This is a genomic window from Photobacterium gaetbulicola, assembly GCF_003025515.1.
In the GTDB taxonomy this organism is placed as follows: domain Bacteria; phylum Pseudomonadota; class Gammaproteobacteria; order Enterobacterales; family Vibrionaceae; genus Photobacterium; species Photobacterium gaetbulicola.
On sequence record NZ_PYME01000011.1, the window covers coordinates 115,344 to 168,958 of the forward strand.

Consider the following 53,615-nt stretch of genomic DNA (forward strand, 5'->3'; position numbering starts at 1 on the left):
ACATCATCATGGCCAGCCATTACGTTTAATGAATGGCGGGACACTGAGCGCGCGGCCACATGGAGTACGAAGCCTGCGGCTTTTTTGCCCACGGTGACATAGTGAGACTCCAAGCCATACAGGATCCCCTGGCTTGAAGAAGCGTTTGAGATATATTTTCCGCCGGTTAGGGCTGCGCCCAGTGCACCACTTTGGGCTGAGTGTTCTCCTTCGGGTTCGAAGAAGAAGGGGTGCTGTCCCCATACATTGCAACCACCTTGCGCCCTGAAAGCTTCGTATAATTCTGATATTTCAGTCGACGGGGTGATAGGGTATCCAATAACACCACCACAAACGTAATCCATCACATGGGCAACGGCACCGTTACCGTGTATGACAGTGGCCTGGCCGGGAAAGGCTGGGGTGTTAGAGGACGTATTGCTCCTTTGCGTCAGTGTAGACATACAACATAGCTCCTTGGAATATGGATTTATTATTAGGTCGACTTCCTTTATGGCGTCGATTCTTTACTCCTCACCAAAATACGGCATGGCTGAGATGCCGTTTTGCACCTTATCATTCAGAGCAATAGGGTTATTGACCACCGAATCTTGTGATCGCGTCCGAGATGACCAACTGATGCTTATATATAACCAAGTAACCTCAGGTTTTTGCATCAAAGTGAATATTTCAGCAACTTGAAGCCACTTGGGTATATAAACCAAATGCTACACTAGTTGCATTTGCAGCTTTGCCCATATGGTCACAAATCAAGCACAAATATCCCTGTTTTTAATGTGTTTATAGCCCCTTTTCCGCCTCGGGAAAGTCCAGCGCAAAATACGTTAGCGGTTGGTGGCAAAAGCTTGGTAATCTAGTCGTTTTCGTTTTTGACGAGTGGCGGTCTTTTTCTTTGTTTTCCAAGCATAAATATACCTTTGCCGGGTGCATCGCGATCTTGCTGTGGAGCACCATTGTTGCCTTTATCCGAAACGTGGCCGAGCTGCTGGGGCCGGTAGGCGGTGCGGCGATGATTTATACCCTCAGTTCGGTTTTGTTGCTGGTGGTGGTTGGCGCCCCAAGGCTCAGCCGTTTTTCCTCACGCTATTTGTTCATTGGCGGTGGGCTGTTCGTCAGCTACGAGATGTGCTTGGCACTGGCCCTAGGGATGGCCAACGACAGGGTACAGACGATTGAAATGAGCGTGATTAACTACCTCTGGCCAGCTTTGACTGTCATGCTGGCGGTGGTGGCGAGCCGGCAAAAAGTGAGCAAACTATTGTATCCGGCGATGGCGATGGCATTTATCGGCGTGGCATGGACGGTCAGCGGTGAGCAGGGCTTGTCGCTGACCCGGTTGACTGCCAATGTTGCGACCAATCCGGTGAGCTATGGCTTGGCATTCAGCGGTGCGATTATCTGGGCTGTCTACTGCAATATCACCAAGCGTTTGGCCAATGGCCAGAATGCGATTGCCTGGTTTTTTATGGCGACGGCGGTGGCGCTGTGGGTGAAATACGCCCTGACCGACCAGCCAGCTATGGTATGGAGTGGTGAGGCACTACTGAACTTGGTGTTGGCTGCCATTGCGATGGCTGGCGGCTACGGGTTGTGGAACATTGCCATCATCGGCGGCAATATGGTGCTGTTGGCCACTCTGTCTTATTTCACTCCTATCTTATCTGCTTTTTTCTCTGCCCTGATCTTCGGTATTACCTTGGGCGCGACGTTCTGGCAGGGAGTGGTGATGGTCAGTGCTGCCTCGCTTTGCTGCTGGTATTTGACGCGCAAGAAATAAGTCCGCAGCTAATAATGTATTCACGAGATGGATAGGCTCCAGCGGGCTTTGTAAGCAGTAGCTTACAAAGCCATTCGTTTTTGTAACCTTCAGTCCGATGATTTCCAATACTATGTCTTTTATTTCATACGTGATGTGAAACAGGGAACCCCCTAAAGACATTAATAAATACAAGGACAGGTTATGATTGATAAAATCAAGCATGGTGTCTCAAAGCTATCCTCCATCGGTAAAGCTTTGATGCTGCCTATCTCTATTCTTCCCGCCGCGGGGTTGTTATTGGCGTTTGGAGCAAAGCTCGACTTGCCACTGATGATGCGGGCCGGTGGTGTTATCTTCGATAATTTGGCGTTGCTGTTTGCCGTGGGCGCCGCTGTCGGGCTGAGCAAGGATTCGGGCATTGCCGCCCTGGCTGCTGTGGTTGCGATGGCGGTAATGAATGTCACCATGGGCGTCGCGCTGGGGATTACTCCGGAAATGGCAATGAGCGGGGGCCGTTATGCCATGGTCATGGGGATACCGACGCTGCAAACCGGCGTGTTTGGCGGCTTGATTGCCGGTATCCTGGCGGCCAACATGTACGCGAGATTCTCGAATATTACCCTGCCTGACTTCTTGGGCTTTTTCTCCGGCAAGCGCTTTGTCCCGATTGTGACGGCATTCAGTGCATTCGCGATTGGTCTGGTTCTGCCTTATGTCTGGTCCTACATCCAATCCGGTATCGATGCCCTGTCGGTAATGGCGAACGGCGGTAATATGTATGTTTCGACATTTATCTACGGCTTCATGGAGCGTGCGCTGATCCCCGTGGGCCTGCACCATATTTTCTACAGCCCTTACTGGTTCTCGTTCGGTGAGTACACCACAGCGGCTGGCACCGTGGTCAATGGTGACTACACGATTTGGTTCAAGATGCTGGAAGACGGGGTGACTACCTTCTCGACCGATCAGTATCAGGACGCAGGTAAGTTCCTATCCGGTAACTTTGCTATTTACATGTTTGCCTTCCCGGCGGCCTGCTTGGCGATGTACCATGAAGCGCACGACAAGAACCGTAAAATCGCCGCGGGTATTTTAGGCTCGGCTGCCCTGACATCCTTTGTCACGGGGATCACTGAACCGGTAGAGTTTGCGTTTATTTTTGTGGCTCCCGTACTGTACATTTTCTCGGCGATAATGGCGGGCATTTCCTACTCGGTGACCTACGCGCTGGATATCCATATTGGTAAAACCTTCTCGGCCGGTATTATCGACTTTGTGTCCTTCGGCGTCTTGCCTGCAATGGATGGTTTTAAGACCAATTGGCTGAACATCTTCTTGTGGGGACCAATCATGGCACTGATTTATTACAGTGTATTCAGGATTGCTATTCGCAAATTTGACTTCAAGACTGTCGGCCGCGAAGCCGAGCAACGGGCAGAGATCACCCTGGACAACCAGGCGTTGGCCAGAGAGATCATCAGCAAAATTGGTGGTCGAGACAACATTACGTCGATTGGTGCCTGTATTACCCGTCTTCGCCTTGAGCTAAAGGATCTTACTCTGGTTGATGAAAAAGGCATCCAAGAGCTAGGGGCTATGGGCGTGATTAAAGTCGGGGGCAGCGGATTGCAAATTATCCTGGGTTCCAAAGCACAGTTTGTTGCGGAAATCATGAGTGAGGAGCCGCAAGAGCCAACCCCCAGCCTTGCGTGAGTACCTATAACCTAAGTACGACTCGATAAAATGTTCTGTGCTTTGCGCCGGCCTCGATAGGCCGGCGTTTTTTGTTTGGGAATATAAGCCAGGCCGATTCCAGTGATTTTCTGTGCTTATTCTCATAATGTAAAAATGAATGCTTAATATATCATGGTAATTACCAGATAGTGATAATGACGGTTGAAGCGTGGCAAGCCTTGCGCGTAAATAGACGGGTCGGCGCGATGGGAGCTACTTAACGTGTCGCCTAACCAGATGAAACCGACAGGAAATGCTTTGAAAACAGATAAATATAAATTGAATGCCAATGAAAAGTTGCTCCAGGTGCTGATGCATATCGCGTCGGCCAATGAACCGGTGACCGCACAGGCATTAAGTGAACAGACAGGTATGCCGCAAAGTAGTGTTTATCGCTATTTGGTTATTCTCAAGAACTGGAACCTGATTGAGGAAAGCCCGAGACAAAGCTGTTACAGCATAGGTCCGGCGGCGCTTCAGCTGCTGCGCAATTTCCAGCAGTTTTCACCGCTTTCGAGCGGGGTACACCAGGTCCTGAAGCGGGTCCAGCAACAAACGGGCGAGATGGCCGCTTATCTTGTGCCGGTCGGCTTCAGGGCACTGTGCACCGCCCGGGTCGATAGCCCCCATGCGCTGCGTTGCGCGTATGAGGAAGGCCAGAGCCAACCGTTGATCCGCGGTGCCTCGGCCAAGGTGATCTTGGCCCATCTGCCCGAACAGCGGGTGATGGCTACACTGCATCATTTTGGCATCACTGAGCCGGATGCTATCAGCCACTGGCTGCAAGATTTGGCGCAGATAAAAAAAGACGGTTATGCCATCAGTACCTCGGAATATGACGTAGGGGTTTCCGGGGTAAGTGCCCCGGTATTTACCGGCAACAAAATTGTCGGGGCGGTGAGTGTAATGGCACCGCAAGAGCGGGTTCAAAAGAGTAAAAACGCGATTATTTTCTCAGTCCTTCAGGCGGCGCGGGTATTGCCACCGGACTTGTAATTTTCCATAAGGAGCAATCATGCTGGATGTAAAACGTTGGTTTCCATTTTCTTTTCTAGGGCACCCCGTCAGTACTCATCCCAGAGCCATGATTGAGCCTTATGCCGAACAACGCAAGGCGGGGGCGGTGATCCTCGGGCTTGCCAGTGATCTGAGCTTGAGTGACTACGATATCTACAGCGGGGCCAAAGAAGGCCCGGACATGATTCGTCAGATGCTGGTCAGGATGCCTTACTCTGGTGCCTTGCCGATTTATGATGCGGGCGTCATTGAGGCGCAGAGCTATTTCGGTGTCAAGGAGGATGAGTTTGATACCATGCGTGCCGCCCAGTACGCCAAGCTGTGTGCCATGCTCAAGCTTGGCCATTTGCCTGTTATGCTTGGTGGCGGACACGAGGTGGCTATTGCGAGCTACCAGGCACTTTCTGATACGGTCAACCAGGCCGGTAATGACAGCTCGAGTGAGGAGAGCCAAATCCTTCCTTTCGTAGAAGGTAACCGGATCGGAATTATCAATATCGATGCCAACTTTCAGCTACGGCGCTCTCTGGCCGTCAAGGCGGGCTCGGCATTTCATAGCGTAGCAGCATTTTGCCATACCAATAACCGGACTTTCCGTTATCTGGGGCTGGGAATGTGTGACCATATCAATTCGCAAGCCACTATGGCCTACGCCAGTGAGCTGGGGGCACAATGGCTACTTGATAGTGAAATGAAAATGAAAAACCGCAAGCGGATCCAGGCGGTGGTTGCCAGGTACCTTGAGCAGGTTGACCATATCCACCTGAGTATCGATTTGTCGGTATTCTCGTCGGCAATCGCTGGCGGGGTGAGCTTGTCCCGGGTATTTGGGGTTAACCTGGCGGTGGTTGAAATGGTGATCAGCCAAGCGATGGCCAGCAACAAAGTTAGGATTGTCGATATCGCCGGCCTCAACCCGGAATATGATTACCAAAATCAGACAGCCCGCTTGGCAGTCTCCCTGTTGCATCATGTGCTTAAGTATCGATAGGCTCTGCTCCTTCCCTCTTCGCAGCAAGGCCTCCCCTGTGGAGGTCTTGTTATTTATGCTGGAAAAGTATTGGTACTACAGTGTCAAGATGTTATAACATAACATTTTCTAATAAAGACAACGTATTACACAAGGCTTTTGATGTTTTACCGCAATAGGGCGAACAACCGAATTATTCCCGTAATGAAGCGAGCGGCGCTCGGCCTCGCTTTACTGATATCTCCGCTGTTTGCCACGGCGCATCCCCACTCTTGGATTGAAATGAAAACCTATGTCGATGGCAAGGGTGGTATGATCACCGGCTTGCGCATGGTCTGGTCGTTTGATCCTATGACCTCGGCATACATGCTCGATGGCGAAGATACCTCGCCGGAAAAGGAAGAGCAGACGTTTACCAAGGTGGCGGCATCGGTACTTGATAACATGCTGTCCGAACACTACTTCACCTATTTCTATGACGGTCAAGAGCCTATCAAATACCAGCTTGCCCGCTATGGCAAGATCACCCGTGACCGGGCGCGGTTAGTACTCACTTTCGAACTGCCCCTTTCCAAACCCAAGCCCGTAACCGAGGACTCATTGAAACTGTTGGTTTTTGAGCCGAGTTACTACGTGGATATGTCATGGCGTTCAAAACGTGATGTTATTCTCGCCGGCGATCTGGCTGACTATTGCAAGCTTGAAATGATTCAACCCAACCCGACTCCCGAGCAGATGAGCTATGCCATGTCATTGCCAGCCGATGCCGATCCAGACAATGCATTGGGCCAGCTCTTCACCCAATCTGTTCGCTTTCATTGCAAACCGACCGAATTGAATGGGGATAGTGAGTAATGGCACAGCGTAAGCATTGCGGAACATCCGCTAGTTCGAAACCAGCCGTTGAAAGCCTTTGGGGTCCAAAGTGGCTAATGTTGATGCTACTTTGTATCGCCTTTTTGTTTGGTGCGTATCAGCTTTGGTTAGCCTGGCCGAATATGGTATTGAAAAGTATCGAATGGCAGCGGGCAGTGAATAATCAGCTGGCTGACTTGCTTTATGATGCCAAGGAGACCCCATGGGCATCAGGCAGCTATTTGGCCGGATTTAGTTTTCTCTATGGGGTACTGCATGCGCTTGGCCCGGGACATGGTAAGGTGATAGTAACCACTTACTTGGCTACTCAGCCGACCAAGGTGAAAACCAGCCTGGTGCTGACACTGGTATCGGCGCTCTGTCAGGCGGTGGTTGCGGTCGCTTTAGTCAGCGTGCTGGTGTGGGGCTTCAGCGCGTCAATGCGAGAGGTCAACTCGCAGGCTGTGAAGTTTATGACCATCAGCAGCGTGCTTGTCAGTGTGCTGGGGGTAATGATCTGCTGGCGGGCAGTGAAGCGTTTTCGCCGCAGTGTTGCTAAGCCCCAGAAGGCGAGTTGCGCTCACCACCATGACCACCATGACCACCATGACCACCATGACCACCATGACCACCATCATGTTGGTGACTGTGGTTGCGGGCATCGTCATATTGCCTCGCCGGAGGAGGTAGACAATGCAAAGACGCTACGTGAGTACATTGGGGTGATCATGAGTATTGGCCTACGGCCGTGCTCTGGGGCAATTATGGTGTTGCTGTTTGCCAACATGGTCGGCCTGTATTGGCTGGGTGTCGTCAGCGCCTTGGTGATGTCTCTGGGAACGGCCTTGACCACATCGGTACTGGCTTTGCTGACGTTGTCCGGCAAGCGTATTGTCCATCATTACCTGAAAGCCGGAAATTCCAAGCCTCAAGCTGGCTTGTTGTGGGCCGGTTACGGCTTGCAGCTGGCGGGCGGTATCATGTTGGTGCTACTGGGCCTACTACTTGCGAGTAGTCAGAGTACGGGGTTATCACCGGTTTTACTGGGCTGATGGGGCTGGGACAATAACGGCTGGGGGTGTTGAGTGGCCTCACTTTCGTGAGGCCTGTCGCCTAGCCAGGTGACGTTTTTATTATTCTTTTCTAAAGTTTATTTGTTGTCGGCTCAGCCTTTGGCTGGGCCGATATGTTTTTTTGCGTGCGGCAGCATGCGGATAATGGTGTTGTCTTTGATGACATAGTGGTGAAACAGGGCGGCAGCACTGTGAGCCGTGATTAATGCCAGCAAACCGCCTCCTAGCTGGGCATGGCGCTCGCGTAGGGTTGCGGTGAGTGCGCGGTTGGTGTCGATAAGGGGGGGAAGTTCCATTCCCATGATGCTCAGCGTCTTGCCCGCACTATTGAGCAAAGCCAGACCAGCAATGGGAACCAGCAGCATCAGCGCATAGATACAGATGTGAACGAGCCCACTTATTTTGTTTTGGAGCGGTGTCGGCTCAGGGCTAATTGCGGGCTTGTGGCTTAGTGCTCTCATCAATAGGCGGAAAAGGGTGATCACCAGCAGCGTGATGCCGAGATAAAAATGCAACTGGCTGAAAATATCACGGGTTGCCGAGCCTCGTTCAAAGTTAATGGCAACTTCTATTGAGACATAAATGGCGACGAGTACGCAGAATGTCAGCCAGTGGAGAAATATACTGGCAGGATTAAAGTGTGTTTTATCCATAGTGTTCGTTCCTGTAGGCGCTTTATTTTCTATCTGTTTTAATCACTGGATGTTGAGTCCGGCTCATGCTATGGATTTGCCACAATTCCACAAGTTATGCTGCTGATAATTAATGTGAATTATTATTGAGTTGATATTTCTTGAGGCGTTTTAGATTTTTGGCTCAAAGATGAAAAAACACAATGGAGCTAGCGGGTTAATAATATAAGGAGCGTACAGATTGATTGGCTGGCCGATGGAGGCAATGTGAATAATTTCTGGTGGGGTAAACGTATTTCGATATTGGGCGCCATTTTTTTACTGGCTGGTAACAGTCTGGCCAGTGAGCCGGCTTTTGATTGCTCGAAAGCCGAGGGAGAGGTGGAAACTTTGATATGCCAGGTTGCAGAGTTGGCGGTTCTCGATCAGAAAATGCAGCAAGTTTTCGATAAAGCAATGGTTCAACTGCCCGCCGAGGAGGTGAAACGGCAAAAGGAGATGCAGCGAGGGTGGATTAAAGGGCGCAACGAGTGTTGGAAAGCCAATGATGTTCGTGATTGTACCGAGTTTGCCTACACCAGCCGAATTGTCGAGTTGCAAGTAATCAGTGGGCAGCTGGAGGTGCCGCCAATCGTGTCTCTTGACTGTGGTGATAACAGCCAGCCGTTTACTGCGGTTTTTTACAACCAGACCGAACCGGCAAGTTTGGTGTTGACGCGAGGCGATGACCAGGTGATCGCGCTGGCTCAGCCAATGGCAAGCGGCATCAAATATTTGGGGCAGAATGTGGAATACAGTGAGCATCAGGGAGAGATAGCCATCAGCTGGTTTGATAACACTTTTGAGTGCCAAGTAAGGCAATAAAAAGCAATGTGGGGGGGATGGAGTTATGCGCTCAGCTCAGCAAGTAATCATCAGGGTCGCCATTGCCGGTCTTTTGTTTGGGTTTATTCAATTTGTCCAAGCTGCAACGATGATAGCGATACTGCCTGACGGTCGTGAAGTGATTTTATTTGATGACAATACATGGCGTTATGTGGCAGCGGAAACCGCAGAGCGTGAATCAGTCAAACCGTCGGCTGAACCGAATAAAGTAAAAGCAAGCGGTGCAGGTGCGACCGCCACCACCACTACCACCGCAAAGGGGGCTGCTGTGGCGACGGGAGCCGCGATTACTGTAGCTTCCGAAGTAAGCCCGGAAAACAAGTCAGGTATAAATAAATCGGCAGGGAGCGAAGTCGCGGGCGACTTGGTTGCGCCAGATACCGGACGATTGGTCGGTGAGTACCAGCGCAGTGGCGTGGTGATGGTGGCTCAATCCGCCAGCTATCAGGATGGGCGGCTAACCATCCCGGTATTGTTGAGGAATGAGGGCACGGACTCGGTTATCTTGGTCGAGGTGGCAACCATACTGCGTAACGACAAAGGTGAGGTGATCAAGCGTGATAATCATGTCGTCTGGACATCTATCAAGCGAATGCCAGAGACCTATTTCCGGCCCGGTACCGAGCGGGAAGGCAAGATCCTAACTTTTTCTGTGCCTGAGCTAGAACACTATTTCCTAGAAACCGATATCACTATGGTCGAGCGCTGGTGACGATTCTATTGAACGATTGATATTGTGATACTTCACCAATGCCAGTTCGATATGGCTATTCTCGGTCTCGAGCAGCGTATCTAAACAGCCGGGGTAGCCATTACTCTGGCTCTTCATGTAGGCCGCGAGCAGTTTGACATCAACCGGCCGTGGCCGGTAACTCAAGTTGGGAAAGGTCTGATAGACCGTGGTGATTGCCGCTTTTAATCTGTCTGTATTAGGTGCCGCTGAGCTTTTCATGTCGAAATTATCAGGTTAATTATGGGTTGTAGTGGTATGCCCAAGTCACTCAAATTACTTGGCTACACAAGCATGGGGATTGTAGGTGGGCTTTATGACAGGATGTTTTCAATACACAAAATAAGTGCAGTTTGTTTTGTATTAGGTTGGATGAGTTGAAGGCTTTGAAGAAAGGCTCCCATCAATGTGGTTAGATATCGCATTGTTCGGGAGCCTATTGTTAGTGAAATAACAGCAAGAGTGGGAAATTCGCTATTTCGATGCTGCAAGTTGCTCGGCACGGCGGGCTTTTGCCGCGACAAGCCGTGCTGCACGCTTATCGGGTTTGATCAGGATACTCTTGGCGGTAATCTGCTCGGTTTCAGTACTCTTCTTGCTCTTCGGTAAGAGTTGGTTAAGCACGATAGTCGCCAAGGTTCCAGTTGTTATCCCGGAATGGAAAACGGTCTTCAGGGAGTCCGGGAAGTGCTGGAGTAAGTTGGGCTCTAGGGTAACGGCCATCCCCGATGCCAGACCAACACAGACCACCAAGGCGTTTCGGCGAGAGTCGGCAGCTTTGAGCAGCATCCTGATCCCGGCGTAGGCGATCATACCGAACATGACAAAGCCGACCCCTCCCAGCACGGGTTTGGGCACGGTGACCGCCAAGGCCGCCACTTTGGGAAATAGGCCGCCTGCGACTAGCAATATACCGGTCAGGGCAACCACAAAGCGGCTGGCAACCCCGCTGATCCCCACGATCCCGACATTCTGGCTAAAGCTCGCCACCGGCATGGCCGAGAACATCGCACCGAAGGTGCTGCCAAGGCCATCACCCAGCAAGCCCCGTTTGAGATCTTTACCGGAAACCTCGACATGGCAGTTACTGCCCAGCGCCATGAAATCCCCCGTCGCCTCGGCAACTACTACCAGATAAACCAGGGTCATGCTGATAATGGCCGGGAGCGAGAAGGCCATGCCGTACTTGAAAGGCTCTGGTGCGGCAACCCAGTTGGCCTCGTAGAGCTGGGTAAGATCAACCATACCGAGTGGAATTGCCATGATGTATCCGGCAGCAAGCCCGATCACGATCGCCGAGGCTGCAATTGCGCCTTTGCAGAAGACCGAGACCCCAATCACCACGGCGAGGGAAGCAGCGGCCAGGAACACCTTGGGCAATGAGGCGAAGCTGGGATCGCCGGCTGGGGCATCACCGATCCAGTTCATTGCGACAGGTAGGATTGTCAGGCCGATCAGGGTGACCACCACGCCGCTGACAAGGTTGGGGAAGAGCTTACGGATTTGATCCATGTAGAAGCTGGCGAGGATGACAAAGAACGAGCCGACAAAGGCCGCGCCGAGAATGGTTGCCATGCCGCCTGTTTGGCCAATGGCGATCAAGGCACCGAGAAAGGCAAAACTGGAACCCATCACCACGGGCAGTCTGATCCCAACCGGGCCAAACCCGAGGCACTGGACGATGGTGGCAAGACCGGAAACAAACAAGGAGGCACTGATCAGCGTGACGACATCCGGCTCGGGTAGGCCAATGGCACCGCCGACAATCAAGGGTACAGCGACAATGCCCCCGATGGAGGCCAGCATGTGCTGGAGGGCAAGGAAAAAGGTGACCCCCTTGGGGGGCTTATCGTTGACTTGATAGAGTAACTGCATTGTTAAATCCTTATTTACAAGTACACGCAATCTTGGATAAAAAAGCTCCCCTGCGGATTAGGCAGGGGAGAAAGACTTACGGGGTGATGTCTTCAATGACAGCATTGATGGCATTCAGGATGGGTTGGTAGCCTGTACAGCGGCATAGGTTGCCCTCTAGGGCATCCAAGACCTGCTGTTGGCTTGGACGTTGATACTTCTTCAGCAAGGCCCAGGAACTCATCAGGACGCCGGGAGTACAAAAGCCACATTGCACTCCACCACGCTTGATAAAGGATTGCTGCAATTGTTGGGCTAGCGGATCGTCCTTTAGCCCTTCGATGGTCACGATTTGGCTTTCTTGGCATTGGGCGGCCAAGATCATGCACGAGCACACAGCCTCGCTATTCATCACAACCGTGCAGGCGCCACATTCGCCAACGGCACATCCTTCTTTGGTCCCCGTTAGTCCGAGATCTTGCCGCAGCAAGTCAAGCAAACGGGTGTTGCCTGTGACAGACAACTGATAAGGACGGCCGTTAACCGAGAGTGACAATGGGATCAGGTTTTCAGCAAGCAGACTCATTGCACTTCTCCTTGTAGTGGCTGATGGGGTTGCTGATATCGAATATCGTTCATGAGGTCACGGAACATATTGAGGTAGACCGGCTGCTTGTAGGCCGCTGACCAACGGCCACCGATGGCCTTATCGATCATCGCTTCAAGTACTTGGCAAGCATTCTCGATGATCTCGCTGTTTAGGGTATGGCCGAGCAAAATTTGTTCGACCGGTTTTAGCCGTTGTGGTTTGCTAAATAGCGCGCCGTCCACCAAGCGGCAGGATGTGATAACACCGCTGTCGTTGCGCTCCATCAGGCAACTGAGGCTCAAGCGGGTGATGTTGAGCGCATTGCGCCTGCCGAGCTGGCGGTATTTCTGGATGCAGCCAGTGTTGGGGGCCGGAAGTGGCAGGATCACCTTGGTTAGCAATTCGCCCGGTTGCAGCTCGGTCCGGTAGCCGCCGGTAATGAACTCGCTGATTGGCAGCTCTCTCGAACTCGTTTTGCTCTGTAACACCACCTTGGCGTCATAGATCACCAATGGCGGAACGGAGTCTGCGCATGGTGCGGCGTTGACGATATTGCCGCCGATTGTCGCCCGGTTGCGGATCTGGTGTGAACCAATGGTATGACAGGCCTCGGCAAGCAAGGGATAGAGGTGCTTGATATCGGGGTGTTCGGTGAGGTGGTTGAAACAGACTCCTGAGCCGATATGCCATCCATCCTGGCTGCGCTTGATTTCACGCAGCTCAGGCAGGCGGGCAATATTGACCAAGGCCCTGGGTTCACTTTGCAACCGGCCCTGAACTATCACATCGGTACCGCCGGCCAGCGGCATGGCATTGCTGTCAGCAAGCAGCTCGAGCGCAGCTGTGAGTGACTCAGGGGTTTTCACCGAGAAGCCATTGAGTCGGTGGGTTTGTTTCTTCTCGTTGGAAGCATGAAGTAACTCACTCTGGCGGGCCGGCTTTTTAAGGTTATAGCCCAGTACGACTTGTTCGAGACTGAGCGGCAGTTGGCGGTGGCGAGTGCCCGTTGCAAAGGCCACGGCATTGGTCATTGCCGCTGCTGCGAGTTCTGCGGCTGGTTCGCCGATACTCTTAGCACCAAATGGCCCGCCGTTGTCGACATTTTCCACTGCGTGGATAGAAAGCGAGGGAATATCCTTGATGGTTGGCAGCAAGTAGCTGTCGAGGTTTTCCGACTTCACCTGGCCGTGCTCGATGTTGTAGTCTTCCAGCATGCCAAGACCAACACCTTGTGCGATACCGCCAGCGACTTGTCCTTCATAACCAATTTGGTTGATGACCTGGCCGACATCGTGCACCGCAGTAATATCCAGCAGGTCGATTTTACCGGTACTGGTATCGACTTTCAGGTCGACGATTTGACAGCCATACACCCAGGTGAAATAGGGGGAGCCGGTGCCTTTCTCTTCATCCCAGTGAATGGCCGGTTGGTCGAACCACCCATAGGCAGCAAGGTTAACGCCGGCCCATTTGGTGGCATTGGCGGCTTCCGAAAAGCTAATGGACTTATCCGGTGCGTAGCGGTTACAGATTTCGCCATGGGCCCACAGGGTATCATCGAGGCTGGTGGCACAAAGCTGATCTTTGATCACCTCGAAAATGCGCTGCTTGATTTGCTCGGCACCGTCTTTCACTGCGTTGCCACCGGTAACGGTAGCTCGTGACGCAACGGTTGGGCCGCCGTCGGCAATCAGCGATGTCGGTGGTTCGACGAAGCTCACTTTAGTCACCGGTAAGCCAAGTACTTCGGCGGCAATGGTTGCCATGGTGGTTTGCAGCCCCTGGCCGTTTTCGCAGACACCGGTCGAGACATTGACACTGCCATCACTGTTGACGGTCACCAAGGCACTTGAGGTATCGACCCCTTCGGCCCCCATCGAGCAGCCGCGGTAGCTCAGTGCCAAGCCGATACCGTATTTAATATGGCCGGGCTTGGCATTTAACTCGGCATAGTGCTCGCGCTTGGCTTGGAACTCACTGCGTTGAACCGCCTTGTCGAGTACTTCAATCGCCGAGACATTATGGTTATCAAACATCTGGTTGGTAATACTGCGGCTGCCCTGGCGCAGGGCATTGCGCTCCCGGACCTGTACCGGGTCGAGCTGGCAGGCCTCGGCGATTTCATCCATCAGGGATTCATTGGCAAAGATGATTTGCGGCGAGCCGAACCCGCGCATCGCGCCGGACATACTGTTGTTGGTGTAAACGCCTTTGATATCGACCCGGACATGCTCGATGTCGTAAGGGCCGGCAGCCTGGACTACGGAGCGCCAGGTCACGAACGGGGTACAGGCCGCGTAGGCGCCGGCATCGGCCAGAATATCGACCTTCATGCCTTGGATTTTACCGCTTTTGCTGACCCCGACCTTGTAGTGCATATGGTAGGGGTGGCGCTTGGTGCTTTCGATAATTGACTGCTCGCGGGTGTAGGAAAACTTCACTGGGCGGTCGGTGATAGAAGCGAGCAGTGCAGCCCGGCAGGAAAGATGGTCAATACCGTCATCTTTTCCCCCGAACGAGCCGCCCATGACCGCCCGCTTCACATTGACCCTGGCTTGGTCGATGCCCATGAAACTGGCAACAAAGCCGCGCACCCGGTGGGGGTTCTGGATCGAACCGGTGATCACCAAGTCACGCGAGGTGGGATCAATATAGGCAGTGACAGATTCCGGCTCAATATAGGCGTGTTCCTGGAAGCCGACCTGATACGTGTGTTCAAGTACGATATCGGCATTGGCGAGGGCGGTTTCGGCATCGCCTTTTTCGGTATGGTGGCGGTTAACCACATTTGAGCCGGTTTCCGGATGGATCAGGCGTGCTCCGTCGGCCAGGGCATCATGGACATTGCCTATCGGGGTAAGCGGCTGGTAATCGACTTTGATTTTATCGGCAGCCAGGCATGCGGCCTCGTAGCTTTCGGCGGCAACAACGGCCACAACATCGCCGCTATATCTTACCTGATCATTACATATAGGGTGGTAATCTCGAATGATGACCCCAGTTGTAGGGTCTCCGGGGATATCTTTGAAAGTGGCTATCCGTACTACGCCTTCGATGGCGTCAGCTTCAGATGTGTCTATGCCAAGGATTTTGCCCGCCGGAATATCGGTATAGCGACACACACCATACAGCATGCCGGACATTGTAATATCATCTCCATATATGGCCGTACCGGTTACTTTGGCTTGGCCGTCTACGCGGGGTAGGCTGTGGCCTACGTGATTGAAACGCGTCATTAAACACTCCCTCTTACATTGGCGACGACGATCGACCAATGACAAACAATGTGCTCATTAAATTGCTGCATCGAGGATGACAAACTAGGAAATTACGCGAAATTGATAGTGAGTTAGCGACATTTCGTAGTGACTTCGACCCAGCCATAGAGGCATGAATCAGGCCATGATCTGGCGAATGTCTAATTTGTCAGGCAAAAGTGTGAACTCAAGGGGGGAAGTTTGTCGAGGTGGTGAGCAGATTGTTGCTTGCTGAGAGGGGGATCAAAAAATAAAAACCTTTATCATTTTGATTAATGGAACTTATTTTCATCTATTGGCTGAGGGTATCATTTTGATAGTCTCACTTTGGGAGTGAGAGTGTTGCTGGCTGTAACTGATAGCTTGAGAATGTTTGTTTATCAGTAGTTTGGGGCGTTTTCGAGGAGTTGGTAACGTCTTTGCTAGAGTGCTAGCGGTAAGATAGACCCAAGCGATCTCAATATGCAGGTTCAGCATCTGCACCTTGAGGTAATTTGGGTATAAAGACGGTTTTTTGTGTTCAATATAACTTGGGTAAAGAGGCCCCAAACAAAGTCCTTCTCCCCTGAAATGGTTGCGAAGGCTAAGGAAAACTATGGATGGAAACAACGTGGATTAAAGATCCTCTCGCAATTTTTACCGCCACCATGAAAGATGATGGTGCTGAGCTAAGCGCTCAGGGCGGCATCGTCATTCAAGATAACCGTATTCTCGAAACCCTTGACCGCGGCGAGCGGCCCTCAGTACCCATAGACGTCACCGTTGATGCCAGTCAGCATGTCGTCACCCCGGGGCTGATCAATGCCCACCATCACTTCTACCAGACCCTGACCCGGGCCTACCCCGGAGCACTCAATAAAGAGCTGTTCCACTGGCTTAAAAGCCTCTATCCGGTTTGGGCCGGGCTGGATGAAGAGATGATGGAAGTGGCGACTGAGCTGGCTTTGGTCGAGATGATGATGTCAGGTTGTACCACCGCCTCGGATCATCACTACCTATTGCCGCACGGATTGGAAAACGCCATCGATATCCAGGTTGATGCAGCGTGTCAACTTGGCATCCGGGCAATATTGACTCGTGGCTCGATGAGCCTTGGGGAAGAGCAAGGGGGACTGCCACCGCAGCACACGATACAGTCGGAACAGGCCATTATCGACGATAGCCTGCGCCTGATCCGTGAATATCACCAGGCGGATGACGGTGCCATGGTGCAGATCGCGCTGGCTCCTTGTTCACCTTTTTCCGTCACCACCGAGCTGATGAAGGAAACAGCCCAGATCGCCCGTCAGCATGGGTTGATGCTGCATACTCACCTCTGCGAAACCAAGGATGAGGAGCAGTTCTGCCTTGACCGTTTCGGCTACCGGCCGGTGGATTATCTCGAAGAGGTAGGCTGGCTCCACGAGCGGACTTGGCTGGCCCATGGTATTCACTTTAATGATGAGGAAGTGCGTCGGCTAGGACAGGCCCAGGTGGGGATCTGCCACTGCCCGACATCGAACATGATGCTGGCCTCGGGCATTTGCCGCAACAAAGAGCTGGAAACAGCCGGTGCCAAAGTCGGGCTAGGTGTCGATGGTTCAGCGTCCAATGATGGTTCCAACATGATCGCCGAAGTGCGTATGGCGATGTACCTGCAGCGTTTGCGCTATGGCTCTGCTGGGGTGTCCCACTTCGATGCCCTGCGCTGGGCAACAGCAGGTTCGGCGGCTGCGATGGGGCGCATTGATATCGGCAAGATTGAAGCGGGAATGCAGGCCGATATCGCGATGTTCAAGCTTGATGATATTCGCTTCTCTGGTAGCCATGATCCGTTAGCCGCCTTGTTGCTTTGTGGTGCCCAGCAGGCCGATAAGGTGATGGTTGCCGGCAAGTGGCGGGTGCTGGATGGCCGGGTACAAGGTGTCGATCTCGATGATCTGCTGGCACGCCATCGTACGGCGGCTAAACGCTTGGCTATGAAGGCCCGTTAAATTGTTAATTCGTTAAAACGAATATATAGAAATGAAAAGGCTGAATCTAAATCGAGATTCAGCCTTTTTAGTATCAACTATTGATGCGTTTAAGCCAACAGATGTAAAGCGAACAAGCTTTATAGTGAACGGGGTCTAAAGTGAACTGGCCCTAAAGTGAAGAAGTTTTAAAGCCTGCCCCTTTCCACGCAAAAATACCGCCAGGATAACGATAGACATTGGTGTAGCCGAGCTTCACCGCCCAAGCCGCCGCGTTATGACTACGACCGCATTTCACGAACCCGCAGTAAAAGACCAAGGTTTTATCCTTGTCTTCACCGAGAAGCTGGCTGAAGTCCTCGACAGATTGCTGGTCGGTTAATGCAGCGTCCCATTCAGGCATATCAGGGATAGGGAACTCGAACTGCTTGGCGCTTGGGATATGTTCTTTCTTGTAGCTGTCTTTGAACGGCATGGCGTCGACAATTATCACATTGCTGTCCTGTTCGATGAGTGCCTTGAGCCCGTTGGTATCGATGAGCTGGTATCCGCCGGCAAGGGTATCGTTATGGAGCTTGATCGCGACTTGCTCGGTTTCTACCTCGGCTTTGAACTTGCCGCCAAACAGAGCGGCATTGGCGCTAAACGGCAGGACTAGCAATGCACTGGCGAGAATGAACAGGTTCAGCCAAACGCTGCGTCCGCAACGCCGAAATGGAAATGCGTGCAATGAAGTCTTGTTCTGTATCATGATCGTATCCTTTTAAATTAGACAACGTTGGTCCGGTTACACGGTAGGTGTCACTGGGCGGTGGGTCGCCATGTTATTGAAGTAGTGGAGTGCTGCTGAAACGATCAGCACCAGCAGCATGATGAGAAACTGGGGTTCAAGGGTGCTGTAGACTTCCGACTGCACCGAGCCGGGCAGGTAGCAACCGCAGTCGAAATGCAAGCCTTGATAAAGGGCAAGTCCCGACAGGGCAATATGAATGCCGAAGCAGACAATAACAGGAAGTAGGGAGGTCATACCCAAGTAGGCCGTGAGTGCGCTAATCCCTAGCGCTAATGGGATGGCGAAAGCGATGGGCTCGACATACATGGCTGGGACGATGCCGGTGTCGCTGAGCAGTAATCCTGTGTGCTCGGGTAAGAAGAACCCTTTGACAGTTAGCGCAGCCGCACACATCAGTACAAAGGAGGTAACAAAGTGATGGAAATAGCCTCTAGTTTTCATAATTTGATCTCTTCCTGTCGTAAAGTCCAACGGCCTATTTGGGCTGAGCGAGACACCCCAAATAAGACGGGAAAATGTCTGGCCTGAATCCGTCAGGCCAAACAAGATGGTTAACTCATTGTGTGTTGCTCCAGGTGTAGCATGGCTTCTAGAACGCTGCCGCCAATCGCCCGTGCCTTGTCGGATACCGTGGTGTAATCGGCCTCTTCGCCACGGGGATCAATATCGCCGATCTTGAAGCCTTCGCGGACGCTAAGGCCGTTATTGAGTAATCCTCGTACCATGCCGCCCAGTGGCGCGACCACAGGGCTGTCGCCGATATGGGCAATCACATCGCCCTCTTGGACGAGATCGCCGAGTTTGACATGGCTGTGCATGACACCAGCGCAAGGGGCACGCAGTACCCGCTGGTGGGTGTAGCCTGCAATATTGCCGGGTACGCCAGTATTGGGCTGGGTCGCCCCTTGATAAATAACCCGGCCCAGATGGTGGCCGCGGTTGGTTTCAATCACCGCATCGCAGTCTTTGCCCGCAGTAAAGCCAGGGCCCAGGGCGATCGTGATTGGCGCCATGTCCTTCTGGGTGCCGACATTGTGCTTGGCCAGAATGGCATCAACGAGGAAGGTCGGCTTCAAAGTGCCGGCATAGCTGCACTCTTCATCGACTACCACAGGGATCTGATTGCGGTCGATGATGGCGAACACCTCGTCTTTGTTGTTGGCTTTGCAGGCGGTGATCCCTTCCACCTGGACTGGCTCGCCAAACAGGCATTGGCCAAACGACACGCTGCAGCGGATCATGGTGGGCTTAGCGATATCTGTCATCACGACTTTGAATCCGGCATTGAACAAGCGGACGGCAACCCCGGTAGCCATATCGCCTGCACCGCGGACCAGCACCAGTTTGTTTTGATTTAGGCGGGTATCGTCCTTCAGCTGGCCGCCCGCGGACTCATGTTTCACCTTGAGGATCTCCGCCATGATACTGATGGCGATTTCTTCCGGGGTTTCAGCACCGATGTTGAAGCCAATGGGAGAGTGGATGTTCTTGATCCGCGCTTCATCCACTCCGCTCTGGCGCAGGTGGGTAAACAGGGTTTGCACCTTGCGGCGGCTGGCCATTAGGCCGGTGTAGCGGGTTTCGCAATCCACTACCTTGGAAATGGCGTCTTGGTCCTGGTGGTTAGTGGCAATGACTACATAGCTGTCTTTGTTGATATCCAGCTGGTCGATAGCCTCTTCCATGGTATCGCCCAGTAGGCGCTTGGTCCCTGCCGGGAAATGCTCTTCGGCCAGGCTGTCGGCATAGGCATCGGCGACGGAAATATCGAAGCCGAGTACATGGGCGGCCTGTGCAACCGCACGGTTGACGTGCCCGGCACCAATCAGAATGAGGCTAGGGCGAAGGCCATAGACATCGACAAAGACCGTCATAGCGCCGCCGCAGTCCATGCCCATGGCATCGGGGCCGTTGCGGGTCATCCGGCCTTTGACAACGCGGGGCTTTCTCTCTTTAAGGGCTTCCAAGGCTTGTTCGATAACATACCGTTCAATCATGCCGCCACCTACTGTGCCGATGATGCTGCCATCTGCCTTGACGATCATTTGGCCGGAGTGGCGCGGGGCTGAACCGCGGGTTTCGATGATATTGGCAAGGGCGAAGGGAATGTTGTCTTGTTCTAGTTGGGCTGCCTTGGCAAAGATATTCATGTTCTATGACCTCAATACTGAAGGTGTCAGGTAGCTGCTATGTTTCAGTGGCATAGGCTACTTGCTTCTTCAAAATAACTTTCTTGATTGGTGTATCCGCCTGCATTTCTGCCAGCCAAACGGAATCGAGCTGTGGACTGTTGACCAGTACCTCTTCCGCGATCTGGCTAACGGTTAGGGCATCGTTGGCCTGATCCATTTTGTTTATCAGCCAGACTTGCTGTGCTGTCCTTGGGGTTGATTTAAATAACCCCTGCGGGTGAGAAATCAGCGGTTGCAACACTTGGGCGTCGATCACATCTCCGGGTTGGCACTGTGTAAGGGCTGAAAAAGCCGGCCAGCGGTGAACGCGTTCAGGAATCGCCTTGTGGTTGATGGCCTCTGCACCGGTGACACCAATCACCATATCCGAGTAACTTGGAATGCAAGGCTCATGCCCGTGAGGGGCTTTTATCGGTAATGAGCGGGAACCATCGCCTTCAATAATAAAAACTGTGAAGGGGAAATCATTTTGTAGTTTTTTTATCTCTCTTTCAGATAACCCAGATACTTTCAAACGGGCTGTTTTCAAGTGGTCGGTTAATAATGATTTATAGCAAAAAGTGATGGCTGGGTCTTGAAAATCAAATTCATCTTGTGCTAAAGCATTATTACGCGTTTCTATTATCTTTCCATTTTCTTTTTTATTGCAGTACATGGCATTCAGGGGAAGGATATAATCAGCCTGGTGTGCATCGGGCAAATACATTTTTGTGGTCGTGGTTAGGCAAACGGCATGGCCCCACAGTTTGAATTTACGGGCAAGCCAAAATGCGGCGGATGTTTTTCCACCACCACCGACTAGAGTAATATATAACGGGGTGGTTTCAGCAGTTAAATGGTATTGGTATAACTCAGACAGGATAAATTGGTCTGGAGTTTGCTCTATTAATCGTGTCTGTGTGCTATTAACCATGCGACCACCATATTTATCAATAAAGGAGTATGTTCAGTGATGGATAAATCGTTACGTCCCGAACGTTTAGACTGCGTTATGCCTGCTGCGGGCCTGTCTTCAAGGATGGGGGACTGGAAACTCATGCTACCTTACCAGCAGTACACAATCCTTGATGCAAGTATCGAAAATGCGCTCTCATTTTGTCGTCGGGTCATTTTGGTTGTTGGTTATCGAAGGGCGGAACTTATTGAAAAATATAAAAATGATCAAAGAGTAAAGATAGTGGTCAACGAAGATTACCAGGCCGGTATGTTCAGCTCTATCCAGCAGGGTGTCCGGCATGTCGAGAGCGATTTTTTCTTTATTACCCATGGAGATATGCCCTGTGTACCACCGCATGTCTTCCGCCAGGTCTGGTTTGAAAGAGGTGGGTGTACCGTATTCCCTGGTACGGCCCTAAGGCCTGGTCATCCGGTACTGATCCCTTGTCGATTAAAGAATATGGTGCTCAATGCCAATATACATTCATCGATGAAGAAAATTATCTTCCGCTATCCAGTTAAATATTTAGGGTTGGGTTGCGATGAAATATATTTAGATGTTGATACACCGCAGGCCTATGAAGAGTTGTGTGCTGTGTCACATTAGCACTATCAACTTGATAGCTGATAATCGCTTTTTTATCAATCTGATATCGAGAGTGCTTTTATCTCACATTTTTTATTTTATTTCATTAGATGTTTAATTTCTCATGGCAGATAATATCTATCATAATAGTTGATATCAAACTGATAGCTTTTTATTAATATGATAGCAATTCTTTTCTAATCAATAATCATCCTCATTTGAGTGGTTCTTTTGTTTGAAGTTTTCTTGTTTTAAATAAATCTGTTTATTTGTCACCTGTCACAAAATGCAGTGAACTTTCGACTTTGCTCACGAAATTCATTAATAAATCCGCCCGTTTTGTTGGGGCTGAAAAAGTTTGGCTCAGTAGTTGCTCTTTAGCCATTAGCTTATTTAGCCCTACACATTATTAGCCTGACATATTGCGCAAATAAATGTGCCTAGAAGAACAAGAAAAGCATCAAGGAGATCTATCATGGGAGATATCATGCGCCCCGTTCCGTTCGGTGAGCTACTTAACCGAATGTTTAGTGAATACAAGCAGAGTAAATCTATCTTCGGTATTCCAGAGAAGCAGTTCTACCGCAAAGCGAGCAAGGAATCACTGGCGGTTTGGGGAGAGTATTGTGAAACCCCTGTTGGTCCTGCAGCTGGCCCTCATACCCAATTAGCCCAGAACATCATTACTTCTTGGCTTGCCGGTGGCCGCTTCATGGAGCTGAAAACCGTCCAGAAGCTTGATCAGTTGGAGATCGCCAAACCGTGTATCGATGCTGAAGATGAGTGTTTCAACACCGAATGGTCGACAGAATTCACGCTGCTTAAAGCTTATGACGAATACCTCAAGGCGTGGATTGCCCTGCATCTATTGGAAGAAGTCTTCGCTCCGAGAACCGATGGCGAGGCCAAATCCTTTATCTTCAATATGAGTGTCGGCTATGACCTATCCGGTATTCAAACCCCGCCGATGCAGAAGTACATTCACGATATGCTTGACTCCAGCGAGCATCCAAGCTTCCACGCCTACATCAGCGAGCTGAAGACCTTTATCCAAGATCCTGACTTCATCCGTGAGTATCAGCTTGAAGAGAGAGTCGACCGCCTCAATGCCATGGTCGATGATATTCCTGCCCAGCTAACCCGTGGTGTGACACTGTCTACCATGCACGGTTGTCCTCCGCATGAAATCGAAGCCATCTGTCGTTACATGATTGAAGACAAGGGCATCAACACTTTCGTTAAACTGAACCCAACCCTATTGGGCTTCGAGCGGGTACGCGGCATCCTTGATAATGCAGGCTTTGACTATGTGGCACTGAGCGAAGAGTCCTTCAGCCACGATCTGCAAATCAATGATGCCAAAGCCATGCTGCACCGCCTGGTCGACCTGGGCAAGGAAAAAGGCATCGGCTTCGGTGTCAAACTGACCAACACCCTGGGTACTATCAATAAGAAAGGCCGTTTGCCAGACAAAGAAATGTACATGTCCGGCCGTGCTCTGTTCCCGCTATCTATCAATGTCGCGCTGGAGTTGTCCCGTGAATTCAACGGTACACTGCCAATCTCGTACTCGGGCGGTGCCAGCAAGTTCAACATCAAGGAAATCTTCGAAGCGGGGATCCGTCCTATTACGATGGCAACGGATCTGCTCAAGCCGGGCGGTTACCTTCGCCTGTCTGACTGCGCCAAAGAGTTGGAAGGCAGCGACGAGTGGGGCATGGGCAAAGTTGACTTGGTCAAGCTAGAAGCACTGGCAGCAAAATCGCTTGATGCCGATTACGTCCAGAAAGAGTGGCGTGGCCCGGAAGAGATCAGCGTGAAGAAAGCGGTACCGCTGACAGACTGTTACGTTGCACCTTGTGTCACGGCCTGTCCGATCAGCCAGGACATTCCTGAGTACATCCGCCTGATGGGTGAGCACAAGTACACCGAAGCGCTGGAAGTGATTTATGCGCGGAACGCCTTGCCTTCAATCACCGGCCATATCTGTGATCACCAGTGCCAGTACAACTGTACCCGCCGTGACTACGAAGGGGCGTTGAACATCCGTGAAATGAAGAAAATCGCACTGGCCAAAGGTTGGGACGAATACAAAGCCAAGTGGCATGAGCCAAGCCTAGATACAGCCAAGCATCCAGTGGCGGTGATTGGTGCCGGTCCTGCCGGTTTGTCTGCCGCTTACTTCATGGCACGTGCCGGCCACCCTGTAACCGTGTTTGAGAAAGAGAAAAACGCCGGTGGGGTGGTGAAGAATATTATTCCGCAGTTCCGTATTCCGGCTGAATCGATTGAACATGACATCCAGTTTGTCACCGATCACGGCGTGAATATCGAATACGGCTGCAATCCAGACCTGACCGTTGATGTGCTGAAACAGAGCGGCTTCAAGTATGTCTGTTTTGGTATAGGCGCGGACAAGGGTAATCCGATTTCACTGGCGGGTGATAACACCAATATCTACAAGTCACTGGAATTCCTGCGTAGCTTCAATGACGGCGAAGAGCTCAAGCTCGGCAAGCATGTTGTGGTTGTCGGTGCCGGTAACACCGCAATGGACAGCGCCCGTGCCGCATTGAAAGTGGATGGCGTTGAGAAGGTCACCATCCTTTACCGTCGTACTATCGCCGAGATGCCTGCCTATAAGGAAGAGTACGAAGAAGCAGTGGAAGATGGCGTGCAGTTCATGTTCCTGACCAACCCAGAGCAGTTCGATGCCGATGGTAAGCTGACCGCTCGTGTGATGGAGTTGGGCGAACCTGATGAGAAAGGCCGCCGCCGCCCTGTAGCAACAGATATGACGGTTGAGCTTCAGGCTGATGCCTTGATCACTGCCGTCGGTGAGCAGTCCAACTGTGATGTCTTGTCTCGCATGGGGATCCCAATGGGCGAAGATGGCTGGCCGGTTGTTGACCGTGAAAGCTGTGAAACCGCGGTAGAGAATGTGTTCTTGATGGGTGATGCCCACACTGGCCCATCATCAATCGTATCGGCGATTTCCGGTGGCCGTAAGGCGGCAACCACTATCTTGGCTCGTGAAGCGCAGGCCGATGAGCAGCTCGAAGCCAAATCCGATGTTAAAGTTGAAGCCGTATACGCCCGTAAAGGCGATATCCAGGTCAAGCTGATTGAAGCCAACAAGCTGGAAGAAGCCGACCGCGAGCAATTTATCGAGCAAGAAGCGAAACGTTGTCTGGAATGTTCGTACATCTGTAGCAAGTGTGTGGATGTGTGTCCGAACCGTGCCAATATTTCGCTGCCGATCCCGGGCTTCCGTGACCAGTTCCAGACGCTACACCTCGATGCGTACTGTAACGAGTGTGGTAACTGTGCCCAGTTCTGCCCATGGGACAGCAAGCCGTACAAAGACAAGTTCACGCTGTTCAATCTGCGTGAAGACTTTACCAACAGCACCAACGCCGGTTTCTTCGTCGAAGGTGACGAAGTACTGGTTCGCAGTCAAAGTGAGATTTATTCCTTCCGTATTAATGAGCAGGGCAATGTGGACATGCCAGAGTCGCTCGCTGATGAAGCGACGATTATCAACTATGTCATGGCTAACCACAGCTACCTGCTTGGCAAAGTAGATGTTTAGTGAGGAGCCAGGGAATGTTAGTACTCAGAAATGCAACAGCTGTGCAGTTTGAGCCTGCACTGATCAAAGAAGGCGTCGATATTGTTATCGACGGCGACAAAATCAAGGAAGTTGGCGCCAATCTGGCGGCCAACTACCCAGATGCCCAAGTTAAGGACATGAAGGGCAAACTGGTAATGCCGGGTATTGTCTGCTCTCACAACCACTTCTACTCTGGGTTGGCGCGCGGGATCATGGCTGATATCAAGCCAAGTCCTGACTTCATTTCGATACTGAAGAACCTTTGGTGGCGGATGGACAGGGCGCTGGACGAAGAAGCCTTGTACTATAGCGGTCTGATCTGCTCGCTGGAAGCGATCAAGTGCGGTTGTTCATCGGTGATTGACCACCATGCCTCGCCGAATTACATCGCCGGCTCGCTCAATACCCTGCGCAAAGGGTTCTTGAAAGCAGGCCTGCGCGGCATGACCTGTTTCGAGACCACCGACCGTAACCACGGCATGAAAGAAATGGTGGCAGGCGTCGAGGAGAATATTGCGTTTGCCCAGTTAATTGACCGTGCCAAGGAAAATGGTGAAGAGCCTTACCTGGTTGAAGCCCATATCGGAGCCCACGCACCGTTTACGGTGACCAATGACGGGTTGTCGATGATGGCCGAAGCGGTCCAGGCTACCGGGCGCGGGATCCATGTTCATGTGGCGGAAGATCGCTACGACGTGACTCATAGCCACCATCACTACGGCCAGGATATTGTCGAGCGGTTGGATAGCTTCGGCTTGATCAACGAGAAGACCCTATTGGCACATGGCTTGTTCCTATCAGAAAAGGACATTGCCATCCTGAACGCCAAAAATGGTTTCTTGGTCCACAATGCCCGTTCGAATATGAACAACAACGTGGGCTACAACGACAAGCTGATGCGCTACCAGAATGTTGCCTTGGGTACCGACGGTATCGGTGCCGACATGTTCGAAGAGTTGAAGTTTGCCTTCTTCAAGCATCGTGATGCCGGTGGTCCGTTGTGGCCAGACAGCTTCCTGCGCCATCTATGGAACGGTAACGAAATTCTGGCCCGTAACTTCGGCGCGAAATTCGGCCGCCTCGATGCCGGCAACAAAGCTGACCTGACTGTGCTTGACTACACCAGCCCGACACCGCTGGTGGCAGACAACCTACCGGGCCATATCGCCTTTGGTTTCAATGCCGGTAACGTCAACAGCGTGGTGGTTGAAGGTCGCTTCGTCTACGAAGATCGCGAGTTCCCGTTCGATGTGGCACCGATTTACGCAGAGGCACGCAAGGTGGCGATGCGTTTATGGCAAACCATGGATAAGTTGGACTAATGTGAGATCCCGTTATGGATACGGTCAATACGCACTTTAAGTGGGAGGAAGCCACTGGAGCTGCGAAATATATTGCCGATCGCCATTACGAGGGACTACTTGAAGGGCGGTTTTACCGCTCTTCTTGCCCTCGCGGGCGGATCAAATCGGTAACACTTCCAACCCTGCCTGACGGCTACCATATTTTCGGTGCAGACGATGTCCCCGGACAGAATGTCCTGCCGATTGTCGAGATCGACTGGCCTGCCTTTGCTGATCAAGAGGTGCGGTTTGTCGGTCAGGTGATCTATCTGGTTGTCGGGCCTGATCCTGATGTCGTTGATGAATTGCTTAATGAAATCGATGTCGAATACGCGCCCCTCGAGCCGGCTTATACCATTGAGCAATCCAAGGCGCTGAAGGACGGTGCCATCCACGCCGATGACAACGTGCTTGATACCCATAGGCTGCACAAGGGGGACATCGAAGCCGGCTTTGCTCAAGCGGTCACCATTATCGAAGAGACCTGCTCGACCGGCTATCAGGAGCATATCTACCTCGAAACCCAAGGGGCCGTTTGCTATCCGCAAGATGGCAAAGTGGTACTGGAAGGTTCGATGCAGTGCCCCTGGTATGTCCACCATACCATGGCGGTGGTATTGGGCCATGACAATGTCAGGGCGATCCAATGCCCTACCGGTGGCGGCTTCGGCGGTAAGGAAGACTTCCCTGACGTGCTGGCAGCGCCTTTGGCAGTAGCGGTTGAGAAGCTGCAGCAGCCAATTCGGCTGATTTTCGAGCGCGGGGAAGATATTGCTACTACTTCCAAGCGTCACCCTGTCACTTTTCACTATAAAACCGGTGTCGATGCCGACGGCAAGATTGTCGCCATGGATATCAAGTTCGATGTTAACGCCGGTGCCTACCTGAGCTTGTCTGGCATTGTGTTGCAGCGTTCCATCACGACCGCCACCAATGTCTACGATATTCCCAACGTTCGGGTAGAAGGGCATGCCTGGGCCACCAACACCGTGCCGACGGGGGCATTCCGCGGCTTTGGTTCACCACAAAACTGCTTCTGCATGGAGACCCACATCCACCATGTCGCCAAGCAGCTCGGTGCCGATCCGGTAGCCTTCAAGCAGCGGCATTTCCTCACCGCCGAATCTCACTCATTGACCGGTGCGGAAATCTTTGGTGATTTGGTTCTCGACGAGATGCTGCACAAAGTGCTCGATATGTCGGATTATCACCGCAAGTTCAATGAATATACCCGGCAAGATGGAAGCCAAGCTGAACGCCGTAAAGGCATAGGCTTGGCGGTTTTCCAGCATGGCTGTGGTTTTGCCGGTGATCTGGAAGATACCCTGGTCAGGGCCAAGGTCAAACTGCTCAAGGGAAGTGATGGCAATGTGCAGATCCTTGCCTCCAACACCGATATCGGTCAGGGCCTGAGCCTGACATTCCGCAAGATAGTGGCAGATACCCTCGGTAAGCCGCTGGAGGAGATCCAGCTGGCAGTGCCAGATACGGGTATTGTGCCCGACTCCGGGCCGACGGTGGCTTCCCGATCAATATTGATTGTTGGTTATATCCTCGAAAAAGCAGCGAAAAAGCTGAAAAAGTCTTGGGTTGAGGGTGAAGATCAGGAAATCACAGAGGTTTACTGCAAACCTGACTACCACCAGTGGGATCAGAATACCTACCAGGGGAACGCCTACCAAGCGACTAGCTATGGTGCCAACGTGGTGGAAGTGGAGGTCGATATGGCGACCGGCGAAGCGGACATTACCGGGGCCTGGGCGGTGTATGACATCGGCAGGGCCATTGACAGCACCATATTCAGGGGCCAGATCGAAGGCGGCTTGGTTCAGGCGTTGGGATACGGCAGTTGCGAGAAGTTGGAAATGACCCAAGATGGCGTCTTCGCCCAGCGCTCGATGGCTGACTATGTGATCCCGACCGCGCTGGATGTACCGGCTATCGGCAGCGATCTTGTCGATAACCCATACCCTTATGGGCCAAATGGTGCCAAAGGTGGGGGTGAATTGACTCACAACGGTGGCGCGGCGGCCTTTGTCGCAGCGGTCGAAAATGCCATCGGTGTGCCTTTGTCGTCCATTCCGGTAACACCTGAGAAAGTTTGTGAGGCACTAGCTCGACGCTCAGATGAGCCAAGCGCACAGCAACGAGAAGGGCAAGTGAAGGGATCTGGCCCGGGCAATGGAGCACCTATCGATGAAGATTGAATTTTACCTCAACAGTCACCTCGTCGTTGTCGACGTTGACCCGATGCAGTCTTTGCTCCATACCCTGCGCGGCACCATGAGCCATACCGCAACCAAAGAAGGCTGTGGGGAAGGGGAGTGCGGAGCCTGCTCTGTGCTGTTCAACGGCCGCTTGGTCAACGCCTGCATGATGCCTATCAGCCAGGTACAGGGCGGTGATGTGATGACCCTTGAAGGATTGCGCCAGACCGAAAAAGGCCAATGCGTGATCAATGCGCTGCTCGAGGCCAAAGGGGTACAGTGCGGCTTTTGCACCCCGGGTATGGTGTTGGCACTTTATGCCTTGCTGGAAGCCGATCCTAACCCGACGGAGCTGGCTATCCGTACCGCGATCTCTGGCAATTTATGCCGCTGCACAGGCTACGGCATGATTGTCGAAGCGGCCAAGATCGCCGCCGAGAAAGGAGAAGGCTTATGGTAAATGTTTATCGGCCCGATACGTTGGCGCAGGCATTGGATACCCTGTCGATGGGCAAGCTGACGGTGTTCTCCGGCGGTACCGACTTGATGGTACAGCACGGCGTGCGAGCGGGCATGTCCCCCAGGTTCGAGCAAGATGTGTTGTTCGTCGATGCCATCGAAGAGCTGCAATACATTGCGTCCGCTGAGCCTGAGCACAAGGGTGAGAGCGGCCAAGAGCAAGCCTTGTACATCGGGGCGGGGGTGGTGTTGGCAGATATTGAACAGCATCCGTTGGTCCCTTCGGTACTGCGCCAGAGCGTGGCTAAAATAGCGGCGCCGGCGTTGCGCAACCGTGCCACGTTGGCCGGGAATATTTGCAATGCATCTCCTGCCGCTGACTCCCTGCCGGCCTTGTACTTGCTGGATGCCCGTGTCGTTCTATCGTCAATTCGGGGACAGAGGGAAATGGCCCTGGCAGATTTTATCCTGGCGCCTAGGGTGACGGCTCTGAAGCCGGATGAAATGCTGACCCATATCGTGATCCCGCAGTATGACTTACCCGAGGTGTTCTACCACAAGGTCGGCACCCGGGCAGCCAATGCCCTGAGTAAGCTGTCAGTAGCGGGTCTCGCCCGTATCAAGCGCTATCCCAAGAAGGCCCCCGTTATTGCTGACTGGCGGGTGGCATTCGGCGCGGTTGGCCCAACGGTGGTCCGCAGCCGCGAGTTGGAGTTGCTGGTTGTCGGCCAATCATTGGATACCTTGGCCAAGCCGGGTTTTGTGCAACAGGTTGTCGGCTGCTATCGCGAAATCATCCGCCCGATAGATGATCAGCGCTCGACAGCTGCCTACCGGCAGCAAGCCTCGCTCAACCTGCTGACCCGCTGGCTGGAGGGGCTATCAAGGCGCTGACCCATTTACTCCCTTGCTTGTATTTACTTTTGTTACCTTTTGGTTGGGGCCGCTAGGCCCCTTTTTTTGTTTGGTGTAGTTAATTGGTATTAACGGGTGTGGATATAAGATTGCCTTCAAAAGGCGATGTTGAAGGCTTTTTCATAAATAAAGCCGCAGTTTGCGGCTTTATTAAATGTTGCAAACTTAGTTTATAGCATTGAACTTTCTTGTTCTTGCTTTTGTTTTTCTTCAGCTTTTGATTGCTTATTATATGCTTTTAATAAATCTGTATGAATATAGTTCATTGACATTTGAAAACTCATGTGTGGAGCACTGAGTGTGATCTCTGTATTTCCTGACTGATAGGTTGCTGATTTATCACCTACAAATGGAATTTTCTTATTCATAAGAGTATATTTTTTAGCAATAGCAGAGTTTAAGTAGTCAAACTTTGACTTAGGAAACTCTGACAAAACAGCTACAAGTGTGTTTGAGCTATCGAAAATAGCAGTGACAGCCCCAATGCCGTCAAAGTTAATTTGACCGCGTGGGATCTCGTACATATCACCTAAACTGTATTTATTTTGACCGGAATAATTAACGCTGTAAGTGTTTTTTAGCTGTGAAATGGTCGTTTTACCAATTGTTAAGCCGAAAACTGTCGGGTCAGCTAGTAAACTTGTACTAAACAAAGATAGTAGTATAAATAATATCTTTTTCATTTTAATTTCCCTTTATTCAAAGTAGGTGAGTATTATGGATGAAGCCAAGTGAATTTTTGTCTTGATGGTAGACTTCTGTCCATTGGCTTCCTTCTGATAATACGTATACCTTTTCGCCTCGCTTTAGACTTTTGATTGGAGTACTGTTGAACCCTGACTCTGAATAGATATCAGTACTTAGCGCTGTTATCTTACGGGTTTTTAATTTGTATAGGATGTTATTGAGAGAGTTTTGGGCTGACTTATTGTTCTGTTGTGCTGATTTTGCGTACCAGTAGACAGATAGTGGATAATTTCTACTTACACCGGTTCCGTATTGATAGCTAATCCCCAAGTTATTTTGTGCGGTTGCATTGCCATTTTCAGCTGCTTGCTTGTACCAGCTAAATGCACGATTTATATTTTTATCAGTACCAAGTCCGTTTTCATACATATAGCCTAAGTTATTCTGGGCCATTGATACACCTTGTTCAGCAGATTTGAGATACCATTCAAAGGCCTTTCTATTATTTAGAGGAGCTCCTTCCCCATGGCTTAGCATCCAGCCAAGCCGGAATTGGGCATCCTTGTCGCCGTTTTCAGCGGCTTTAGAGTACCATTTGAAAGCCTCATAGTTATTCTTATCTCTGCCTAATCCTTTGTAGTAATGCTCGCCGATGAACCATAGGGATGCGGTATGATCTTGCTTGCTAGAATGCATGAACCACTGGAAAGATTTGTTATAGTCTTGTTCGATCCCCCAACCATTGAAGTACATATTCGCCAAGTGATAAGCGGCAAATTTATTTTCAGTAGCAGCTTTGCTCAAGAGCTTAAAAGCTTTCTGGGTATCTTTCTCTGTACCTATCCCATAGAGATAGTAGCGGCCGAGCTCTGCAGTAGGGATGTTCAATCCAGTATCTGCGGCTTTCGACATCCAGTAAAACGCCTGACTTTTATCTATTTGCGTACCAAGCCCTGACTCATATAGCCAAGCGAGGTTTCGTTGTGAATCTCGGTTTCCTTTCGTTGCCGATAGTCTATACCACTCAGCTGCCTTTGTATGATTTTGTTTAACGCCATATCCTTGATCATTGGCTAACCCGAGATAGAATGAACAGTAGGTTAACTCCTCAGCACAGCGCTCATACCAGAACAAGGAATCTTCGTATTTCTTTTGTTGCCAATAATGTTCACCGATTTGTAATATGGCATAGGTATTTCCTTTTTCTGCTTTGACCCATAAAGGAATGAGTTTTTCATTTTTCTTCAGGTATGATTTTGCTTTGTATGAGCCATTGCTAGACGCTAATAAAAGATAGTCTTGTCCTTCTTTATATTTTTCTTTGCTTATTGCCCAAAGCGCATAGTCATATTGAGCATCAATTAGCTCTGAATCTGCAGCTTTTTTTAGCCAATTAATATCTTCACTGCTTGGTCTGTTTGTCGAAGTGTAAAGACGATACATGGAGCGAGTATCTCCATCTGAAGCTAGTTTCGACCAGGTTTCTCTCGCTTCTAGGACTTCACCTTTTAGAAAAGACTCTTCGGCAGATTCATATGTAGCAGCACAGCCGACAAGTGAAAGAATTAACGTGGAGCTTAATAACAGTCTTTTTATATACATTATTAACATATCCTTATGAAATTGATTTAATATTAAATTTTAAAGGGAAATGTGGTCTATTTCTACTTTCAACTTCAAAATTATTGATGTTTACCGATAGACATAACACTACCGTCAACTTTTAAGACAAGGGGGCACATTACTACTTTTGGATTGAATGTTGATTTGCTGGCCCGGAATGGAAAGAGTCAAGGAAGACGAACAGTTTATCAAAATGATAGTAAGGTATTTCTTCATTTAAGTGATTGCTAAAAAAGATATTATTGGGCAAACTTTTCTTTCGAGTATCTAAGTTTTCACCAAATTTATCACCATGTAACCTCAATGATTATGCATAAAAACACAATTGATTTGCTGCTGTAGTAACCGGAATAAAACTTGCTGTAAACGGGGGTCACTAGTGGGGATCGCCGGTAGTGGTTGAACATTCTGTTGCTTCATAAAGTAAGGAGTACTTTTATGGCAGGTAATACAGTAGTTTTAATGATTGTTGTGGGATATTTGTTTTTTTTGATCGGGATAGGAATATATTCCTCAAAAAAAATTGGCGACTCGGAGGATTTTCTCGTAGCGGGCAGAAGGCTGGGTCCTTTTTTGATTGCTGGTACTTTGGCGGCGACTGAAATCGGCGGGGGATCTTCGCTGGGGGTGGTCGAAAAGGCCTATGGCGACTGGGGCTTCTCCGCCTTATGGTATGTCGCCACAATGGGGGTAACCTTTACCATTATCGCGATGGTGGCCCCGATGCTCAGGCGGGCGATGGTAAAGACCATTCCGGAGTTTTTCCGTAAGCGATATGACAAACCGTCTGCGCTGTTCACCTCGCTGATTATGATTTTGCCGTTAATCGGCTTAACCGCCGTACAGTTTATTGCCTCTGGAGTCATCTTATCCGTGATTATGGATTGGGATTACACCACTTCCGTTATTGTTATTTCCTGCGTTGTGATTATTTATTCCATGCTCGGCGGTTTATGGTCTGTCTCGTTAACCGACTTTACCCAGATGCTGATGATCGTGTTCGGTATGCTTGCGGTCGTGCCTTTTTCGCTGGATCTTGTCGGGGGATGGGACGTCGTTGTGGCGAATACCAGTTCAGAGCGGTTGTCATTGACCCAGGGGATTGGTATGCCAACGATTGTCAGCCTTGTGCTGATTTATGCAGCGTCATTTATCTGTGGTCAGGAGGTAACCCAGCGCCTTTATGCCGCCAAGAATGGCCGGACCGCATTGGTGGGGAGCTTGCTTACCGCGGTCGTGTTTTTTGCCTTCGCGATGATACCGGCCGCGCTTGGGATCATTGCGCGTACTATGGTCGATCTGGGGATGATTGATGGGTCGGCCATAACAGAAAATGGTGCACGTTATGCGCTTCCGACACTGGCAGTACAAGTCATGCCGCCGGTGTTAGTCGGGCTCCTGTTTGCCGGGATATCTTCTGCGACCATGTCGTCGGCGTCATCGGATTTGCTGGGAGCGGGCTCAATCTTTGCCAACGATATCTACAAGGTTTACATCAATCCCGATGCCGATCAGGCAACGCTATTGAAAGTGGCCAGGTTGACAATCTTGGCCATTGGGATCTTTTCGATTGCCGTTGCCGTGATGAATACCGGTGCCATCATTTCCATCTTGATGTTCTCATTTAGCCTCAGGGCCGGGGGGACATTGGTTCCGTATCTGTTTGGCCATTACTACCAGAAAGGGAGTAGGCAAGGAACATGGGTATCATTAGTGCTCGGTACGCTGGGGATCCTGGCGGTGAAGTATGAGTGGGTCAACTTCTTTGGCCTGGATGGTATTTTCCTCGGCCTGCTACTCAGTGCGATGGGATATTTCTTGTTTAGCTACTTATACCCGAACACAAAGCCAATAGCGGATTACAGGGTTGAGCAGCCAGAAGAGTCTGTTGCCGACCCAGAGCCGGTGAATCAGCACACTACCAAGCACTCCTAAAACGGTGCCACAGAACTGAAACAGCTAGGTGTACTGTTGTCTCTAAGGGGAGAGGCCAAGGGTTTCTCCCCACATCTAATTGATTGTATTCATAGTTAGTATATCGTTATCACCCCCACCTATATCATATTGATAGCCCCCTGATATTATTTTGATATCACATGCCCGATTAGTGATAACCGTTATTATCTGCTTGATAACCTAGGGAAATATCCGGTGCTAAAAAGGTGATATGTAACCCGACGCTGATCCCACTTTTGTTGAAATACCGGACTGTGCTCACGAATCTTTGTCTTTCCTGGCTGGTTCGGGCAGTTTGGCGTGTTTGTTGCCTTTTAGATCTCCAAGACATCAATAACGTTCCGACAATGCCGTTAGGCCGAACGCATGATGCAGGAATAACAATGAGAATGCGAAAAGGCAAATAACATGATTGAACAATATCTAACGCCTGATACCCCTGCTCAGGCACTTGAATTCAAGCAGCAGCATGGCAGTGATGCCATCTGGTTTGCAGGTGGATCCAAAATCAATGCAGCACCAACCAAAACCGACAAAACTGTGGCGATTTCTTTGGGCAAACTGAATCTCTCCCAGATCGAGCTTCAGGGCGACAGTCTGCACATCGGCGCCATGTGCCGCATCCAACAACTGATTGACCACGAACTGGTACCGGTGGCGTTGAAACAATCTTCTGCCTTTATCTATTCCCGCCATGTTCGTAACCAGGCAACGCTGGGCGGTGAAATTGCTGCGCGTCAGCCAGAAGCTCTATTAGTACCAAGCTTGATTGCGCTGAAGGCCAAGCTGAAGTTGGCAAACGGGCAGGAAGTGGATGTAGAAGATTACATCAATAGCGAAGAGCGCGAGCTGATTGCCACCATCATTATTCCAGACAGAAACCTTACCTGTATCGGCTACAACATTGCTCGCTCAGCCGCCGGTTTGGCGATTGTGACAGCCGCGGTTTCCATTGATAAGCAAGGTAATAAAGTGATTGCGCTCGATGGCGTTTCGCCATTGCATCAGGGGGCCGCCCGACCTGTCCGTCTGCGCGATGTCGAAGCGCAAGATCTCAAAGGGGAACTGCTGGAGCAGGCAGTGGCCGATGCGATTTATCCGGAAGCCGATATACGCGGCAGTGTCGAGTACAAGCGATATATCGCAGGTGTGGTGATCACGGATTTGATGGCTGAATGTCAGCACTTGGTAGAGGAAGCATAATCATGACGATTCAATTTACCTTAAATGGCCGCCCTCAATCTTTGGAATGTCGTCTTGGTGAAAATGTACAGACATTGCTGCACTCTATGGGCTATCACTCGGTGCGAAACAGTGATGATAGTTGGGGCTTCGCCGGATCGGACGTGATCCTGTTCAATGGTGAACTGATCAACGCTTCACTGTTGATTGCCGCTCAACTTGAAGGGGCGGAAGTCAAAACCGCTGAAGCTCTTGGAGAGTGGAATCAGCTGAGCTTGGTTCAGCAGGCGATGATCGATGTCGGTGTGGTGCAATCGGGCTACAACGATCCGGCATTGGCACTGATCTTGACCGAATTGCTAGAGCGTATTCCTCAGCCAAATCGTGATGAAATTGATGACGCGCTATCAGGCTTATTCAGCCGTGATGCGGGTTACCAGCAGTTCTACGAAGTTGTCGAATTGGCGGTGAAACGCCTTAACGATCCTGACTATACCCAGCAGTTTGCGCCAGAGTTCCGTGATGATCTGGCGGTAGTTGGCAAGAACTGTCCGAAGATTGATTCGGCCAAGATGGTTCAGGCCAAGCCGTGCTATGTAGAAGACCGCATTCCAGCCAATGCTTGTGTGATCAAGGTGCTACGTAGCCCACACGCCCATGCGTGGATCAAACACCTGGATGTGTCCAAGGCCGAGGCGTTGCCGGGTGTAGTATCGGTGATCACCCACAAAAACTGCCCAGATATTCCTTACACCCCAGGTGGTCAGAGTGCTCCAGAGCCATCACCGCTAGACCGTCGTATGTTCGGCCAGAAAATGCGTCATGTCGGCGACCGTGTTGCTGCTGTTGTTGCCGAGTCGGTAGAGATTGCCGAGCAGGCATTGAAACTGATCGACGTTGAGTTCGATGTGCTTGAGCCTGTGATGAGCATTGACGAGGCGATGGCTGCCAATGCACCGATTATTCACAACGAGCCTATCGAGTACGGTGTCGGTGCACCTGATGATTTGGAAGAGCAGAACCGCAATGCCGATCCGCGTGAAGGCAAGCTGATTGTTAACTTCCCGATTGGTTGCTTCCCTCGCAAGAACATTGCCGCCAGTGTCCGAGGTCATATTGGTGATCTGGATAAAGGCTTTGCCGAAGCGGATGTGATTATCGAGCGCACCTACGAGTCGAAGCAGGTTCAGCAGTTGCCGGTTGAAACCCACATCTGTTACAGCTACATGGATGGCGATCGTATCGTGATGCACGATTCGACTCAGGTGCCTTGGCACGTGCGCCGTCAGGTTGCCAAGATCTTGGGTGTCAAACAGAACAAAGTCCATATCGTCAAAGAGCGAGTGGGTGGCGGATACGGCTCAAAACAAGATATCTTGCTCGAAGATGTGTGTGCTTGGGCAACCTGGACCACAGGCCGTCCGGTTTACTTCCATCATACCCGTGAAGAAGAGTTCATCTGTAACTCAACCCGCCACGTTGCCAAAGTGACGGTGAAACTTGGAGCCAAGAAAGACGGTACACTGACTGCGATTGATATGGACTTCCGTGCCAATACCGGCCCTTACGGTAACCACGCACTGACTGTCCCTTCAAATGGTCCTGCATTGTCACTACCGCTATACCCATGTGACAACGTCGACTTCAGGGTAACGACTTACTACTCCAACATTTGTCCTACCGGGGCTTACCAAGGCTACGGCGCGCCGAAGGGGAACTTTGCCCTGACCATGGCAATGGCTGAAATGGCTGAAGAGCTGGGAATCGACCACTTGGATATGGTTGAGAAGAACCGTGTTGTTGAAGGCCAGGAGCTGAAGATCCTGGCGGCTATCGGTGAAGGCAAGATGCCAACCAGCGCACCGAAAGTACACAGTTGTGCATTGGAGCCAATCCTGCGCGAAGGCCGTAAGCTGATTGAGTGGGATAGTCCGAAACACGCTGACGGCGAGTGGAAAGTTGGCCGCGGTGTGGCGATTATCCAGCAGAAATCCGGTATCCCAGATATCGACCAAGCCAACTGCCGTATCAAGATGGCGTCCGACGGTACTTTCATTGTTCACTCTGGTGGTGCCGATATCGGTACTGGCTTGGATACCGTGATCAGCAAGTTGACCGCAGAAGTGCTGTGTTGCCCGATGGACGAAATTACCGTTCATTCCGGTGACACCGACCATGCACCATTCGATAAAGGGGCTTACGCGTCATCCGGTACTTGCTTCTCGGGTAATGCCGCCAAGCGTGCTGCCGAAGCGATGCGCGACAAGATCCTCAAATGCGGTTCTGAAATGCTCGAAGAGCCAGTGGAAGACGTTGAGATTGTCGCTCCTGGTTTGGTGAAAGGTAAGAAAGGCGAAGTGAGCTACTTCGATATCGCCCACAAAGCAGAAAGCGGCACAGGGTGGGGGCAGTTACTGGCTTCAGGCTGCTTCATTACGCCAGAGTTTGCTTTCCCTTATGGCGCTAACTTCGCAGAAGTAGCAGTCAATACCCGTACTGGTGAAATCCGCCTGGATAAATTCCATGCCTTGCTTGACTGTGGTACGCCGGTTAACCCTGATTTGGCGCTTGGCCAGATTTACGGTGCAAGCATGCGTGCTATCGGCCACAGCTTGTATGAAGAGCTGATTTACGATGACAACGGCGTGCCTGTCACCCGCGATCTGAAGAGCTACGGTGCACCGAAGATCGGTGATATTCCTCGCGACTTCAAAGCGGTGTTGGTACCAAGTGATGATCCGGTTGGCCCTTACGGTGCGAAATCGATATCTGAGATTGGGGTTAATGGTGCGGCACCTGCCATCGCCAGTGCAATTCATGATGCATGTGGTGTCTGGTTACGTGATTGGCACTTCACCCCAGAGAAGATTTTACAAGGTCTCAATAAGCTGTAACTAATGCGCAAGCGGTCATTTCCAGGGGATGGGAAATGACCGTTTTGTTTTTCGGCTCCGGTTTTCCGGGCTGATGTTTTGGCAATTACGCCGTCAAGACTTGGCTGGTATCGACTATCACAGTTACTGAATCTAATACTGGGTAGTCATGATAGTAAGCGGGTAGGCAGGCACAGGCTCTGTTGAGCTTGGTGTAAAGGGCCCTGGAGTTTCTGGCTAGGTTATCGATTTAAAGATTTCGGATGGAACAGAAATGAAACTACTGTACAACGTGGAAGACAAGCCCCCTGTGGGCGCCTCAATTCTCTTAGCTCTTCAACACATGCTGGCCGCAATGGGAGCGATTATCGCCGTGCCTTTGGTGGTCGGCAGTGCGATTGGTCTGCCGACCGACCAAATGGTGATTTTGGTCAACGCCGCCCTGATGGTCTCGGGTGTAGTAACCATTATCCAGTGCAAGGGGGTTGGTCCGGTTGGGATCCGGCTTCCGGTGGTGATGGGAACCAGTTTTACCTTTGTCGCGATTTCCATTTCGATTGGTCTGGACTCGGGGATCTCCGGGGTGTTCGGCGCTTCCTTGATTGGCTCGCTGGTGATGATCATTGGCAGCCGGTTCATGCCACAGATCCGCAAGCTGTTCCCACCCGTGGTTTCCGGTACTGTGGTGGTGCTGATCGGTCTGACCATTTTGCCTGTATCCGTTGACTGGTTTGCCGGCGGGTTTGTCGGCCAGGAGCACTACGGCCAAATCAATAACCTGATGCTGGGGTTACTGGTGCTGGTGGTGGTCATCGTGCTGTCGCAACTTGGCAAAGGCTTGATTTCCGCCGCTGCGATTGTGATCGGGATGATGGTCGGGTACATAGTGGCTATATTTATGGGGGTAGTTGACTTTACTCCTGTACAAGAGGCGAAGTTCTTTTCTTTGCCCGAGTTACTACCTTTCGGCTTGAGCTTTACTGTCAGTGGTGTCATTGGCATGTCAATAGCCTATTTGGTGACCATTATGGAATCTACCGGTGACTTTCTCGCACTGAGTGATGCAACCCACACCAAATTAACCGGGAAGAAGCTGTCTAAAGGGATCTTGTGCGATGGTGTGGGCAGTGCCCTTGCCTCGGTATTCGGTGCAACGCCGTTTTCATCGTTCAGCCAGAACGTCGGTATTGTTTCGATAACCGGTGTCGCCAGCCGCCATGTGGTTGCAGTGACCGGAGTGATCATGCTGATCGCCGGTATGTTCCCGAAACTGGGCGGTATTGTGGTCACTATTCCATCACCGGTACTCGGTGGTGCCGGACTTGTGATGTTCGCCATGATCATCTCGGCTGGTATCGGCATCCTGTCACGTATTAATTTTACCAAACGCAATATGCTTATCATCGCTGTCGGGGTTGCCTCGGGTATGGCGGTGACCGTTCGTCCTGAGATTTTGACTTATATGCCAGATTCACTGCGCGTCATCCTGGGCTCTGGGATCACTACCGGCTCTTTGGTTGCGCTGGGACTCAACATCATGCTTGGTATTAACCGAGCCGACGAAGCGGAGAGTGCGAAAGAGAAACGTGAAGCATTGAAAGAGCAAATCAAAGAATGTGAAGCGTGTGAAAAAGCATTGGCCGAGGAAGAGGCGATGCAGTCACGCGAGCAGCAAATTTAAGCCTACAACAGAAAGAATTTGATAAAAGAGAGCGCTGGAAAACAAGGTGACCCTACCACTGTCCAGCACGAAAAGATAAGAGGTAATCATGGAATATACCCAATCAGTGAAAGCAATCAGAGCATCAATACTGGATATTGCCAAGGTTGTCGACAAGCCTGAGGATATAGAGCAGAACATCCGCTTTATTGAAGATGGCTTGATGCTGGTCGACAACGGACGTATTGAATGGGTTGGTGAATGGGAAGAGGGCAAAGATAAAATCCCGCCAACAGTCCGCATTCGTAGCTATCCCGGCAAGATTGTGATGCCCGGCTTCGTCGATACCCATATCCACTATCCGCAGGCCGAAATGGTTGGCGCCTACGGCGAGCAGCTGTTGGAATGGTTGAACAACTACACCTTCCCGACCGAAGCCAGGTATAAAGACAAAGACTACTCCCGCGAAATGTCGACTTTCTTTATCAAGCAGCTGCTGCGCAATGGTACCACCACGGCGTTGGTGTTCGGTACGGTTCACCCAGAATCGGTCGATGCGCTGTTCGAAGAGGCTGAGAAGATCAACATGCGGATGATCGCCGGTAAGGTGATGATGGACCGCAATGCGCCGGAATACCTGCTGGATACACCGGAAATTGGTTACAACCAGACCAAAGAATTGATTGAGCGCTGGCATAAGCGCGGGCGTTTGCTCTATGCGATTACCCCTCGTTTTGCTCCGACGTCCACGCCAGAGCAGCTGGCGATGGCGGGAAGGCTTAAAGAGGAATACCCAGATACGTATGTACACACCCATCTGTGCGAAAACAAGAATGAAATCGCTTGGGTGAAAGAGCTGTACCCGGAGCAGGACGGCTACCTCGATGTCTACCATCATCATGGGCTGACTGGCTCGAAGAGTGTGTTTGCCCACTGTATCCATCTTGAAGACAAGGAGTGGGACTGCCTGCATGATACCGACTCTGCCATCGCTTTCTGCCCCACCTCTAACCTCTACCTCGGCAGTGGTTTGTTCAAGATGCAGGAGGCCTGGAAACGCAAGGTGAAAGTCGGCATGGGAACCGATATCGGTGCCGGTACCACTTTCAATATGCTGCAAACCCTCAACGAAGCCTACAAGGTGATGCAGTTGCAGCAGCACCGCTTGTCGGCCTTCGAAGCGTTTTATCTGGCGACATTGGGCGGGGCGAAATCACTATCGCTGGATCATTTGATCGGCAACTTCGAGGTAGGCAAAGAGGCCGACTTTGTGGTTATCGACCCATGTTCAACGCCACTGCAGCAATTGCGCTACGACAGCTCGAAAGATCTGTCGGAGAAATTGTTCATGCTGATGACCTTGGGTGATGACCGCAGTATCTACCGAACCTACGTTGACGGTCGGTTAGTGTACGAGCGAGGTTAATTTTTACGCAAACGATTTCGGCGGGAAATAAGTTCTTGGCAATGCAGGGTAAGCAAAGCGTATAATCGCCGCCAATTTACCTTGCCCAGCCCCGGTTATTTGCTCTAGGGATGTTCCTTTTGGGAAGTTGATGGGTTCTGTTAACTGGGGTTGTGCCGATAAAAGTCAGCAACATTTATAACGTGACGGACCAGTCACAGCCCCAAAAAAGCAATCGATTGCGACGGGGCGGGTTGAGAGGAAGCTCAACGTTTTTTAAGGTGTTCAGGCTGCGCGCCTGGCATCAATTTTTACAAGGAATCACATCATGTCTGAAAATAGTTCGATTCATCATGAATCTACAGTCGTAGCAGAAGACACACCCCGCCAGAGCGGGTTGGATGGGTATTTTAAAATCTCCCAGCGAGGCAGTACGGTAAGGCAGGAAGTGGTCGCCGGTTTGACGACCTTCCTGGCAATGGTTTATTCGGTCATTGTTGTGCCGAGCATGCTCGGTGCCGCTGGGTTCAACCAAGGGGCGGTGTTCATCGCTACCTGTTTGGTTGCCGCGTTTGGTTCACTTTTGATGGGCCTGTGGGCCAACCTGCCTATGGCGATTGGCTGTGCGATCTCGCTCACCGCCTTTACCGCATTTAGCCTAGTGCTGGGGCAGGGGATCAGTATTCCGGTTGCGCTGGGTGCGGTATTCCTGATGGGTGTGGTGTTTACTGCCATTACTGTGACCGGTGTGCGTCAGTGGATACTTACCAACCTTCCGTTCGGTATTGCCCACGGTACGGGTATCGGTATCGGCCTGTTCTTGTTGCTGATTGCCGCTAACGGTGTTGGCTTGGTGGTACAGAACCCGCATGAAGGCTTGCCTGTTGCGCTGGGTGAGTTCACTTCGCTGCCTGTGATCATGTCTATCGTTGGGTTGGCGGCTATTTTCGGTCTTGAAAAACGCCGTGTACCAGGCGGCATCTTGCTGGTCATCGTTGCAATTTCCATCTTTGGTTTGATTTTCGACCCGAACGTAACCTACCAAGGCTTGTTTGCGATGCCGTCGTTCGGCGCAGAAGGTGAGTCTCTGCTTGGCACCATGGATATCATGGGGGCGCTGAACCCAATCGTGATCCCTAGTGTGTTGGCTCTGGTTATGACCGCGATTTTCGATGCGACCGGTACTATCCGTGCGGTTGCGGGTCAGGCGAACTTGCTAGATAAAGACGGCCAGATTATCGATGGCGGTAAAGCGCTGACATCAGACTCCGTCAGTAGCATCTTTGCTGGTTTTGTCGGCGGTGCGCCAGCTGCTGTTTACATTGAATCAGCAGCGGGTACCGCAGCAGGCGGTAAAACAGGCTTGACAGCAACCGTTGTGGGTGGTCTGTTCTTGCTGCTACTGTTCCTATCGCCAATCAGCTACCTGGTTCCTGCCTACGCGACCGCGCCAGCTCTGATGTATGTTGGCCTGCTTATGATGAGCAATGTCAGCAAGCTGGATATGGCCGACTCAGTCGATGCCTTATCTGGCCTGATGTGTGCGGTATTTATCGTCCTAACAGGTAACATCGTAACCGGTATTATGCTTGGCTTTGGTTCTTTGGTGATCGGCCGTGTGATTTCTGGTGAAGCGAAACGCTTGAATGCCGGTACGGTGATCATCGCTATTGTACTGGTCGCTTTCTACGCGGGTGGCTGGGCGATTTAATGTCACCAAGCTAATGATTTAGTTATGTAAATCAGCGCCTCTCATTGCAAAATGAGGGGCGTTTTTGTTATCTCACTCGTAAAAGTAGCAATCCCATATAACTGACTCAACAGTTGTAATAAAGATCGCTTTTTTACCTTTTATTAATCACCTACCCTCCAACTATCTGTTTGATGATTTGTGAATATGTCATTCTTGATAAGGGGCGCAGCGCCGATGGTGGGAAACAACCGCTTTAATCATTTGGCCACCACTCTGGGGGGAGCGGTGTCGGTGCTGGCTATTGCCTGGGTGATGTTCAACCCTCCCAAAACCCATATTGAAGGGTTTAAATGGACGCAGGCCTCTAAGCAGAGTGATTGGGCGATAAGCTTGCCCGAGGCTGAAGGCTTCAAGACTGAACGCCTGCTGGAACTGCATGATCTGGTCACGTTGAAGAAAACCAAGAAAGTGCAGTCGTTATTGATTGTGCGCAACGGTCATTTGGTGTTTGAGCAATACTACCCGGTCCAGAGTTCACCCGATGGAACGCCAATGCCACAGTATTTCCCTCCGGGGGTGGATACTTATCATCAAATGCGCTCGGTGACCAAAACGGTCACTTCGACACTGATTGGCCATTTGCTTTACACCGGTGCTATTGCCAACAAAGACATGCCTTTGTTTGATTATTTCCTTAATGAGGATCTTCAGGATGCCGAGAAGAAGCAGGTGATCAGTCTAAGGAATGCTCTGGATTTCAACAGCGGGCTGGATTGGAAAGAGTGGGGGGCCTATCCAAGTGATGCGATGGGCATGTGGCTATCACAAGACCCTTACCAATACATTTTTGATAAAAAGATCGCGCACTCTCCTGGTGAAGTTTTTGCCTACCAAGGTGCCATGAGCGTATTGCTTGGTGGTGTGGTTGAGAAGGTGACGGGCAAGTCCCTGAGGCAATATGCCGAGCAGACGTTGTTCAATCCTTTGGGGATCACCCACTATGACTGGTTTGCCCACGAAGTCACCGGTGACTACTTGGGTTCGTCTGGCTTGTACCTGCGTTCTCGCGATTTGGCTAAGCTGGGTCAGCTATACCTAAATAATGGGGTATGGGAGGGCAAGCGTATATTCTCGGAGCAATGGGCGCAGCAGAGCTTAGTTCCCAAGGGGAAGTTTTGGCCTCACAAAACCATAGAATATGGCCACAATTGGTGGTTTCCCCTTATTACCGTGGATGGCGACAGACTGACTGTTGCTGGAATGCGGGGCTTTGGCGGTCAAGAAATGTTTATTATTCCGCAGTATAATTTAGTGATTACCATGACCTCTGGAGCGTTTATTGGCCAAGATGAAGATTTTCCTTTTGAGTTAATGGTTGACTATATCTTACCTGCAATTGGAATAAGCAAGGCAAAATATATATCACAGGTTTAATTTTGATGACAAAGGTGAAGGATAATGAAGAGAATATATATTGTTGTCGCGGTTTGTGTTTTGACTTTGATGATATTTATTCTGGAAAATAATGATAGACGGCCTCTTAATACAGCTCGGCCTAATACCCCCCCATTTCCGATATCAATGCATTATGACGGTAAATGGGAAGGTGAAAGGCGGGATATCAGCGGTGACAACATTTGTCTTGAAACTCGGGTGATTGGCACCATAGAACAGGGGATGGTTAACTTAAAGTTGCTGTATAACAACACCTTGTTGTCAGGGTGGGTGTCCAATGAGGGCGACTTGGCGCTCTATGCCAATAGTCCGCGCTGGGGGTATCGTTTTATGGGGACGGCGAAGAAAGAGCGTATTGATGGTGAGTGGAGAGTAACTAACGCTCCCTGTCACGGTACGTGGTATTTAAAAAGGGTTGGTGGGTGAGATAAGGTGAGTATTTTGTTACTCGTACTGTGTTAGATTGCTTTTTATTTAAAGTGCTTTTGTGCTTTTAATTATATTTATATGCTGTAAGAATGCCAGTAAATAAACGCTTAGGTTGTTAGTTATACCTTTCACTCGTCAGACAAAATATCTGGAACAGCTTCACACATTATTTATTTTTCATACTTTCGACTAAATACACTTGGCTCTCAGTCGTTCTGGGGACGTAGTGTTCTTAATAATTTAAATATATAAAATAATAGGAGAAAGTAGCAATGCAATTTCGTAACTTCCTATCTCTCGGTAGTTTGGCCGTCATGCTGCTGGGTACCTCTGTGGTATCTGCCAAAGATTCAGAAAATGAAATTCTAGAGCTCTTTGTGGTGCCATACCACGTTCAGCTCAATGAAGGTGAAACACGTGTAATGTCAGCGAATGCCTTCTACGCCGATGGTACCTATGTACGCGGTGTTGAGGGGGTGGAATGGCGTAGTAGCAACCCCGAAAGTGTGCCTGTTTCACAGAACGGTACTATTTTTGCCGCCCAAAAGGGCGCAACAAGTATTCATGCCAGCCTCAATGGCCATAAGGCATCCCAGCCAGGTACCGTGCTGGTCGGAGAGGCATCTGTGGATGAGTTACAGATTGAAATCAGCAACACCAATGTCATGGTCGGGCAGACTGTCGATGTAATGGTTAACGCGACGTTCAGTGACGGTGAGACCGAGGATGTAACAGGAGCGGTGACTTGGGAGCGGGTTACCAATGATGATGCATTCGAAGTTGAGGGTCGAAAGTTAACGGGCCTGAATGAAGGCTATGGCTATCTGATTGCACATTTTGATGGCAGTAAGTCTGATGCGGTGCGAATTGATGTCAACGATGCCGGCTATTTGGATCTGATGATTTTACCTGGCTCAACGACCATGGCTGTGGGGTCGACGATGACACCCACCCTCCGTGCGTTTACATCATCAGGTATGGTTAATATTGATGCATCGGAAGCCAGCTATGAGCTGAGTAAGCAGGGTATTGTCAAGGCGAACTTAAATGGCTCCCTGACGGCTATCGGCAAAGGTCAGGTGGCTGTGTATGCCATTGCGGGCAATATCAAAAGCAGCCAACCGATGGTAATTACTGTCGAGTAATTAATTTAATTCTGGCAGAGGCTCAATGAACTAGCGCCTCTGCCATGAATCACCCTGCGGTACTAGGCGCTTCAGCGACTGGCGAAATTCCTTTTGTTAAAAAGATAATTAAATACTAACTATTTGATTTTATTTATCTAAAACAATTACTATACCTATCCTTGCATATCTTTGGCAGGCGCTGTTTCTACAGTGGCCTGATTGAGTAAGAAGGGAAATAGAGAAAGTTGAGTGGAAGTATAAGGAATGGAAACCCATGTACATAGGTGAAGCAGCAAAAAAGTCTGGGGCCTCGGAGCGGGCAATTCGGCTCTATGAGTCCATGGGGTTACTGGCCGTAGCGAGATCGGGTAACTATCGGGTGTTCTCAATGGCTGATGTCGAGTTTATCCGCTTAATAAAAGAGGGGCAGTCTCTTGGGCTACACCTATCAGAGCTAAAAGGGTTGGTAGACGGTGAGAACGACTTTGATTGGGGCAAAGTGCTGCAGCTACTCGAGCACAAACAGCATGAGATTGCCCTCCAGATTAAGACGCTGGAAGCGAAGTCGGTCCGTATTGGTGAATACCGGCAGTCTATTGCGCAGTGTGACTATTGACTCTGACCTTAGGGGTAGGGTTTAAGATGCCTCCACCATACACAAGGAGGTACTGTGATGAGAAAAGTCTTGGTGATCAATGCGAATCCAAAGCAAACAAGCCTATGTCAGTCTTTGGCTGATCGCTATGCGAAGGTTGCTAGTGAGAAGCATCAGATCCAACAAATCAATATTGCTGATATGTCGTTTGAGATGGACCTTCAGCAAGGTTATGACACCGAGTCTCCGCTGGAAGACGATTTGAAAGTCTTTCAGCAGAAAGTCATGTGGGCAGAGCATATTGTCATCATCAGCCCCGTTTGGTGGGGGACGGTGCCCGCCAAGTTTAAAGGCGCAATAGATAGGGCTTTCCTTCCCGGTTTTGCGTTCAAGTACCAAGACGGCAAGGCTATACCACAAAAGCTGTTGAGCGGACGGACATCAGAACTGATCGTCACGCTCGACACGCCCCCCTTTTGGTACAAGTACGTTAATGGCAACCCGATCTATAAACAGCTTAAGCATGCTATTTTGAGTTTTACTGGAATAAAAAACCAGCGTTCGACCTATTTGGGGCCGGTGCTGAATGCCAGTGAGAAACGCCGTCAGTCATGGTTTGAAAGGATCTCCAAACAGGCCGCACAACTTTAATGATTCCGTAACCAGTCAACAATAAAATCAGCGATACTCTGAGGGGTGTTTAAATCCAAATAAGGGAGTGTGCATCCTTCAGGGGCGGTTTCATCGCTGGCAAAGGCAATAATGTTGTGGTCATTGGGGTAGAAAAGCGGTTTGCCATAGCTTGGGCGATGCACTTCAATTTTGGCGATAGGCTGGTCGCGAAACCCCTCAACCAAAATGATATCCAGCTGACTGTGATCCAGCTGCAGCAGGCACTCATCAAGTTGTGGCTCTGACCGTTCTGGCTCAGGGTACTCAAAATAAATCATGTGTCTTTCTTTGGTTGCGAGCAGTGTCTGGTTGCAACCGGCGTGGCGCAGTCGATAGCTGTCTTTGCCGGGTTTGTCCGGATCGATACTGTGGTGGCTATGTTTGACTAAACCAATACGTAGCCCCTGCGCTTTCAGCAAGGGAATGAGATGTTCGAGGAGGGTTGTTTTGCCCGAGCCACTATAGCCGGCAAAGCCAATAACAGGCGTCATACTGATTCTGTACTGTTTTAAAATTATACCCAAAGTCTAATTCAACCTGACGGGGGGACAAAAGGGTTTACGAGAAAAATCCAGTAAGTTGTAGCTAAATTAAAAGGGGAGGCTAACCTTTCTTATCTTGTATCAATATTGAGCATATTGAGTTTTTCCTCCAACAACATCATGTTTCCGACTACATTTATTGAGTACATTGCAGGTATCTGCTATTACCTTAAATAAAGGTGAACAAATGCCTTAATCGCTTGCCATACAGTTTTTTGACAGGAAGTCGTGGTATTGGTGGTAAGTACTCATAATCGCATCAGGGAGAGCGCAATGTGGGCAACATTGGATTTTGAAGCATCCGGTCTATCCGGTCAGTCTTACCCAATTGAGGTGGGATACTCACTACCAGACGGCTCGGCAAATAGTCTGTTAATCAACCCTTTGACTGCCGGTGATCCTTGGCAACACTGGGATGAATATGCTGAGTTAGAGATCCACCAAATTTCACGTCAAAAGCTTCACAACGAAGGCCTGCAGGTTGTTGACGTATGCCACCATCTCAATGCCGTATTGGGTAAATATGAACGTGTCTTCTGTGACAGTCAGTGGGATTTGTTCTGGCTCGGCCGGTTATATCATGCTGCACATATGCGTCCTTCGTTTACCTTGACTGAGGTCGGTTTGTGGCTGCTGGAGGAAAATGGTATCGACCGGGCACACTTCCAGCAGATCATGGCAGAGCTAGGTCCCGTGCAGCATCGTGCCGAGTCTGACGCCAAGCAAATCCGACTGGCAATCACTCAGCTGACAGAGTAAGAGTTTCATTCAGTTATTCCCCATTTCTGATGAGCGAATGATCGGAAGTGGGTATACTGTGTGTTCCTATTCTTCTGTGAGTGATCCCCTTGCATACCTCATCATTTTGTCGCTCTTCGGCCTGCAATTTCCCCCCCATTATTCGTACTGCGGTATTTAATGTTTCCATGTCAGCTGCCGCGTCGGGTGAAATTCTCCGACAGCTTGAGCAACCAGATCATGAGCGCTTTTCAAAACTAGCGGCCATTATCCAGCACGTAAACCCGGATGTATTGATGCTGTGCGAATTCGACCATCCAGGCCTTGGCGGTGACGACGGTGCAGTGGCGCGATTTTGCCAACATTACCTGGCATTGTCCCAGCATGGGCAGCCTGCGGTGTCCTATCCCTATCGCTACTGCCCCCCATCAAATACCGGACTGGCGATGGCCAATGATCTCGATGGGGACGGGAAGATCACCTTGCCTAATGATGCCCAAGGGTTTGGTGAACACCATGGTCATTTCAGCTTTGTGATTTTGTCGCGCTATCCCCTGCTCGATGAGGAGATAAAAAGCTGGCAAACCTTGCGGTGGCAGGACTTGCCGGGCCATCAAATGCCCGAGGGCTACTACTCAGCCGCTGCTTGTGCCGAGTTGCGTCTATCATCCAAAAACCATGTATTGGTTCCGGTCAATGTCGGTGGTGCGATCCTTCATCTGGTGTGCTGCCATCCAACCCCTCCGGTGTTTGACGGCCACGAAAAACGCAATGCCCGCCGCAATCATGATGAGCTGGCCTTATTAACCGCCATTATCGAAGATGCCGAGCACTTGGTTGATGACAAGGGCAGCTCAGGAGGGCTGCCCCGGGACAGCCGTTTTGTGGTGATGGGGGATTTGAATGCCGATATGGCCGATGGTGACGGTATGAAGCGGGCCATCCGCGATTTGTTGCTGCATCCGACGATCCACCGTAGCGTTTCCTCCGGGCGGATGACGCCGAAAAGTCTAGGCGGGCGTTTTCTCCGTCCTTGGCAACCACGTCGCGGGCGGCCAAGTGAATGGACCCATATCTCCGGGCTTCGCCTTGACTATGTTTTGCCGTCAGCTAACTTGGAGGTATTGCAGTCCGGGGTATTCTGGCCTGATAAGAAGGATCCGCTGCGGCATCTCATTACCGATGCTCGCGGTCGCGAGCGTCCTCAGGCGGGCTCCGATCATCGCTTGGTTTGGGTAGATATTGCCCTGAAATAAAGGTGTTATTGCTCCCGTCATGATTGGTTTTATGGTGTTTCCTGACCTAGGCTTTTGAATAGGCCCAAATCACTTGGACACTAAGGATGATTCGACAGGGAGGAGCTCTATGCCTGATTCACTCAAGCCGCTGGGCGGCGAAGGTTTGCGCGGCCAAACGGCCGGTAGCACGGCGCTCTGTACGGTTGGCAAGACCGGCACAGGCTTAACTTACCGAGGTTATGATATTTCTGACTTGGCCAAGCATGCTGAGTTTGAAGAGGTTGCCTACCTGCTGTTGAAAGGAAAATTGCCAACCCGTGCGGAACTTGCCGCCTACAAAACCAAGCTGATTTCATACCGCGGTTTGCCGCTGGCGTTGAAGCTGGTGCTGGAGCAAATTCCAGCCGATGCCCATCCGATGGATGTAATGCGCACGGGGTGCTCCATGTTGGGAAACCTTGAACAGGAGCACGGCTTTACCGAAGAGTACGATAAAGCCGATAGATTGCTTGCGTTGTTACCAGCCATTATCTGCTACTGGTATCGCTACAGTCACCACGGGGTGAAGATAGAAACCTATTGCGATCAAGACAGCATTGCCGGCTATTTTTTAAAAATGCTCACAGGCAAGACGCCGACGGATTTGCATAGGCAGGTGATGCACTGTTCATTGATTTTATATGCCGAGCACGAGTTCAATGCCTCGACGTTTGCCGCTCGGGTCTGTGCGTCGACCCTGTCTGATATCTATTCGTGCGTCTGTGCGGCAATCGGCACTTTGCGAGGCCCGTTGCATGGCGGTGCCAATGAGGCTGCCATGGATATGATTGAGCAGTGGCAGACCCTAGATGAAGCGGAATCAGGCATCATGGCAATGCTGGCGAATAAAGAGAAAATCATGGGGTTTGGCCATGCCATTTATCGCGAGTCCGACCCTCGCAATGCGCTGATCAAAGCATGGTCAGAACAGTTGGCTAAAGATGCCAATGATCCTGTTCTCTATGATATTTCGGTCAGGGTCGAAGCGGTGATGAAGCGAGAGAAGAATTTGTTCTGTAACGCCGATTTTTTCCATGCTTCGGCGTATCACTTCATGGCAATACCAACCAAATTGTTCACGCCTATTTTTGTCATGAGCAGGGTGACTGGGTGGGCAGCCCACGTGTTCGAACAGCGGGATCATAACCGTATTATCCGTCCGAGTGCTGACTATATCGGCCCAGAGCACCAAGAATGGATACCGATAGATGAACGCCATTAGCCGGCTTCGTGACCATGGCGGCGTCTGGCAGACCTTGCCTCAGGGCAGGGTGTATTGGCAACCGCACTTTCTAGAGCGCAGCGTGGCTGAGCAATGCTTTGAACAACTCAACCAGGAGCTGGATTGGCAGCAGCAGAAAATCAGGATGTTTGGCCGTGAAGTGCTGCAACCGCGGTTGCAGGCCTGGTGTGGTGATGCGGTTTATACCTATTCGGGCTTGACTATGCAGCCTGATCCCTGGAGCCCGACCTTGCAGGTTATCCGCCAGCAACTAGTGTCGCTGCTGGATGTTAATTTTAATTCGGTATTGGCGAACCAGTACCGCAATGGCCACGATTATATGGGCTGGCATCAGGATAATGAGCCTGAGCTTGGTGAACAGCCTGTGATCGCTTCCGTCAGCTTAGGTGCCCCCAGGCGTTTTGTCTTGCGCCATCGGCAAACCAAGGAAAAAAGAGAGTACCTGCTCACCAGTGGCTCGTTGCTGGTGATGGCGGGAGAGTTGCAGCATTATTGGCAACACACGGTACCGAAAACACGGCGGCCGACAGCGGCGCGTATTAATCTCACTTTTCGGGAGATCATGGGCTAGAGCCAGATAGCGGCATGCGGGCCCATTACTTATTGCTATTTTTACAGTGATCACAGCTGCGAGCATTAATTTACACTTTTCTGACGTTAAGGTTTCAATGCTTTGCTAGCGTGCTGGATATAAATATTTATCGCAATGAGCAGGGAGTCTTCAATGGGATGGGGTAGCAGTAGGTTGCACAGGACAGCCGTTTATTCGCTGATCGCAGGGGTGATGGCCACATCGCCAGTGACATGGGCGGATGTTCACTCCCTGGCGGAGCAAGGGGCGACTGTTAGTACTGATGCTACCAAGGTCGTTTCCTACGATGAGTCAGCGGGCTACCAGCAAGATGCGGAGCGAATTCGCCAAACCTACGAAAGCCAGCTCTTTACCCTTCCTGCCTTTAAAATGGGCCATTATGGCCTGCGGATGTATCGCCAGACGCAAGATCCCAAATACCAAGCTGCGATATGGTCTGACATGGCGCGTGTGGCCAGTCGGTTGAATTACTTCGCTACCGAAGTGCACACCCCTGAACAAATTACCGCCTATTCAGTTAAACGCCTCGCTCGCTATGATCACAAACAAGATGTTCGCAGCGACTTGCGATACGAAGCGACAAAAGACAAACCGGAATATTTTTACCTCGGGGTTGATCTGTTGGGTTCGATGGCCAGAGCCAATGAATATGGTCTTAAGCATCGTGAAGATGTAAAGCTGCGCGAAGTGATCCGCCGCTATGACTTCAAACAGTATGCGACGGATCCTGAAATGATAAGGGCGTGGGCTGCTCAATTGGCTAACCAGGTGTATTGGCTGCGCCAGTTAGGGGAGCAGGATGTGATTGATGACTTTATCGCAGCCTTCAAAGAAACCTACCCCGACAGCCAAGATAACAAGCTTAGTGATCAACAGTTCATGAATAAGGTTTACGGCCTAACTCATATCGTTTTTGCCGCAACAGAGTATTATCAGCATCCGATAAAAGAGTCTGACTATCAATGGATCTATGATTATTACCGAGCCAATATCGATACCATCCTTGAACGTTCGAAAGAGGATGTGATCGCCGAGGTTGGGATCAATTTCCTGTTGGCCGGGTTGGAAGACGACCCCGTGGTTGAAAAGACCCGCAGGACAATACAGCGTGCTTTGAACCGCCAAGCGGGTATAGTCCCGGCGGTAAACGGTAGTACGGATTTACTCGATGGCGAGCACCGTAATGTGCTCGCGATAATGCTACTGGATTGGCAAGGTGCCCATGCTGTCCCTACTATTCAGAAACAGCCGGAAATGTTTAGCGGCAAGCCTTATGGCCTGATTACTAAGTAATCCCAGACAAATATAAACCGGAATCGATATACAGCGCCCCTCAAAAGGGGCGTTGTTAATTGGGGCGGAAGTGGCAATATTTTATAGCCAATAGCCAATAGCCAATAGCCAATAGCCAATAGCCAATAGCCAATAGCCAATAGCCAATAGCCAATAGCCAATAGCCAATAGCCAATAGCCAATAGCCAATAGCCAATAGCCAATAGCCAATAGCCAATAGCC

At 50.7% G+C, this 53,615-nt stretch carries 44 protein-coding genes (1 of these 44 only partly in view); 31 read left to right on the forward strand and 13 right to left on the reverse strand.

What is annotated here, in order from left to right:
- Positions 1-443: the start of a 2-oxoacid:acceptor oxidoreductase family protein gene (locus tag C9J03_RS11620; RefSeq protein WP_044623719.1), read on the reverse strand. 4,576 nt of this gene lie to the left of the window's left edge; 443 of the gene's 5,019 nt are visible here — the first part of the coding sequence; its start codon is at positions 441-443; its stop codon lies off the left edge, out of view.
- 449 nt (positions 444-892) lie between these two features.
- Between C9J03_RS11620 and yddG the strand changes: the two genes are divergently transcribed.
- From yddG to C9J03_RS11650, 6 genes are all read left to right on the forward strand, one after another.
- Complete coding sequence (gene yddG, locus C9J03_RS11625; RefSeq protein ID WP_044623718.1) at positions 893-1,777, forward strand: aromatic amino acid DMT transporter YddG; 885 nt, start codon at positions 893-895, stop codon at positions 1,775-1,777.
- 183 nt (positions 1,778-1,960) lie between these two features.
- Positions 1,961-3,472: a PTS transporter subunit EIIC gene (locus C9J03_RS11630; protein WP_044623717.1), complete on the forward strand. Its 1,512-nt coding sequence runs from the start codon at positions 1,961-1,963 to the stop codon at positions 3,470-3,472.
- Positions 3,473-3,730: 258 nt separating this feature from the next.
- Entirely contained in the window at positions 3,731-4,489 is a 759-nt protein-coding gene (locus tag C9J03_RS11635) for an IclR family transcriptional regulator (protein ID WP_044623716.1), read from the forward strand.
- A gap of 19 nt (positions 4,490-4,508) precedes the next feature.
- On the forward strand, positions 4,509-5,501 hold the full coding sequence (locus C9J03_RS11640) for an arginase family protein (protein WP_107291707.1): 993 nt from the start codon (positions 4,509-4,511) through the stop codon (positions 5,499-5,501).
- Between the two features lie 141 nt (positions 5,502-5,642).
- A complete protein-coding gene (locus tag C9J03_RS11645; protein WP_044623714.1) occupies positions 5,643-6,335 on the forward strand; it encodes a DUF1007 family protein in 693 nt (230 codons plus the stop codon).
- A gap of 77 nt (positions 6,336-6,412) precedes the next feature.
- Positions 6,413-7,387 (forward strand): nickel/cobalt transporter, encoded by a 975-nt coding sequence (locus C9J03_RS11650; RefSeq protein ID WP_044623713.1) that lies wholly within the window; start codon positions 6,413-6,415, stop codon positions 7,385-7,387.
- Positions 7,388-7,500: 113 nt separating this feature from the next.
- Here C9J03_RS11650 and C9J03_RS11655 read toward each other — a convergent pair whose 3' ends face one another.
- A complete protein-coding gene (locus C9J03_RS11655) occupies positions 7,501-8,061 on the reverse strand; it encodes a cytochrome b (RefSeq protein ID WP_044623712.1) in 561 nt (186 codons plus the stop codon).
- A 246-nt stretch (positions 8,062-8,307) separates the two neighbouring features.
- Here C9J03_RS11655 and C9J03_RS11660 point away from each other — a divergent pair, with 246 nt between their 5' ends.
- The gene (locus C9J03_RS11660; protein ID WP_052829807.1) at positions 8,308-8,904 is read left to right on the forward strand and encodes an MliC family protein; all 597 of its coding nucleotides are present in this window, start codon (positions 8,308-8,310) and stop codon (positions 8,902-8,904) included.
- Between the two features lie 25 nt (positions 8,905-8,929).
- On the forward strand, positions 8,930-9,637 hold the full coding sequence (locus C9J03_RS11665; protein WP_044623711.1) for a DUF3157 family protein: 708 nt from the start codon (positions 8,930-8,932) through the stop codon (positions 9,635-9,637).
- On the opposite strand, the gene C9J03_RS26480 is transcribed toward C9J03_RS11665, so the two are convergent.
- From C9J03_RS26480 to C9J03_RS11680, 4 genes are all read right to left on the reverse strand, one after another.
- Positions 9,602-9,877, reverse strand: coding sequence for a hypothetical protein (locus tag C9J03_RS26480; RefSeq protein ID WP_082060645.1), 276 nt, complete (start codon positions 9,875-9,877; stop codon positions 9,602-9,604). The two genes, C9J03_RS11665 and C9J03_RS26480, sit on opposite strands and share 36 nt — an antisense overlap.
- Positions 9,878-10,129: 252 nt before the next feature.
- Positions 10,130-11,530 (reverse strand): nucleobase:cation symporter-2 family protein, encoded by a 1,401-nt coding sequence (locus tag C9J03_RS11670; RefSeq protein WP_044623710.1) that lies wholly within the window; start codon positions 11,528-11,530, stop codon positions 10,130-10,132.
- A gap of 76 nt (positions 11,531-11,606) precedes the next feature.
- Positions 11,607-12,095 (reverse strand): (2Fe-2S)-binding protein, encoded by a 489-nt coding sequence (locus tag C9J03_RS11675; protein WP_044623709.1) that lies wholly within the window; start codon positions 12,093-12,095, stop codon positions 11,607-11,609.
- A complete protein-coding gene (locus tag C9J03_RS11680; RefSeq protein WP_044623708.1) occupies positions 12,092-15,334 on the reverse strand; it encodes a molybdopterin cofactor-binding domain-containing protein in 3,243 nt (1,080 codons plus the stop codon). The genes C9J03_RS11675 and C9J03_RS11680 overlap by 4 nt, the downstream gene beginning before the upstream one ends.
- Positions 15,335-15,954: 620 nt before the next feature.
- Between C9J03_RS11680 and C9J03_RS11685 the strand changes: the two genes are divergently transcribed.
- A complete protein-coding gene (locus C9J03_RS11685; RefSeq protein ID WP_044623707.1) occupies positions 15,955-17,328 on the forward strand; it encodes an 8-oxoguanine deaminase in 1,374 nt (457 codons plus the stop codon).
- Positions 17,329-17,479: 151 nt separating this feature from the next.
- Here the strand turns inward: C9J03_RS11685 and C9J03_RS11690 are convergent, their stop codons facing one another.
- The 4 genes from C9J03_RS11690 to yqeC all read right to left on the reverse strand — a co-directional run bounded on the left by C9J03_RS11690 (position 17,480) and on the right by yqeC (position 21,205).
- On the reverse strand, positions 17,480-18,058 hold the full coding sequence (locus C9J03_RS11690; protein ID WP_052829806.1) for a rhodanese-like domain-containing protein: 579 nt from the start codon (positions 18,056-18,058) through the stop codon (positions 17,480-17,482).
- Between the two features lie 36 nt (positions 18,059-18,094).
- On the reverse strand, positions 18,095-18,541 hold the full coding sequence (locus C9J03_RS11695) for a MauE/DoxX family redox-associated membrane protein (RefSeq protein WP_044623706.1): 447 nt from the start codon (positions 18,539-18,541) through the stop codon (positions 18,095-18,097).
- 110 nt (positions 18,542-18,651) lie between these two features.
- On the reverse strand, positions 18,652-20,250 hold the full coding sequence (gene yqeB, locus C9J03_RS11700) for a selenium-dependent molybdenum cofactor biosynthesis protein YqeB (RefSeq protein ID WP_044623705.1): 1,599 nt from the start codon (positions 20,248-20,250) through the stop codon (positions 18,652-18,654).
- A gap of 37 nt (positions 20,251-20,287) precedes the next feature.
- Positions 20,288-21,205, reverse strand: a complete 918-nt coding sequence (yqeC, locus tag C9J03_RS11705) for a selenium cofactor biosynthesis protein YqeC (RefSeq protein WP_052829805.1) — start codon at positions 21,203-21,205, stop codon at positions 20,288-20,290.
- Between the two features lie 39 nt (positions 21,206-21,244).
- Between yqeC and mocA the strand changes: the two genes are divergently transcribed.
- The 6 genes from mocA (at position 21,245) to C9J03_RS11735 (ending at position 30,330) form a co-directional block, all read left to right on the forward strand.
- Positions 21,245-21,835, forward strand: coding sequence for a molybdenum cofactor cytidylyltransferase (gene mocA, locus C9J03_RS11710; protein ID WP_044623704.1), 591 nt, complete (start codon positions 21,245-21,247; stop codon positions 21,833-21,835).
- 454 nt (positions 21,836-22,289) lie between these two features.
- Positions 22,290-25,406 (forward strand): putative selenate reductase subunit YgfK, encoded by a 3,117-nt coding sequence (gene ygfK, locus C9J03_RS11715; RefSeq protein WP_044623703.1) that lies wholly within the window; start codon positions 22,290-22,292, stop codon positions 25,404-25,406.
- A 14-nt stretch (positions 25,407-25,420) separates the two neighbouring features.
- The gene (ssnA, locus tag C9J03_RS11720) at positions 25,421-26,749 is read left to right on the forward strand and encodes a putative aminohydrolase SsnA (RefSeq protein ID WP_044623702.1); all 1,329 of its coding nucleotides are present in this window, start codon (positions 25,421-25,423) and stop codon (positions 26,747-26,749) included.
- 14 nt (positions 26,750-26,763) lie between these two features.
- A complete protein-coding gene (locus tag C9J03_RS11725) occupies positions 26,764-28,977 on the forward strand; it encodes a xanthine dehydrogenase family protein molybdopterin-binding subunit (RefSeq protein WP_044623701.1) in 2,214 nt (737 codons plus the stop codon).
- The gene (locus C9J03_RS11730) at positions 28,967-29,437 is read left to right on the forward strand and encodes a (2Fe-2S)-binding protein (RefSeq protein ID WP_082060644.1); all 471 of its coding nucleotides are present in this window, start codon (positions 28,967-28,969) and stop codon (positions 29,435-29,437) included. Before C9J03_RS11725 ends, C9J03_RS11730 begins: the two co-directional genes overlap by 11 nt.
- Positions 29,431-30,330 (forward strand): FAD binding domain-containing protein, encoded by a 900-nt coding sequence (locus tag C9J03_RS11735; RefSeq protein WP_044623699.1) that lies wholly within the window; start codon positions 29,431-29,433, stop codon positions 30,328-30,330. Before C9J03_RS11730 ends, C9J03_RS11735 begins: the two co-directional genes overlap by 7 nt.
- Before the next feature lie 191 nt (positions 30,331-30,521).
- Here C9J03_RS11735 and C9J03_RS11740 read toward each other — a convergent pair whose 3' ends face one another.
- Both C9J03_RS11740 and C9J03_RS11745 read right to left on the reverse strand, forming a co-directional pair.
- Positions 30,522-31,034 (reverse strand): hypothetical protein, encoded by a 513-nt coding sequence (locus C9J03_RS11740; RefSeq protein ID WP_044623698.1) that lies wholly within the window; start codon positions 31,032-31,034, stop codon positions 30,522-30,524.
- Positions 31,035-31,050: 16 nt separating this feature from the next.
- Positions 31,051-32,640: an SEL1-like repeat protein gene (locus C9J03_RS11745; protein ID WP_044623697.1), complete on the reverse strand. Its 1,590-nt coding sequence runs from the start codon at positions 32,638-32,640 to the stop codon at positions 31,051-31,053.
- Positions 32,641-33,123: 483 nt separating this feature from the next.
- Between C9J03_RS11745 and C9J03_RS11750 the strand changes: the two genes are divergently transcribed.
- From C9J03_RS11750 to C9J03_RS11800, 11 genes are all read left to right on the forward strand, one after another.
- A complete protein-coding gene (locus tag C9J03_RS11750; RefSeq protein WP_276329428.1) occupies positions 33,124-34,596 on the forward strand; it encodes a sodium:solute symporter family protein in 1,473 nt (490 codons plus the stop codon).
- A 429-nt stretch (positions 34,597-35,025) separates the two neighbouring features.
- Positions 35,026-35,820 (forward strand): molybdopterin-dependent oxidoreductase FAD-binding subunit, encoded by a 795-nt coding sequence (ygfM, locus tag C9J03_RS11755; protein ID WP_044623695.1) that lies wholly within the window; start codon positions 35,026-35,028, stop codon positions 35,818-35,820.
- A 2-nt stretch (positions 35,821-35,822) separates the two neighbouring features.
- Entirely contained in the window at positions 35,823-38,693 is a 2,871-nt protein-coding gene (locus C9J03_RS11760; protein ID WP_044623694.1) for a molybdopterin-dependent oxidoreductase Mo/Fe-S-binding subunit, read from the forward strand.
- Positions 38,694-38,946: 253 nt separating this feature from the next.
- Entirely contained in the window at positions 38,947-40,353 is a 1,407-nt protein-coding gene (locus tag C9J03_RS11765; protein ID WP_044623693.1) for a nucleobase:cation symporter-2 family protein, read from the forward strand.
- Between the two features lie 88 nt (positions 40,354-40,441).
- On the forward strand, positions 40,442-41,758 hold the full coding sequence (gene guaD / locus C9J03_RS11770; RefSeq protein WP_044623692.1) for a guanine deaminase: 1,317 nt from the start codon (positions 40,442-40,444) through the stop codon (positions 41,756-41,758).
- Positions 41,759-42,065: 307 nt separating this feature from the next.
- Positions 42,066-43,448 carry an NCS2 family permease gene (locus tag C9J03_RS11775; RefSeq protein WP_044623691.1) on the forward strand — a complete coding sequence of 461 codons (1,383 nt, stop codon included), beginning with the start codon at positions 42,066-42,068 and terminating at the stop codon, positions 43,446-43,448.
- Positions 43,449-43,664: 216 nt separating this feature from the next.
- Positions 43,665-44,864 (forward strand): serine hydrolase domain-containing protein, encoded by a 1,200-nt coding sequence (locus C9J03_RS11780; RefSeq protein WP_044623690.1) that lies wholly within the window; start codon positions 43,665-43,667, stop codon positions 44,862-44,864.
- A 147-nt stretch (positions 44,865-45,011) separates the two neighbouring features.
- Positions 45,012-45,311: a hypothetical protein gene (locus C9J03_RS11785; RefSeq protein ID WP_249031109.1), complete on the forward strand. Its 300-nt coding sequence runs from the start codon at positions 45,012-45,014 to the stop codon at positions 45,309-45,311.
- A gap of 275 nt (positions 45,312-45,586) precedes the next feature.
- Positions 45,587-46,459, forward strand: a complete 873-nt coding sequence (locus C9J03_RS11790; protein ID WP_044623688.1) for an Ig-like domain-containing protein — start codon at positions 45,587-45,589, stop codon at positions 46,457-46,459.
- Positions 46,460-46,715: 256 nt separating this feature from the next.
- Positions 46,716-47,057: a MerR family transcriptional regulator gene (locus C9J03_RS11795; protein WP_044623687.1), complete on the forward strand. Its 342-nt coding sequence runs from the start codon at positions 46,716-46,718 to the stop codon at positions 47,055-47,057.
- Between the two features lie 57 nt (positions 47,058-47,114).
- Positions 47,115-47,687 (forward strand): NAD(P)H-dependent oxidoreductase, encoded by a 573-nt coding sequence (locus C9J03_RS11800; protein ID WP_197078604.1) that lies wholly within the window; start codon positions 47,115-47,117, stop codon positions 47,685-47,687.
- Here the strand turns inward: C9J03_RS11800 and mobB are convergent.
- The gene (gene mobB, locus C9J03_RS11805) at positions 47,684-48,199 is read right to left on the reverse strand and encodes a molybdopterin-guanine dinucleotide biosynthesis protein B (RefSeq protein ID WP_044623685.1); all 516 of its coding nucleotides are present in this window, start codon (positions 48,197-48,199) and stop codon (positions 47,684-47,686) included. The two genes, C9J03_RS11800 and mobB, sit on opposite strands and share 4 nt — an antisense overlap.
- Positions 48,200-48,523: 324 nt before the next feature.
- On the opposite strand from mobB, the gene C9J03_RS11810 reads away from it, so the two are divergent.
- From C9J03_RS11810 to C9J03_RS11830, 5 genes are all read left to right on the forward strand, one after another.
- Positions 48,524-49,009 (forward strand): hypothetical protein, encoded by a 486-nt coding sequence (locus C9J03_RS11810; protein WP_044623684.1) that lies wholly within the window; start codon positions 48,524-48,526, stop codon positions 49,007-49,009.
- A gap of 167 nt (positions 49,010-49,176) precedes the next feature.
- The gene (locus C9J03_RS11815) at positions 49,177-50,244 is read left to right on the forward strand and encodes an endonuclease/exonuclease/phosphatase family protein (protein ID WP_044623683.1); all 1,068 of its coding nucleotides are present in this window, start codon (positions 49,177-49,179) and stop codon (positions 50,242-50,244) included.
- A gap of 109 nt (positions 50,245-50,353) precedes the next feature.
- Entirely contained in the window at positions 50,354-51,487 is a 1,134-nt protein-coding gene (gene prpC, locus C9J03_RS11820) for a bifunctional 2-methylcitrate synthase/citrate synthase (RefSeq protein WP_044623682.1), read from the forward strand.
- Positions 51,474-52,079, forward strand: a complete 606-nt coding sequence (locus C9J03_RS11825) for an alpha-ketoglutarate-dependent dioxygenase AlkB family protein (RefSeq protein ID WP_044623681.1) — start codon at positions 51,474-51,476, stop codon at positions 52,077-52,079. The genes prpC and C9J03_RS11825 overlap by 14 nt, the downstream gene beginning before the upstream one ends.
- Before the next feature lie 213 nt (positions 52,080-52,292).
- Entirely contained in the window at positions 52,293-53,393 is a 1,101-nt protein-coding gene (locus C9J03_RS11830) for a DUF3541 domain-containing protein (protein ID WP_044624544.1), read from the forward strand.
- The last annotated feature ends 222 nt before the right edge of the window (positions 53,394-53,615 follow it).

Excerpts from the sequence above, each read along its gene's own strand:
- ssnA (WP_044623702.1), top strand. The coding sequence starts at position 25,421 with ATGTTAGTACTCAGAAATGCAACAGCTGTGCAGTTTGAGCCTGCACTG.
- ygfK (WP_044623703.1), top strand. The coding sequence starts at position 22,290 with ATGGGAGATATCATGCGCCCCGTTCCGTTCGGTGAGCTACTTAACCGA.
- C9J03_RS11825 (WP_044623681.1), top strand. The coding sequence starts at position 51,474 with ATGAACGCCATTAGCCGGCTTCGTGACCATGGCGGCGTCTGGCAGACC.
- C9J03_RS11665 (WP_044623711.1), top strand. The coding sequence starts at position 8,930 with ATGCGCTCAGCTCAGCAAGTAATCATCAGGGTCGCCATTGCCGGTCTT.
- C9J03_RS11635 (WP_044623716.1), top strand. The coding sequence starts at position 3,731 with ATGAAACCGACAGGAAATGCTTTGAAAACAGATAAATATAAATTGAAT.
- C9J03_RS11650 (WP_044623713.1), top strand. The coding sequence starts at position 6,413 with ATGTTGATGCTACTTTGTATCGCCTTTTTGTTTGGTGCGTATCAGCTT.
- C9J03_RS11780 (WP_044623690.1), top strand. The coding sequence starts at position 43,665 with ATGGTGGGAAACAACCGCTTTAATCATTTGGCCACCACTCTGGGGGGA.
- C9J03_RS11645 (WP_044623714.1), top strand. The coding sequence starts at position 5,643 with ATGTTTTACCGCAATAGGGCGAACAACCGAATTATTCCCGTAATGAAG.
- C9J03_RS11675 (WP_044623709.1), bottom strand. The coding sequence starts at position 12,095 with ATGAGTCTGCTTGCTGAAAACCTGATCCCATTGTCACTCTCGGTTAAC.
- C9J03_RS11830 (WP_044624544.1), top strand. The coding sequence starts at position 52,293 with ATGGCCACATCGCCAGTGACATGGGCGGATGTTCACTCCCTGGCGGAG.
- guaD (WP_044623692.1), top strand. The coding sequence starts at position 40,442 with ATGGAATATACCCAATCAGTGAAAGCAATCAGAGCATCAATACTGGAT.
- C9J03_RS11670 (WP_044623710.1), bottom strand. The coding sequence starts at position 11,530 with ATGCAGTTACTCTATCAAGTCAACGATAAGCCCCCCAAGGGGGTCACC.
- yqeB (WP_044623705.1), bottom strand. The coding sequence starts at position 20,250 with ATGAATATCTTTGCCAAGGCAGCCCAACTAGAACAAGACAACATTCCC.
- C9J03_RS11775 (WP_044623691.1), top strand. The coding sequence starts at position 42,066 with ATGTCTGAAAATAGTTCGATTCATCATGAATCTACAGTCGTAGCAGAA.
- C9J03_RS11640 (WP_107291707.1), top strand. The coding sequence starts at position 4,509 with ATGCTGGATGTAAAACGTTGGTTTCCATTTTCTTTTCTAGGGCACCCC.
- C9J03_RS11815 (WP_044623683.1), top strand. The coding sequence starts at position 49,177 with ATGTCAGCTGCCGCGTCGGGTGAAATTCTCCGACAGCTTGAGCAACCA.
- mobB (WP_044623685.1), bottom strand. The coding sequence starts at position 48,199 with ATGACGCCTGTTATTGGCTTTGCCGGCTATAGTGGCTCGGGCAAAACA.
- ygfM (WP_044623695.1), top strand. The coding sequence starts at position 35,026 with ATGATTGAACAATATCTAACGCCTGATACCCCTGCTCAGGCACTTGAA.
- C9J03_RS11685 (WP_044623707.1), top strand. The coding sequence starts at position 15,955 with ATGGAAACAACGTGGATTAAAGATCCTCTCGCAATTTTTACCGCCACC.
- C9J03_RS11745 (WP_044623697.1), bottom strand. The coding sequence starts at position 32,640 with ATGTATATAAAAAGACTGTTATTAAGCTCCACGTTAATTCTTTCACTT.
- C9J03_RS11735 (WP_044623699.1), top strand. The coding sequence starts at position 29,431 with ATGGTAAATGTTTATCGGCCCGATACGTTGGCGCAGGCATTGGATACC.
- C9J03_RS11760 (WP_044623694.1), top strand. The coding sequence starts at position 35,823 with ATGACGATTCAATTTACCTTAAATGGCCGCCCTCAATCTTTGGAATGT.
- C9J03_RS11725 (WP_044623701.1), top strand. The coding sequence starts at position 26,764 with ATGGATACGGTCAATACGCACTTTAAGTGGGAGGAAGCCACTGGAGCT.
- C9J03_RS11810 (WP_044623684.1), top strand. The coding sequence starts at position 48,524 with ATGTGGGCAACATTGGATTTTGAAGCATCCGGTCTATCCGGTCAGTCT.
- C9J03_RS11790 (WP_044623688.1), top strand. The coding sequence starts at position 45,587 with ATGCAATTTCGTAACTTCCTATCTCTCGGTAGTTTGGCCGTCATGCTG.
- C9J03_RS11800 (WP_197078604.1), top strand. The coding sequence starts at position 47,115 with ATGAGAAAAGTCTTGGTGATCAATGCGAATCCAAAGCAAACAAGCCTA.
- C9J03_RS26480 (WP_082060645.1), bottom strand. The coding sequence starts at position 9,877 with ATGAAAAGCTCAGCGGCACCTAATACAGACAGATTAAAAGCGGCAATC.
- C9J03_RS11785 (WP_249031109.1), top strand. The coding sequence starts at position 45,012 with ATGCATTATGACGGTAAATGGGAAGGTGAAAGGCGGGATATCAGCGGT.
- yqeC (WP_052829805.1), bottom strand. The coding sequence starts at position 21,205 with ATGGTTAATAGCACACAGACACGATTAATAGAGCAAACTCCAGACCAA.
- C9J03_RS11690 (WP_052829806.1), bottom strand. The coding sequence starts at position 18,058 with ATGATACAGAACAAGACTTCATTGCACGCATTTCCATTTCGGCGTTGC.
- C9J03_RS11730 (WP_082060644.1), top strand. The coding sequence starts at position 28,967 with ATGAAGATTGAATTTTACCTCAACAGTCACCTCGTCGTTGTCGACGTT.
- mocA (WP_044623704.1), top strand. The coding sequence starts at position 21,245 with ATGGATAAATCGTTACGTCCCGAACGTTTAGACTGCGTTATGCCTGCT.
- C9J03_RS11765 (WP_044623693.1), top strand. The coding sequence starts at position 38,947 with ATGAAACTACTGTACAACGTGGAAGACAAGCCCCCTGTGGGCGCCTCA.
- C9J03_RS11740 (WP_044623698.1), bottom strand. The coding sequence starts at position 31,034 with ATGAAAAAGATATTATTTATACTACTATCTTTGTTTAGTACAAGTTTA.
- prpC (WP_044623682.1), top strand. The coding sequence starts at position 50,354 with ATGCCTGATTCACTCAAGCCGCTGGGCGGCGAAGGTTTGCGCGGCCAA.
- C9J03_RS11695 (WP_044623706.1), bottom strand. The coding sequence starts at position 18,541 with ATGAAAACTAGAGGCTATTTCCATCACTTTGTTACCTCCTTTGTACTG.
- C9J03_RS11750 (WP_276329428.1), top strand. The coding sequence starts at position 33,124 with ATGATTGTTGTGGGATATTTGTTTTTTTTGATCGGGATAGGAATATAT.
- C9J03_RS11630 (WP_044623717.1), top strand. The coding sequence starts at position 1,961 with ATGATTGATAAAATCAAGCATGGTGTCTCAAAGCTATCCTCCATCGGT.
- C9J03_RS11795 (WP_044623687.1), top strand. The coding sequence starts at position 46,716 with ATGTACATAGGTGAAGCAGCAAAAAAGTCTGGGGCCTCGGAGCGGGCA.
- C9J03_RS11655 (WP_044623712.1), bottom strand. The coding sequence starts at position 8,061 with ATGGATAAAACACACTTTAATCCTGCCAGTATATTTCTCCACTGGCTG.
- C9J03_RS11680 (WP_044623708.1), bottom strand. The coding sequence starts at position 15,334 with ATGACGCGTTTCAATCACGTAGGCCACAGCCTACCCCGCGTAGACGGC.